This is a genomic window from Dactylosporangium thailandense (assembly GCF_059739745.1).
Genome location: NZ_AP029195.1, coordinates 8351608 through 8407089, shown reverse-complemented (window position 1 = coordinate 8407089; position 55482 = coordinate 8351608). Strand labels below are relative to the sequence as shown.

55 protein-coding genes (2 of these 55 cut by a window edge) are annotated in these 55482 nt (G+C 71.0%); 29 read left to right on the top strand and 26 right to left on the bottom strand.

Annotation, left to right across the window (positions count from 1 at the left end; translation table 11 throughout):
• The 6 genes in view from AC6JBM_RS37355 to AC6JBM_RS37330 are tightly spaced (at most 10 nt apart) and all read right to left on the bottom strand, a layout consistent with a single transcriptional unit that may run on beyond the window.
• On the bottom strand, positions 1 to 932 hold the 5' portion of the coding sequence (locus AC6JBM_RS37355) for a TolB family protein (protein WP_497978609.1). Its footprint begins 85 nt before the window's first position; only the first 932 of its 1017 coding nucleotides appear in the window; the start codon lies at positions 930 to 932; its stop codon lies beyond the left edge, outside the window.
• On the bottom strand, positions 929 to 2188 hold the full coding sequence (locus AC6JBM_RS37350) for an MFS transporter (RefSeq protein ID WP_497978608.1): 1260 nt from the start codon (positions 2186 to 2188) through the stop codon (positions 929 to 931). Before AC6JBM_RS37350 ends, AC6JBM_RS37355 begins: the two co-directional genes overlap by 4 nt.
• Before the next feature lie 10 nt (positions 2189 to 2198).
• Complete coding sequence (locus tag AC6JBM_RS37345) at positions 2199 to 3323, bottom strand: DegT/DnrJ/EryC1/StrS family aminotransferase (RefSeq protein ID WP_497978607.1); 1125 nt, start codon at positions 3321 to 3323, stop codon at positions 2199 to 2201.
• Positions 3320 to 4468, bottom strand: coding sequence for a DegT/DnrJ/EryC1/StrS family aminotransferase (locus tag AC6JBM_RS37340; RefSeq protein WP_497978606.1), 1149 nt, complete (start codon positions 4466 to 4468; stop codon positions 3320 to 3322). The genes AC6JBM_RS37345 and AC6JBM_RS37340 overlap by 4 nt, the downstream gene beginning before the upstream one ends.
• Complete coding sequence (locus tag AC6JBM_RS37335) at positions 4465 to 5469, bottom strand: NAD-dependent epimerase/dehydratase family protein (RefSeq protein ID WP_497978605.1); 1005 nt, start codon at positions 5467 to 5469, stop codon at positions 4465 to 4467. The genes AC6JBM_RS37340 and AC6JBM_RS37335 overlap by 4 nt, the downstream gene beginning before the upstream one ends.
• Positions 5469 to 6539 (bottom strand): Gfo/Idh/MocA family protein, encoded by a 1071-nt coding sequence (locus AC6JBM_RS37330; protein WP_497978604.1) that lies wholly within the window; start codon positions 6537 to 6539, stop codon positions 5469 to 5471. Before AC6JBM_RS37330 ends, AC6JBM_RS37335 begins: the two co-directional genes overlap by 1 nt.
• Positions 6540 to 6923: 384 nt before the next feature.
• Here AC6JBM_RS37330 and AC6JBM_RS37325 point away from each other — a divergent pair, with 384 nt between their 5' ends.
• The 6 genes from AC6JBM_RS37325 to AC6JBM_RS37300 all read left to right on the top strand — a co-directional run bounded on the left by AC6JBM_RS37325 (position 6924) and on the right by AC6JBM_RS37300 (position 16207).
• Positions 6924 to 8168: a hypothetical protein gene (locus AC6JBM_RS37325; RefSeq protein WP_497978603.1), complete on the top strand. Its 1245-nt coding sequence runs from the start codon at positions 6924 to 6926 to the stop codon at positions 8166 to 8168.
• Positions 8169 to 8355: 187 nt separating this feature from the next.
• On the top strand, positions 8356 to 9318 hold the full coding sequence (locus tag AC6JBM_RS37320) for a thiamine pyrophosphate-dependent dehydrogenase E1 component subunit alpha (RefSeq protein WP_497978602.1): 963 nt from the start codon (positions 8356 to 8358) through the stop codon (positions 9316 to 9318).
• Positions 9315 to 10322 (top strand): alpha-ketoacid dehydrogenase subunit beta, encoded by a 1008-nt coding sequence (locus AC6JBM_RS37315; protein WP_497978601.1) that lies wholly within the window; start codon positions 9315 to 9317, stop codon positions 10320 to 10322. Before AC6JBM_RS37320 ends, AC6JBM_RS37315 begins: the two co-directional genes overlap by 4 nt.
• A gap of 30 nt (positions 10323 to 10352) precedes the next feature.
• Positions 10353 to 11486 carry a biotin/lipoyl-containing protein gene (locus AC6JBM_RS37310; protein ID WP_497978600.1) on the top strand — a complete coding sequence of 378 codons (1134 nt, stop codon included), beginning with the start codon at positions 10353 to 10355 and terminating at the stop codon, positions 11484 to 11486.
• A gap of 570 nt (positions 11487 to 12056) precedes the next feature.
• Entirely contained in the window at positions 12057 to 15026 is a 2970-nt protein-coding gene (locus tag AC6JBM_RS37305; RefSeq protein ID WP_497978599.1) for a DUF4082 domain-containing protein, read from the top strand.
• 137 nt (positions 15027 to 15163) lie between these two features.
• Positions 15164 to 16207, top strand: coding sequence for a glycosyltransferase family 2 protein (locus AC6JBM_RS37300; RefSeq protein WP_497978598.1), 1044 nt, complete (start codon positions 15164 to 15166; stop codon positions 16205 to 16207).
• A 48-nt stretch (positions 16208 to 16255) separates the two neighbouring features.
• Here the strand turns inward: AC6JBM_RS37300 and AC6JBM_RS37295 are convergent, their stop codons facing one another.
• The 4 genes from AC6JBM_RS37295 to AC6JBM_RS37280 are packed head-to-tail and all read right to left on the bottom strand — an operon-like array spanning position 16256 to position 20916.
• Entirely contained in the window at positions 16256 to 17065 is an 810-nt protein-coding gene (locus tag AC6JBM_RS37295) for a glycosyltransferase family 2 protein (protein WP_497978597.1), read from the bottom strand.
• An 8-nt stretch (positions 17066 to 17073) separates the two neighbouring features.
• Positions 17074 to 18555 (bottom strand): lipopolysaccharide biosynthesis protein, encoded by a 1482-nt coding sequence (locus AC6JBM_RS37290; RefSeq protein ID WP_497978596.1) that lies wholly within the window; start codon positions 18553 to 18555, stop codon positions 17074 to 17076.
• Positions 18552 to 19913 carry an O-antigen ligase family protein gene (locus tag AC6JBM_RS37285; protein WP_497978595.1) on the bottom strand — a complete coding sequence of 454 codons (1362 nt, stop codon included), beginning with the start codon at positions 19911 to 19913 and terminating at the stop codon, positions 18552 to 18554. Before AC6JBM_RS37285 ends, AC6JBM_RS37290 begins: the two co-directional genes overlap by 4 nt.
• Before the next feature lie 58 nt (positions 19914 to 19971).
• On the bottom strand, positions 19972 to 20916 hold the full coding sequence (locus AC6JBM_RS37280) for a Wzz/FepE/Etk N-terminal domain-containing protein (RefSeq protein ID WP_497978594.1): 945 nt from the start codon (positions 20914 to 20916) through the stop codon (positions 19972 to 19974).
• Positions 20917 to 21146: 230 nt separating this feature from the next.
• On the opposite strand from AC6JBM_RS37280, the gene AC6JBM_RS37275 reads away from it, so the two are divergent.
• Positions 21147 to 21821, top strand: a complete 675-nt coding sequence (locus tag AC6JBM_RS37275; protein WP_497978593.1) for a hypothetical protein — start codon at positions 21147 to 21149, stop codon at positions 21819 to 21821.
• Here the strand turns inward: AC6JBM_RS37275 and AC6JBM_RS37270 are convergent.
• The gene (locus AC6JBM_RS37270; protein ID WP_497978592.1) at positions 21818 to 22432 is read right to left on the bottom strand and encodes an acyltransferase; all 615 of its coding nucleotides are present in this window, start codon (positions 22430 to 22432) and stop codon (positions 21818 to 21820) included. The genes AC6JBM_RS37275 and AC6JBM_RS37270 overlap by 4 nt on opposite strands.
• A 151-nt stretch (positions 22433 to 22583) precedes the next feature.
• Between AC6JBM_RS37270 and AC6JBM_RS37265 the strand changes: the two genes are divergently transcribed.
• A complete protein-coding gene (locus AC6JBM_RS37265; protein ID WP_497978591.1) occupies positions 22584 to 23801 on the top strand; it encodes a glycosyltransferase family 4 protein in 1218 nt (405 codons plus the stop codon).
• The gene (locus AC6JBM_RS37260; RefSeq protein ID WP_350616184.1) at positions 23798 to 24490 is read left to right on the top strand and encodes a polysaccharide deacetylase family protein; all 693 of its coding nucleotides are present in this window, start codon (positions 23798 to 23800) and stop codon (positions 24488 to 24490) included. The genes AC6JBM_RS37265 and AC6JBM_RS37260 overlap by 4 nt, the downstream gene beginning before the upstream one ends.
• Here the strand turns inward: AC6JBM_RS37260 and AC6JBM_RS37255 are convergent.
• Positions 24487 to 25455: a glycosyltransferase family 2 protein gene (locus tag AC6JBM_RS37255; RefSeq protein ID WP_497978590.1), complete on the bottom strand. Its 969-nt coding sequence runs from the start codon at positions 25453 to 25455 to the stop codon at positions 24487 to 24489. The genes AC6JBM_RS37260 and AC6JBM_RS37255 overlap by 4 nt on opposite strands.
• On the bottom strand, positions 25452 to 26528 hold the full coding sequence (locus AC6JBM_RS37250; RefSeq protein ID WP_497978589.1) for a GNAT family N-acetyltransferase: 1077 nt from the start codon (positions 26526 to 26528) through the stop codon (positions 25452 to 25454). Before AC6JBM_RS37250 ends, AC6JBM_RS37255 begins: the two co-directional genes overlap by 4 nt.
• A 159-nt stretch (positions 26529 to 26687) precedes the next feature.
• Here AC6JBM_RS37250 and AC6JBM_RS37245 point away from each other — a divergent pair, with 159 nt between their 5' ends.
• Positions 26688 to 27326, top strand: a complete 639-nt coding sequence (locus tag AC6JBM_RS37245; RefSeq protein WP_497978588.1) for an L-threonylcarbamoyladenylate synthase — start codon at positions 26688 to 26690, stop codon at positions 27324 to 27326.
• A gap of 10 nt (positions 27327 to 27336) precedes the next feature.
• A complete protein-coding gene (locus AC6JBM_RS37240; RefSeq protein WP_497978587.1) occupies positions 27337 to 27906 on the top strand; it encodes an arsenate reductase/protein-tyrosine-phosphatase family protein in 570 nt (189 codons plus the stop codon).
• Here the strand turns inward: AC6JBM_RS37240 and AC6JBM_RS37235 are convergent.
• A complete protein-coding gene (locus AC6JBM_RS37235) occupies positions 27866 to 29359 on the bottom strand; it encodes an SDR family oxidoreductase (RefSeq protein ID WP_497978586.1) in 1494 nt (497 codons plus the stop codon). The genes AC6JBM_RS37240 and AC6JBM_RS37235 overlap by 41 nt on opposite strands.
• Positions 29360 to 29402: 43 nt before the next feature.
• Between AC6JBM_RS37235 and glyA the strand changes: the two genes are divergently transcribed.
• Positions 29403 to 30653: a serine hydroxymethyltransferase gene (gene glyA / locus AC6JBM_RS37230; protein ID WP_497978585.1), complete on the top strand. Its 1251-nt coding sequence runs from the start codon at positions 29403 to 29405 to the stop codon at positions 30651 to 30653.
• Positions 30650 to 31039, top strand: a complete 390-nt coding sequence (locus AC6JBM_RS37225) for a hypothetical protein (protein ID WP_497978584.1) — start codon at positions 30650 to 30652, stop codon at positions 31037 to 31039. Before glyA ends, AC6JBM_RS37225 begins: the two co-directional genes overlap by 4 nt.
• Here the strand turns inward: AC6JBM_RS37225 and AC6JBM_RS37220 are convergent.
• Positions 31036 to 31470 carry a hypothetical protein gene (locus tag AC6JBM_RS37220; RefSeq protein ID WP_497978583.1) on the bottom strand — a complete coding sequence of 145 codons (435 nt, stop codon included), beginning with the start codon at positions 31468 to 31470 and terminating at the stop codon, positions 31036 to 31038. The genes AC6JBM_RS37225 and AC6JBM_RS37220 overlap by 4 nt on opposite strands.
• A gap of 234 nt (positions 31471 to 31704) precedes the next feature.
• Here AC6JBM_RS37220 and AC6JBM_RS37215 point away from each other — a divergent pair, with 234 nt between their 5' ends.
• From AC6JBM_RS37215 to AC6JBM_RS37170, 10 genes are all read left to right on the top strand, one after another.
• On the top strand, positions 31705 to 31920 hold the full coding sequence (locus AC6JBM_RS37215) for an AtpZ/AtpI family protein (protein ID WP_350616168.1): 216 nt from the start codon (positions 31705 to 31707) through the stop codon (positions 31918 to 31920).
• Between the two features lie 36 nt (positions 31921 to 31956).
• Positions 31957 to 32733 (top strand): F0F1 ATP synthase subunit A, encoded by a 777-nt coding sequence (atpB, locus tag AC6JBM_RS37210; protein ID WP_350616166.1) that lies wholly within the window; start codon positions 31957 to 31959, stop codon positions 32731 to 32733.
• 121 nt (positions 32734 to 32854) lie between these two features.
• Positions 32855 to 33079, top strand: a complete 225-nt coding sequence (atpE, locus tag AC6JBM_RS37205; protein ID WP_223101581.1) for an ATP synthase F0 subunit C — start codon at positions 32855 to 32857, stop codon at positions 33077 to 33079.
• A 36-nt stretch (positions 33080 to 33115) separates the two neighbouring features.
• Entirely contained in the window at positions 33116 to 33661 is a 546-nt protein-coding gene (locus AC6JBM_RS37200) for a F0F1 ATP synthase subunit B (protein ID WP_433089865.1), read from the top strand.
• Positions 33661 to 34494 (top strand): F0F1 ATP synthase subunit delta, encoded by an 834-nt coding sequence (locus AC6JBM_RS37195; RefSeq protein WP_497978582.1) that lies wholly within the window; start codon positions 33661 to 33663, stop codon positions 34492 to 34494. Before AC6JBM_RS37200 ends, AC6JBM_RS37195 begins: the two co-directional genes overlap by 1 nt.
• Before the next feature lie 38 nt (positions 34495 to 34532).
• Positions 34533 to 36170: a F0F1 ATP synthase subunit alpha gene (atpA, locus tag AC6JBM_RS37190; protein WP_497978581.1), complete on the top strand. Its 1638-nt coding sequence runs from the start codon at positions 34533 to 34535 to the stop codon at positions 36168 to 36170.
• Between the two features lie 3 nt (positions 36171 to 36173).
• The gene (locus AC6JBM_RS37185; RefSeq protein ID WP_497978580.1) at positions 36174 to 37100 is read left to right on the top strand and encodes a F0F1 ATP synthase subunit gamma; all 927 of its coding nucleotides are present in this window, start codon (positions 36174 to 36176) and stop codon (positions 37098 to 37100) included.
• Positions 37100 to 38533 carry a F0F1 ATP synthase subunit beta gene (atpD, locus tag AC6JBM_RS37180; protein ID WP_497978579.1) on the top strand — a complete coding sequence of 478 codons (1434 nt, stop codon included), beginning with the start codon at positions 37100 to 37102 and terminating at the stop codon, positions 38531 to 38533. The genes AC6JBM_RS37185 and atpD overlap by 1 nt, the downstream gene beginning before the upstream one ends.
• A gap of 264 nt (positions 38534 to 38797) precedes the next feature.
• Complete coding sequence (locus tag AC6JBM_RS37175) at positions 38798 to 39079, top strand: F0F1 ATP synthase subunit epsilon (protein WP_350616156.1); 282 nt, start codon at positions 38798 to 38800, stop codon at positions 39077 to 39079.
• 16 nt (positions 39080 to 39095) lie between these two features.
• Positions 39096 to 39551 (top strand): DUF2550 domain-containing protein, encoded by a 456-nt coding sequence (locus tag AC6JBM_RS37170; RefSeq protein WP_350616154.1) that lies wholly within the window; start codon positions 39096 to 39098, stop codon positions 39549 to 39551.
• 6 nt (positions 39552 to 39557) lie between these two features.
• On the opposite strand, the gene AC6JBM_RS37165 is transcribed toward AC6JBM_RS37170, so the two are convergent.
• Positions 39558 to 40130 (bottom strand): cob(I)yrinic acid a,c-diamide adenosyltransferase, encoded by a 573-nt coding sequence (locus AC6JBM_RS37165; protein ID WP_497978578.1) that lies wholly within the window; start codon positions 40128 to 40130, stop codon positions 39558 to 39560.
• Between the two features lie 28 nt (positions 40131 to 40158).
• Here AC6JBM_RS37165 and murA point away from each other — a divergent pair, with 28 nt between their 5' ends.
• A complete protein-coding gene (gene murA / locus AC6JBM_RS37160) occupies positions 40159 to 41442 on the top strand; it encodes a UDP-N-acetylglucosamine 1-carboxyvinyltransferase (RefSeq protein ID WP_497978577.1) in 1284 nt (427 codons plus the stop codon).
• A gap of 4 nt (positions 41443 to 41446) precedes the next feature.
• Here murA and AC6JBM_RS37155 read toward each other — a convergent pair whose 3' ends face one another.
• From AC6JBM_RS37155 to AC6JBM_RS37135, 5 genes are all read right to left on the bottom strand, one after another.
• Entirely contained in the window at positions 41447 to 41917 is a 471-nt protein-coding gene (locus tag AC6JBM_RS37155) for a hypothetical protein (protein ID WP_497978576.1), read from the bottom strand.
• Positions 41918 to 41945: 28 nt separating this feature from the next.
• On the bottom strand, positions 41946 to 42245 hold the full coding sequence (locus AC6JBM_RS37150; RefSeq protein ID WP_497978575.1) for a hypothetical protein: 300 nt from the start codon (positions 42243 to 42245) through the stop codon (positions 41946 to 41948).
• Positions 42246 to 42285: 40 nt separating this feature from the next.
• Positions 42286 to 44439, bottom strand: coding sequence for an ATP-binding protein (locus AC6JBM_RS37145; RefSeq protein WP_497978574.1), 2154 nt, complete (start codon positions 44437 to 44439; stop codon positions 42286 to 42288).
• 276 nt (positions 44440 to 44715) lie between these two features.
• A complete protein-coding gene (locus AC6JBM_RS37140; protein WP_497978573.1) occupies positions 44716 to 45501 on the bottom strand; it encodes an ABC transporter permease in 786 nt (261 codons plus the stop codon).
• On the bottom strand, positions 45498 to 46355 hold the full coding sequence (locus AC6JBM_RS37135; protein WP_497978572.1) for an ABC transporter ATP-binding protein: 858 nt from the start codon (positions 46353 to 46355) through the stop codon (positions 45498 to 45500). The genes AC6JBM_RS37140 and AC6JBM_RS37135 overlap by 4 nt, the downstream gene beginning before the upstream one ends.
• 69 nt (positions 46356 to 46424) lie before the next feature.
• Here AC6JBM_RS37135 and AC6JBM_RS37130 point away from each other — a divergent pair, with 69 nt between their 5' ends.
• Positions 46425 to 48407 carry a protein meaA gene (locus AC6JBM_RS37130; RefSeq protein ID WP_497978571.1) on the top strand — a complete coding sequence of 661 codons (1983 nt, stop codon included), beginning with the start codon at positions 46425 to 46427 and terminating at the stop codon, positions 48405 to 48407.
• Positions 48408 to 49014: 607 nt separating this feature from the next.
• On the opposite strand, the gene nucS is transcribed toward AC6JBM_RS37130, so the two are convergent.
• The gene (gene nucS, locus AC6JBM_RS37125; RefSeq protein ID WP_497978570.1) at positions 49015 to 49674 is read right to left on the bottom strand and encodes an endonuclease NucS; all 660 of its coding nucleotides are present in this window, start codon (positions 49672 to 49674) and stop codon (positions 49015 to 49017) included.
• A gap of 59 nt (positions 49675 to 49733) precedes the next feature.
• On the opposite strand from nucS, the gene AC6JBM_RS37120 reads away from it, so the two are divergent.
• A complete protein-coding gene (locus AC6JBM_RS37120) occupies positions 49734 to 50366 on the top strand; it encodes a DUF4126 domain-containing protein (RefSeq protein WP_497978569.1) in 633 nt (210 codons plus the stop codon).
• Positions 50367 to 50388: 22 nt separating this feature from the next.
• Here AC6JBM_RS37120 and AC6JBM_RS37115 read toward each other — a convergent pair whose 3' ends face one another.
• Positions 50389 to 51894: an aldehyde dehydrogenase family protein gene (locus AC6JBM_RS37115; RefSeq protein WP_497978568.1), complete on the bottom strand. Its 1506-nt coding sequence runs from the start codon at positions 51892 to 51894 to the stop codon at positions 50389 to 50391.
• Positions 51895 to 51998: 104 nt separating this feature from the next.
• On the opposite strand from AC6JBM_RS37115, the gene AC6JBM_RS37110 reads away from it, so the two are divergent.
• Entirely contained in the window at positions 51999 to 52814 is an 816-nt protein-coding gene (locus tag AC6JBM_RS37110; protein ID WP_497978567.1) for an alpha/beta fold hydrolase, read from the top strand.
• 290 nt (positions 52815 to 53104) lie between these two features.
• On the opposite strand, the gene AC6JBM_RS37105 is transcribed toward AC6JBM_RS37110, so the two are convergent.
• Genes AC6JBM_RS37105 through AC6JBM_RS37095 form a run of 3 tightly spaced genes read right to left on the bottom strand, consistent with a single transcriptional unit; the run spans position 53105 to position 54753 of the window.
• Positions 53105 to 53806, bottom strand: coding sequence for an SDR family NAD(P)-dependent oxidoreductase (locus AC6JBM_RS37105; protein WP_497978566.1), 702 nt, complete (start codon positions 53804 to 53806; stop codon positions 53105 to 53107).
• A gap of 30 nt (positions 53807 to 53836) precedes the next feature.
• Positions 53837 to 54340: a MarR family winged helix-turn-helix transcriptional regulator gene (locus AC6JBM_RS37100; protein ID WP_497978565.1), complete on the bottom strand. Its 504-nt coding sequence runs from the start codon at positions 54338 to 54340 to the stop codon at positions 53837 to 53839.
• A gap of 56 nt (positions 54341 to 54396) precedes the next feature.
• The gene (locus AC6JBM_RS37095) at positions 54397 to 54753 is read right to left on the bottom strand and encodes a DoxX family protein (RefSeq protein ID WP_497978564.1); all 357 of its coding nucleotides are present in this window, start codon (positions 54751 to 54753) and stop codon (positions 54397 to 54399) included.
• A gap of 100 nt (positions 54754 to 54853) precedes the next feature.
• Between AC6JBM_RS37095 and AC6JBM_RS37090 the strand changes: the two genes are divergently transcribed.
• Together AC6JBM_RS37090 and AC6JBM_RS37085 are read left to right on the top strand one after the other, a co-directional pair.
• Positions 54854 to 55258, top strand: a complete 405-nt coding sequence (locus tag AC6JBM_RS37090) for a DUF7144 family membrane protein (RefSeq protein ID WP_350616125.1) — start codon at positions 54854 to 54856, stop codon at positions 55256 to 55258.
• Between the two features lie 56 nt (positions 55259 to 55314).
• Positions 55315 to 55482, top strand: partial view of an alpha/beta fold hydrolase gene (locus tag AC6JBM_RS37085; RefSeq protein WP_497978563.1) — the 5' end (the start) only. Its footprint extends 819 nt past the window's final position; only the first 168 of its 987 coding nucleotides appear in the window; it begins with the start codon at positions 55315 to 55317; its stop codon lies off the right edge, out of view.

Genomic DNA, 55482 nt, shown 5'->3' with positions numbered 1-55482 from the left:
CTGGCGGCCGGGCCCTCGCCGGCGCGCGGCAGGCCGTAGACCACCTGCGAGTCGTCCAGCCACTCGATCTGGTCGTCCACGCTGCGCGGCTCGGCCAGCCGGGTCGCCTTGCCGGTGGCGATGTCGTACACGGTCACGCCCCACTCGCCGGCGGGCCGTCCGGCCCGCTCCTTGAACGCGATCCGCTTGCCGTCCGGCGACAGCGAGGGGCACTCGGCGTCCTCCCGCAGCGCCTCCAGCCGGCCCGTCGACATGGTGCCGCGCACCAGCCACGTCTTCTTGCCGGAGGCCGCGGTGGCGTAGAAGTGGTCGTCGTCGGCGAACGTGACGCCCCACATGTTGCGGTCCTTGGCGTCGATCGCCTTGCCGTCGACGGTGAGCGTGAACTGCTCGATGTTCGTGGTCTTGCGGCCGGCGATGTTCGTGACCAGCGTCTCGGTGGAGAACTGGCCCGGCGAGGAGTAGTCGTGGCCCGAGACGAACGTCGTGGTCGCGACCATCGCGCCGTCGCGGGACAGCCGGGTCCGGCTCGGCACGCCCGACAGCGGCAGGTCCAGGACGGGGGACCAGTCCGCGCCGAGCACCCGGGCGGTGTAGGTGGTGACGACGCCCGGCTTCGCGGCCAGGCACACCGCCTGCCCCTCGCGGGCGTAGACCCGGTCGCAGCTCACCGGCGTGAACGCGCGGGGGCCGGCGGGCGCGGTGAGCGGCACCTCGGCGACCTTGCCGTACCGATCGCCCAGCGCCGTGCTGCGGAAGACGATGCGCGGCCCGCTCTGCACCGCGGTGAGGTCCTCGATGGTCGGCACCGGCGGCGCGTCCTGCGCCGCCTTGGTCTGGGCCCGCCGTGCGAACACGACGTAGCCCACCGAGCTGAGCAGGGCGACGGCGATGACGACGCCGAGGGCGATCAGTTTGGCGCGATTGCTCACGCGGCGGCCTCCGTGGTGGGTGCTGCCGCAACGGCCCGCAGCAGCCAGACGGCCACGGCCAGGGTGACGGCGAGCAGCCCCGCCACGAGGTAGAGCGCGTGGGTGCTGCCGAGCAGCAGCCACAGGCTGCCGAACGCCAGCGAGGACGCGAACCGGGCGAGCACGACCACGGTCTGGGCGGCCGCGATGCCGCTGCCGCGCGCCTGCGGGTCGACCAGCGGGGTGACCAGCGCCGGCAGGACGCCGTCGGTGGCGGCGTAGTACGTGCCGATGAGGGCCAGCACGACGATCGTCGCCGGGAGGCCGGTGAAGGGGCCGGCCGCGAACAGGTAGACCAGCAGCAGGGCGACGTGGCCGCCGAGGAAGACGCGGGTCCGCCCGATGCGGTCGGCGAGGCGCCCGAACGGGATGGCCAGCAGCAGGTACGCGATGTTGGTGCCGACGTAGAGCAGCGGGAAGTACTTCGCGGCGAAGTGGTCGCGCTCCTGCAGCGAGAGGTAGAGGAAGCCGTCGCCGACCGTGAACAGCGCCAGCAGCCCGGCCGCGACCAGCGGGCGGCGCAGCCGCGGCCCGGTGACCTCGCGCAGCAGGTGCCGCACGTTCTGGGCCGTGCGCGCGGTCTTCGCCCGGTGGTTGGGCACGAAGAGCACGATGACGGCCACGCCCACCGCGGCGAACCCGGCCGAGACGATCCAGACCGAGTTGTAGTCGCCGGGCACGAGCAGCAGCATCGAGAAGGCGACCAGCGGGCCGATGGCCGCGCCGATGGTGTCGAGCGTGCGGTGCACCCCGAAGGCGCGGCCGAGCGCCTTCGGGTCCGACGAGTCGGCGATGATGGCGTCCCGCGGCGCGGTGCGCAGGCCCTTGCCGAGCCGGTCGGCGGTCACCACGGCGCTGATCGGGCCGAGGCTGTGCGCGACCAGCATGCCGACCCGGCTCAGGGCGGACAGGGCGTAGCCGGTCGTCGCGACCCACTTGGGCCGGTTGGACCGGTCGCTGACGTAGCCGCCGCCGATGCGCAGCACGGCGCTGACGCCCTGGTAGAGGCCGTCGACGAAGCCGTACGCGAGCACGCCCAGGCCGAGCTCGGCGGTGAGGTACAGGGGCAGCACCGCCGACACCATCTCGGAGGAGACGTCGGTCAGCAGGCTCACGATGCCGAGCAGCACCACCGTCGTGGCGATCCGCGGGGCCGCCCGGGACGGCGACTTGGAGCCGGACTTGCCACCCGGACGGTCCCGCAGCGTCAGGTACATCTGGTGCTTCTCACCTTCGTGCGGCCCGCAGCGCCTCTACCACGATCTCCTGCTGGTCGGGCGTGATCTGGGGGAACAACGGCAGGGTCAGGATCTCCACGGCCGCCTGCTCCGCGTGCGGGAAACTGCCCTTGGCATAGCCCAGGCCGGCGAAGGCCGGCGTGAGGTGGATCGGGTAGGGGTAGTGGATGCCCGCGCCGACCCCGGCGGCGTTGAGCCGGGCCAGGACCTCGTCGCGGCGGGTGGCGGAGCCGTCCGGGCTCGCCTCCCGGATCACGTAAAGGTGCCACACGTGCTCGTTGCCGTCCAGCGTGACCGGGCGGGTCACGTCGAGGCCCTCGAGCAGCTCGTCGTACCGCGCGGCGGCGGCCCGGCGAGCGGCGTTCCAGCCGGCGAGGCGGGTCAGCTTGGCCCGCAGGACCACCGCCTGCAGCGCGTCCAGGCGGCTGTTGAAGCCGACCACGTCGTGGACGTACTTGGTCAGGCCGCCGTGGCTGCTGATCGTGCGCACCGAGACGGCCAGGGCCTCGTCGGCGGCGACGACCGCGCCGGCGTCGCCGTAGGCGCCGAGGTTCTTGCCCGGGTAGAAGCTCGTCGCGGCGATGCCCTCGGCGCCGGCGCCGGCCCCGAAGCGGGTCGCGCCCTGGCACTGGGCCGCGTCCTCGACGATGACGACGTCGGTCCGGGCCGCACTGGACAGGCCGGCCCGCAGCCGCTCGACCGGGGCGAGCTGGCCGTAGAGGTGCACCGGGATGATGGCCCGGGTCTTGGGCCCGACCGCGGCCAGCGCCGCGTCGACGTCGATGAGGTACGTCCGCGGGTCGCAGTCGACGAGCACCACGCGCGCGTTGATCCGGGCGACCGCCTCGGCCGTGGCGATGAACGTGTTCGCCGGCAGGATGACCTCGTCGCCGGGCCCGACCCCGGCCGCCCGCAACGCGAGCTCGAGGGCGTCCGTGCCGTTGGCGACCCCGACGCAGTGCGCGACGCCGCTGAACTCGGCGTATTCGCGCTCGAAGGCCGTGACCTCGGCGCCCCCGATGAACGCGGTGTTCTCCAGGATGCGCTTGAAGCCGAGGGCGACGTCTTCGGCGACCTCGGCGTGGGCCGCCTTCAGGTCGACAAGGGGGATCATGAAGCGGAACTCCCAACGAGCTTGGAGAGGATGCCGACGATGTGATCCTGGTCGGCCTCGGTGAGCTTGTGGTGCAGCGGCAGGATGAGCGAGTCGCGGGTGAGCCGCTCGGTGTTCGGCAGGCCGTCCGTCGGCGGGGCGTCCTGGTAGGCCGGCTCCAGGTGGGAGGCCATGATGCCGCGCCGCGCGGAGACCCCCGCCGCCGCGAGCTCGGACAGCACCCGGTCGCGGCCGACGCCGAACTCCGGCGAGAGCAGGACCCAGAACGACTGGAAGTTGGACTCGCCGTAGGCCGGATCGCGCACCGCCCACAGCCCCTCGACGTCCGCGAGCAGCTCCTGGTAGCGCGCCGCGAGCCGGCGGCGCTGGGCCACCAGCCCGGCGAGCCGGCCCAGCTGCACCAGACCCACCGCGGCCTGGATGTCGGTCATCCGGAAGTTCCAGCCGGTCTCGAGGTAGGCCTCGAGGATCGGCTGGGCGCTTGCGTGCCGGTCGGCGGCGGAGACGTTCATGCCGTGCTCGCGCAGCCGCCGCAGCCGGACCGCGCGGTCGGCGTCGTCGAGGGTGAGCATGCCGCCCTCGCCGGTCGTGATGACCTTGCGCGGATGGAACGACCACGCCGAGATCAGCGAGCCGGCCCCGACCGGGGCCCCGTAGGCGGTGGAGCCGGCGGCGCAGGCCGCGTCCTCGACCAGCGGGACGCCCCACTCGGCCGCGGCCTGGCGCACCGCTCGCACGTCGAACGGGACGCCGCCCTGGTGCACCGCGATGACGGCGGCCGTACGCCCGGTGCGCACCCGATCCAGCGTCTCCACGGTCACGTTGCCGGTCCGCAGGTCCACGTCGGCGAAGACCGGCGTGGCCCCCACGTAGCGGACCGCGTTCGCGGTGGCGATGAAGGAGAACGACGGCACGATCACCTCGTCGCCCGGCCCGACGCCGAGCGCGATGAGCGACAGGTGCAGCGCCGTGGTGCAGGAGCTGACCGCGACCCCCTGGCCGGCCCCGACCAGCGCGCTGAACGAGCGCTCGAACTCGGCCACGCGCGGGCCCTGGGCGACCCATCCGCTGCGCACGGCGTCGGCGGCGGCCTGGGCCTCCTCCTCGCCCAGCATCGGGATCATCACCGGGATGGTGGCGCTCATGCGCTCGCCCCGCCCGCGGGCTGGTCGGCGAAGCGCTCGGCCCGCCACCACTCGACGAGGGCCTGCAGGCCCTCGTTCATGGTCAGCTCGGTGCGGAACCCGAGCTTCTGCTCCGCGTGCGAGGTGTCGGCCAGGCGCCGCGTGACGCTGTTGACGGTGCGGGCCGGCCCGTGCTCGGGGCTCAGGTCCGACTTCATCACGGCCCCCAGCGCGGCGGCCAGCTCCTTGAGGCTGGTCTCCTCGCCGCTGGCGATGTTGAACACGTCGTCGGTCACGTCGGCCTCGGCGGCGAGAATGTTCGCGCGCGCGATGTCGGCGACGTGGACGAAGTCCATCGTCTGCAGCCCGTCGCCGAGGATCAGCGGCGGCGTGCCCGACTCGATGCGCTCCATCCACCGGATGAGCACCTCGGTGTACAAGCCGTGCACGTCCATGCGCGGGCCGTACACGTTGAAGTAGCGCAGCGCGACGTAGTCCAGCCCGTACATCGCGTGGAAGCTGCGCAGCATGCCCTCGTTGAAGGCCTTGGCCGCGCCGTAGAACGTGTCGTTGTTGTACGGGTGGTGGCGCTCGGTGGTCGGGAACTGCTCGGCCAGGCCGTACACCGACGCCGACGACGACGCGACGACCTTGCGCACGCCGGCCGCCTGGGCCGCCTCGAGCACGTTGAAGGTGCCGTCCACGAGCACCTCGTTGGCCAGGCGCGGCTCGCTGGCGCACTGGGTGATCCGGATGGCCGCGAGGTGGAAGACGAGGTCGATGCCCTGGCTGAGCTCGTGCACCAGCGCGGCGTCGCGGATGTCGCCCTCGACCACGCGGACCGGCCCGTTGGCGCTCGCCCAGGCCAGGTTGGCCATCCGGCCCCGCACCAGGTTGTCCAGGACCACGATGTCGGCGGCCCCGCCCTGCGCGAGCAGGTCGACCACGTGGGAGCCGATGGTGCCGGCGCCCCCGGTCACCAGGACGCGCGCTCCGCGAATCGGCACAGACGCATTGCCCATCAGTCTTCACCCTCCAGGGGGACAGCCACTCCGCCGTCGGCGAGGCTACGCGACGCGGCCTCCAGGATCTCCAGGACCCGCAGCCCCGCCCGCCCGTCGGTGAGCGACGGCACACCGGTGCGGATGGCGGCCGCGAACGCGGTGACCATCTGCCCGAGCGCCTCCTTCTCGGTCAGCGCGGGCGCGAGCATGTCGCCGGAGCGGTACGAGATCTGCATCTCGCGGCGCTGGTCCGGGGCCAGCTCGTCCGGCGCGGCGACCTCGACGCCCCGGTCGTAGATGGCGATGCGCTGGGTCGGGCTGAGGTCGTCCCACACCAGGGTCCGCTTCGAGCCGCCGACGATGGTCGTGCGCACCTTGATCGGCGAGAGCCAGTTGACGTGCACGTGCGCGATGGCGCCGGTGTTGAGCTGCAGCGTGAGGTAGGCGACACAGGCGCGGCCGGCGCCGATCGGGTCCGCGCCGTGCGCGCTGACCGAGACCGGGCGCACGCCGTCGGGCAGCACGAAGTCCAGGATGGACAGATCGTGCGGGGCGAGGTCCCACAGCACGTCGATGTCGCGCTGCACCAGGCCGAGGTTGATCCGTACGGAATCCAGATAGTGCAGCTCGCCCAGCTCACCGCTCTGGACAGCCTCGCGGATCCGGGTCACCGCCGGGGTGTAGCAGTAGGTGTGGTCGCACATGAGGGCGAGGCCGCGGTCTTCGGCCTCGGCCACCAGCCGGCGCCCCTCCGCGACCGTGGCCGCCAGCGGCTTCTCGACGAGCACGTGCTTGCCCGCCCGCAGCGCGGCGAGCGCCACGTCCACGTGCGTGCCCGCGGGGGTGGCGATGGCGACGGCCTGCACGCCCGGGTCGGCGAGCACGGTGGACAGGTCGTTCGTGGCCTCGACCGTGGAGTAGGCGCCCAGCACCCGCCGGGCACGCGTGACGTCCAGGTCGCACAGCGCTCGCAACCGGAAGGACGGCGATGCCATGAAGTTGCGCACGAGATTCGGCCCCCAGTAGCCGGCCCCCACGACGGCTACGCCGATCGGCTCAGAGTCGGCCTGGACGTTTGTTGAATTCACACATACTCGATTCGGTCAACCCGACATAGGCCGAGAGGTGGACGATTTCCGGCACAACGTGTTGAGCACGACACGCACGCGGCACGGGCAAGCTACCGCTACAGTCAAGCAATGGCGCGGCACTGACGGAAATCTGGCACAGTGATCCTTTTCCTGCAACACGCTGAGCAGCCATCTTTCGTCGTGAATAAAGATGATCGTGGCCGTGACGGTCGTGGATTCCGGCCGGTCGGACGAGTTGCGCGGACGCCGCTAAGCGCCCGGCGGGCGCCCCTGCGGGATGGCGGCCCGTGAATGGACACGGATTGAAAGTCGCATACACTGCGACGAACTTGGAACTGGGGTAGCCGCGGCTTGATTGCCATCCTTAGGGGGACATGGCCAATGGTGCACTCGAATCAGGGCAGGCGACTGGGCCGCAGAGGATTGATTCTGATCGCTGCATCCGGGGCGCTGCTCCTCGCGGGGGCCGGGCTGTGGGTGGTGACCAGCCGGGCCAGCTCCGTGCCGAAGTGCGCGCCGGGCCAGAGCGCGGCCGAGTGCCGGGCGCTCACCGGCGGCTCGGGGTCGGCCGGCGGTGACTCGTCGGAGCAGCTGGGCGACGGGGCCGACCCGGGCAAGGCGGGGCTCGGCAGCGCCAAGCCGTCCGGTAGCGCCGCCGGTGCGTCCGCGGCCGGCGGGAGCGGGGCCGGCGGCGGAACCGCCAGCGGGAAGTATCCGGCCCGCTACTCGGTGGGTGCGCCGGGCGTTGGCAAATACAAGCAGTCCGACGCGAAGCTTCCGGTGCCGCCCGGTTATCAGGAAGTGGCGGCGAGTGACAGCCAGAGCAAGGCGTACAACCTGTACACCTGCGGGAACGTCACCCTCGATCACAAGTACATCCACGGCTTCATTTACATCGGCACGGACTGTCACGGCACGGTCAACATCACGAACTCGATTATCGCGCCGCCGCCGGGTTCGAATCAGCGCGCGATTCTCGTGAACGCCAACGGTTCGGGCAAACTGACGCTGAACATATCCAACACCACCATCCGCCCGGAGCCGGTCGGTTTGGGACAGAAGAGCGGATCGCTCAACGACCACGCGATCAATGACTGCGGGACGTGCACGATCCACCTGAACCGGGTCGACGTGGCCAATACCGGCGGTATGTGCCTGTGTGGCCAGAATGTCACGATCGAGAACAGCTGGTTGCACGACAATTACATCGCCAACCTGACCGACCCGTCGGCGGCGCACACCGGGGGTGTGTTCCCGTACGGCGGCACCGGCCCGCTGACGATCAAGAACAGCCGGCTGGAGCCGGGCGTCAACGCCTACACCGGCCAGGAGATCCCGAACTACTGGCAGGCCATCACCGCGGTGCTGTTCACCCAGAGCTCCGGCGGCTCGACGCTGACCAACTACAGCGTCACGGACAGCTTCATCTCGCTCGGCGCCTACGGGTTCTACGCCCAGGACGGCCAGAACCTGCGGGTCCGCGGCAACGTCTTCGGCCCGACGCACTGGGGCCGCACCGGCCCCTGCTCCGGTGGCTGCAAGGTGACCTACTCCGAGTGGGCCGACAATGTGGCCGGGTCCATCGACGGAACGCCGACGGGCGAGCAGGTGCAGAAGCCGTCCTGATCCATGTGATCACCACAACACCTGGTCGCGAGTCGGATTTGAGACTGCCTCGCGTGATTTTCTGCTCTTGAGACCGACTCTTTCCAGGCCGGTGGCCCGGTATTGTTGCGCACCGGTCGCCGGTCATCGGCCGGTGTAGCCGCGCGATTTCCACGCATTTGCATATAACGCTGGGGAGGAAAGTCCTATGGTGTCGACGGCATCCCCGCCGGCCCGGATCGCCTTCAGCCCGACCGCCCCGGCCGCCGGAGACGAACGGCTGACCGGCCGGCCCGGCGAACCCGATGACCACCGGCTCTACCGCCGGATGCGCTTCATCCGCCGGTTCGAGGAGACCCTGCTGGCTCTCTTCGAGGAGGGGGTGCTCAACGGCACCACGCACGCCTGCATCGGCCAGGAGGCCGACGCGGTCGCCGTGATGGAGCACCTGAATGACGTGGACCACGTCTTCAGCAACCACCGCTGCCACGGCCACTACCTCGCCCGCACCGGCGACGCGCTCGGCCTGCTCGCCGAGATCATGGGCAAGGAGGCGGGCGTGTGCCACGGCAAGGGCGGCAGCCAGCACATCTGCGCGCCCGGGTTCAAGTCCAACGGCGTGCAGGGCGGCATCGTCCCCGCGGCCGCGGGCATCGCGATGGCCGGCCAGCTCGACGGCTCCGACATGGTCAGCGTGGTGTTCATCGGCGACGGCACCCTCGGTGAGGGTGCCGTGTACGAGACCATGAACATGGCCTCGCTGTGGCGCCTGCCCCTGCTGGTGGTGTGCGAGGACAACCGGTGGGCCCAGAGCACCCCGGTCGAGGCGAACCTCGCCGGCGGCATGGCCGCCCGGTTCGAGGCGTTCGACGTGCCGGTCCGCGAGATCGACAGCACGGACGTGCTCGAGCTGCGCGAGGCCGCCCGCGCCGAGCTCGACGCGGTCCGCGCCGGCGGCGGCCCCCGGGTGCTGCTCATCCACACCTACCGGCTGTGCCACCACTCGAAGAGCGACGACGAGCGCCCCGCCGAGGAGATCGCCGCGCACTGGCTGGTGGAGCCGCTGGTCGTGCACGGGCGCCGGCTCGCCGACGCCGACCGGCGCGCGATCGACGACGAGGTGGAGCTGGCCCTGGCCGAGGTGGTCGCGACGGCGAGGAACCTGCCATGATCTTCGCGAAGGAACTGGGCGACGCGCTGCGCGGGTGCCTGACCGACGACCCACGCGTGGTCGTGCTCGGCGAGGACATCGCCGACCCGTACGGCGGGGCGTTCAAGGTGACCCGCGGCCTGTCGACGGACTTCCCGGCCCGGGTCCGGACCACCCCGATCAGCGAGGGGGCCGTCGCCGGGATCTCGGCCGGGCTCGCGCTGGCGGGCTACCGGCCGATCGCCGAGATCATGTTCGGCGACTTCCTGACGCTGGTCTTCGACCAGGTCGTCAACCACATCGTGAAGTACCAGGCCATGTACGCCGAGCAGGCGACGTGCCCGGTCGTCATCCGGGCGCCCTCGGGCGGGCACCGCGGCTACGGGCCCACGCACAGCCAGAGCCTCGAGAAGCACTTCCTCGGCGTGCCCCATCTGCGCGTCGTCGCGGCCTCGCTGTACCACGACCCGAAGGCCGTCTTCGCCGACTTCCTGGGCCAGGACAGCCCGGTGCTCTACATCGAGCACAAGCTGCTCTACCCGCAGCACCTCACGCTGCCCAGCGGCGGCGCGGTGGGCGACCTGATCGCCTCCCACGACGCGGGCCCCGGCGCGCTGCCGACCGTCCGGCTCTCCGCGGTGCCGCGCGAGGACTGCACGATGACCGTGCTCGCCTACGGCTACCAGGCGCTGCTCGCCGCCCGCGTGGTCGAGCGGCTGGCCGTCGAGGAGGAGATCTTCGCCGAGCTGCTGGTGCCGGCCCAGATCGCCCCGATGGACTGGGCGCCGGTGGAGCGGTCGGTGCGCGCCACCGGGCAGCTCATCACCGTCGAGGAGGGGGTGAGCGGCTGGTCCTGGGGGACCGAGGCCGCCGCCGTCGTCTCCGAGCGGCTCTTCGGCGAGCTGCGCCGCCCGGTCCGGGTCGTCGCCAGCGACCCGACGATCATTCCGTCGTCGAAGTCGCAGGAAAGCCTGATGCTCGTCGGCGAACACCAGATCGAAGCGGCCATCCGCGCCGCTGCCTGACGCCTTTTGTGTGCTTTGAGGAGACAGAGCGTGAAGCCGGTCCTGGTTCCGACCAACGACGTCAACAGCGAGCACGGCATCGTCGTGAACTGGTTCGTCGACGACCGCGACAAGGTGGAGGCCGGCGCCCTGCTCGTGGAGGTCGAGACCAGCAAGGCGGTGCTGGAGGTGTACGCCCCCGAGCCGGGCGTCGTGCTGCACCTCGTCCGCCAGGGCACCGAGGTGCCGCTGACGGAGCCGGTGGCGATGCTCTTCGACAGCCTGGCCGACCTCACGGCCTACGCCGACCGGCTCGCCGCCGAGGCCGAGGCCCGCGCGGCGGCGCCCGGGGCGGCCCGGGCCACCGTCAAGGCGGTCCAGCGGGCGGCGGAGCTCGGTGTGGACCTGTCCACATTCGACGGTTCGCGCCTGATCACGGCGAAGGACGTCGAGGCGGCCTCGAGCGCGTCACAGGCCGAGCCGGTCACCGTCGACTACTCGGCGATGCCGGCGGCGCTGGCGACGGAGCCGGGCGTCGCCCGCATCCTGCTCATCGGCGGCGCGCTGGGCGCGACGCAGGTCATCGACATCTTCAGCCAGGTGCCGAACCAGCGGGCGGTGGCGATCGTGGACGACGACCCCGGCCGCTGGGGCACCGACGTCCACGGGGTGCCGATCGTCGGGGGCAGCGACCGGCTGGCCGCGCTGTTCGCCGAGGGCGTCTTCGAGGCGGCCGTGATCGCGATCGGCTCGTCGGTGGACACCCGCGCCCGGTTCCGCAAGATCTGCGCGGAGGCGGGCATTCCGCTGGCCAACGCGATCGATCCGACCGCGAAGATCGCCACCGACGTCGTCATCGGCCAGGGCAACATCATCTGCGCGTTCTGCCACCTCGGCACCGGCGTGCGGATGGGGGACAACAACTTCCTGTCCGCGTACAACTCCTTCGACCACCACAGCGTCATCGGCTCCGACAACGCGACCGGTCCGAGTTGCGTGTCGTCGGGCAAGGTGACCGTGCGCGACCGGGTCCGGCTCGGCACGGGCATTTTTCTGGAGCCCGGGGTGGTGCTCGGTGACGGCGTGCAGGTAGCGTCCGGTGCGGTGATCGTGACCTCGGTACCGGCGAATCACGCGGTCAAGACCAAGGTCGTCACCACCACCGTCGTCCCGCGCCGTTCCTGACCGGAAACGGCGTCGGCTCGGCATCGTGAACGGCCGGGCCCGGCTCGGCCGCCGCCCGCGGTGCCCGGGCCGACCACGCCGAACGCGCCCGAGCGGCCGTTCGGAGCAACATCCGCGCGGAAAGGCCCGATTCGGCCCGAACGTCGGAGGACACCAGGCCGTCCGGCTGCTTCCGTGTGACCTTGTTGTCAGAAAACTTGACAGCAAGTTACATGCTCTAATGCGATAAATTCTTGCCTGTCAGCTAGGGGAACGTACGCTGCCGAACGAGTCTTGGGCGCTGCGGATGCTGACGTCGTTTCGGGGTTTCAGGAATAGGGCGAAGACATGAAGTCTCGGTTCATAACCGGCTTAGCCGCGGTTGCCGTCGTAGCTGTAGTGGCATGCGTACCGTCCGCATCCAGCGCGGCCGTTTCGGACCCGTGTGGAGCGGGGTCCAATCCGATCGTCTGTGAGAACTCCAAGACGGGCACGCCGGTCAACGACTGGTATTCCGAGAACTCCTGGGGTGACATTCAGGGCTTCACGACCAAATCGAGCTACCAGCCGGGCGAGACGATCTCGGTGAAGGTGGACTCGCCGAGCTCCGCGTTCCGGATCTCGTTCTACCGCCTCGGCTACTACGGCGGCCTCGGCGCCCGCAAGATGCCGACCTCGCCGACCGCGACGTACCCGATCAAGGCCCAGGACGAGTGCAACCACGACGCCACCGGTCTGGTCGACTGCGGCAACTGGACCACGAACGTCACGTGGCAGATCCCCTCCGACGCCGTCTCCGGCGTCTACCTCGTGATGATGGACCAGCTCGACAACAACGGGTTCATGCCCTACCCGTTCGTCGTGGGCAGCGCGTCCAGCCACTCCGACATCCTGGTCCAGACCTCGGACCAGACCTGGCAGGCCTACAACGACTGGGGCGGCCAGAACCTCTACCAGGGCGGCGGCCCCGCCTACGACGGCCGCGCCTACAAGGTCAGCTACAACCGGCCGATGCGCCTCGCCGGCGACAACGGGGTCTTCTCCTCCGAGTTCCCGATGATCCAGTTCCTGGAGCGCAACGGGTACGACGTGAGCTACGCCTCCTCGGTGGACGTGTCCAACAACGCCTCGCTGCTGCTCAACCACAAGGTCTTCATGTCCTCCGGGCACGACGAGTACTGGAACCAGAAGCAGTGGGACAACGTGACCGCGGCCCGCGCGGCCGGCGTCAACCTCGCGTTCTTCAGCGGTAACGAGGTGTTCTGGCGCACCCGCTTCGAGCCGTCCATCTCCACCGGCACGGCCCCGGACCGGACGCTGGTCTGCTACAAGTCGACCAAGCTGAGCCAGAACCCGCCGAACGGCACCGCCGACCCGAGCGGCCAGTGGACCGGCACCTGGGTCGACACCGACGGCGCGGGCAAGGGCGGCAACACGAACCCGAACCAGCTCACCGGCACGCAGTTCATGGTCAACGGCTACCGGCACGACGCGATCACGGTCCCGGCCGCCTACAAGGACCTGCGGCTGTGGCGCGGCATCAGCTCGATCAACAACCTGCAGCCCGGCCAGTCGGCCACGCTCACGGCCGGTTCGCTCGGCTACGAGTGGGACGTCGACGTCGAGAACGCCACCCGCCCGGCGGGCGCCGTCGCGTTCTCCTCGACGACCGTGAACATCACCGACAGCACGCTGCTGCTCGACCCGGACCACGGCAACAACTACGGCAACGGCGTCGCGACGCACAGCCTGATGGCCTACCGTGACCAGACCTCCAAGGCCCTGGTGTTCGGGGCCGGCACCGTGCAGTGGTCGTGGGGCCTGAGCTCCTTCCACTCGGGGCAGGCCAGCACCGAGGACCCGCGGATGCAGCAGGCGACGATCAACATCCTCGCCGACATGAGCGCGCAGCCGCTGACCCTGATGCCGGGGCTCACCCAGGCCGCCAAGTCCACCGACACGACCGGCCCGACGGTGACCATCACGTCGCCCACCGCCGGTAGCTCGGTGCCGCTGCTGAGCCCGGTCACCGTCACCGGCACGGCCGTCGACGTCGGCGGCGGCAAGGTCGGCCGCGTCGAGATCTCCGTCGACGGCGGCACCACCTGGAAGCCGGCCAACGGGCTGGGCACCTGGAGCTACACCTGGACCCCGGCCACGCAGGGCGCGGCCAGCATCAAGGTGCGGGCCTCCGACGACAGCCTGAACATCGGGGCCGTCGCGACCCAGTCGGTGACCGTCGGCGCCCAGCAGTGCCCGTGCACCGCGTTCACGTCCTCGACCGTGCCGACGAACGCCGACTCCCAGGACGCCTCGCCGAACGAGCTCGGCGTCAAGTTCCGGGTGCCGACCGCGAGCTCGGTGAAGGGCGTCAAGTTCTACAAGGCCGCCAACAACACCGGCACGCACGTGGGCAAGCTCTGGAACTCCAGCGGGCAGCTGCTGGCATCGGGCACCTTCACCGGCGAGACCGCCACGGGCTGGCAGACGCTGCAGTTCGCCAACCCGGTGCCGATCGCCGCCAACACCACGTACGTCGTGTCGTACTACACGCCGACGGGGCACTACTCGTACGACAGCGCCTACTTCGCGACCAAGGGCGCGGGCCCGACCGCGGTCCAGCTGCTGAAGTCCGGCGTGGACGGCTCCAACGGCGTCTACAAGTACGGCACCGGTGGCGGCTTCCCGAACCTCAGCTGGAACGACACCAACTACTGGGTCGACGTCATCGTCGACTCCGCCGGGGCGAGCCAGAACCCCCCGACGGTGACGGCGCAGACGCCGGCCACCTCCGCGACGGGCATCGGCCTGAACACGGCGGTGACGGCGACGTTCAGCCAGGACATCGACCCGACCTCGCTGCAGTTCACCCTCAGCGCCCCGGGCGGCGCGACGGTCCCGGCCGCGGTCAGCTACAACAACACCACGCGAGTGGCGACGTTGCAGCCGAACAGCGTCCTGAGCCCGTCCACCGCGTACCAGGCCTCGGTGAAGGCCTCGGACGCCTGGGGCACCGCGATGGCCAGCCCCACCGTGTGGTCGTTCACCACGGGCTCCAGCTCCGCGATCGCCTGCCCGTGCTCGATCTGGTCCAACTCGGCGGTGCCGGCCAACCCGAGCGCCAGCGAGGCCAACTCGCTGGAGCTGGGCATGCGCTTCACCTCGGCGGTGGACGGCAAGGTCACCGGCGTCCGGTTCTACAAGAGCGTCGACAACACCGGCACGCACACCGGGACGCTCTGGTCGAACACCGGACAGCAGCTGGCGACGGGCACCTTCACCGGTGAGACGGCGTCCGGCTGGCAGACCCTGACGTTCGCCACCCCGGTGTCGATCACCGCCAACACGCCGTACGTCGTCTCGTACCACACGACGGTCGGGCACTACGCCTACAACGCCGGGTTCTTCACCGACCCGCTGGTGTCGTACCCGCTGACCGCGGTCGCCGACACGGCGACGGGCCACAACGGCCTGTTCCTGCTCAGCAACAGCGTCGCCTTCCCGACATCGACCTGGAACGCCAACAACTACTGGGTCGATGTGATCTTCACGACGCCGTGAGACGATGAAATGGCCCGCACCCGGGTTCGGGTGCGGGCCATTTCTCTTGCAACCAGTCAATTTCTTGCAACTAGTCAAACGCCGTGCGGCATTCTTTTCCGTGCGACATTGGGCCGGCCGGGCCCGGAGGGTGGCAGATGAGTTCGGTCAGTGTGGTCATTCCGTGTTACAAATACGGCCATTACCTCGCCGATTGCGTCAGCAGCATCGTCGACACCAACCCCGGACTGGACATCCGGGTCCTGATCATCGATGACGCCTCGCCGGACGACTCGGCCGAGAAGGCGCACGCGATCGCGGCGGCCGACCCGCGGGTCGAGGTCCGGGTCCACGAGCAGAACAAGCGGCACACGGCCACCTACAACGAGGGCCTGATGGAGTGGGCCGACGGCGACTACTGCGTGCTGCTGTCCGCCGACGACCTGCTGACCCCGGGCGCCCTCACCCGCGCCGTGGCCCTGCTCGACGCCAACCCGAACGTCGGCTTCGTCTACGGGCACCCGGTGCACTTCCAGCACCCGGGCCCGCCCCCGCCGGCCCGGACCGAGGACCGCGGCACCAGCGTGTGGCCGGGGCACTGGTGGCTGGAGCGGCGGTTCCGCGAGGCCACCGGCTGCATCACCTCGCCCGAGGTCGTGGTCCGCACCTCGCTGCAGCACAAGGTCGGCGGCTACGACGTCGACCTGCCCCACGCCGGCGACATCGAGATGTGGATGCGGCTGGCGGCCCACGCCGACGTCGGCTACGTGCGGGCCGACCAGGCGTACTACCGCCTCCACGGCGACAACATGTCCCTGACCGACTACGCCGGGGCGGTCAACGACCTGCGGCAGCGCAAGGCCGCCTACGAGGCGGTGCTGGCCCGCTGCGGGGACCTGCTGCCCAACGCGGCGGAGCTCGACGCCATGGTGCACCGCCGGCTGGCCCGGTTCGCGCTGCGGCGGGTCGTGCGCGCCTACGACCGCGGCCGCACCACCGAGGTGCCACTGGACGAGCTCATGGCGTTCGCGGAGGAGTGCTGGCCCGACTACCGCAGCCTGCCGGAGTACCGGGGCCTGCGGGTCCGCCGCCAGATCGGCCCTACGGCGATGCCGTACCTGCAGCCGCTGGTGCTGTCCGCCGTCGCGCACAAGGGCCGCGAGTGGCTGTGGTGGCAGTCCTGGAAGCGGCGCGGCATCTGAGCACACGAAAGAGCCCCCGTGCCGTGGCACGGGGGCTCTTCGCATGGGCTACGGCTGGGCCGGGGCTTCCCAGTTGGTCCAGTAGCTGTTCGGGTTCACGACGTAGTCGACGGTCGCGCTGGGGATGTGCTCGACCCGGTGCTTCTTGCTGAAGCGGTAGATCAGCTCCCAGTCCTCCTTCGGCGCCACCGTGGACTTGCGCCGCAGCCGGCTGAAGCGCAGGTCCCGGCTGCGCCGGGCGACGAACGGGTTGGAGTCGAGGAAGCACCGCTCCCAGGCGAGCTTCCGGTCGAACGGCACCGACAGCACGTCGCGCTCCTCGCCGTCCGGCGTCACCCGGCGCATGGCCGTGTAGACCGCGTCGGGCCGCGACTCGGCCGGCTCCTCCAGCTTCGCGAGCGCGACCTCGAGGTGGTTCGGGTGCCAGGCGTTGTCGTCGTCGAGGAACGCGACGAACGGCGAGTCCGTCAGCCGCATGCCGATGTTGCGGCTCACGCCGAGCACGTTGATGTTGTGCCGGAGGCTCACGACGTGCAGGCGCGGGTCGGCCGGCAGCTCGGGCAGCCCGCCGCCGCCGTCGTCGACCACGATGACGACCTGGTCGCGCACGGTCTGGGCGAGCACCGACTCCACGGCCCGCTGGAGCCCGTCGGGGCGCTTGTAGGTCAGCACCACGGTCGCCACCCGCGCCGCGGGCCGCCGTCCGCCCGGCAGCGTGGCCAGCAGGCGGCGCACCTCGCTGTCCTCGAACCGGCGCAGGCCGATGGCGGTGTGGCCGAGCATCACCTTGTTGCGCATCTCTTCCAGCGGCAGCCACCCGTACCGGGCGCGCAGCTGTCGTTTGACCAAACGGATCACTGTGGCTCCTAGGAGACTTCGGGTGCGGCGGCCGCGAGGATCAGCGGGTCGTCGGCGGGGGTCGGTTCCGTGGGCTGCTCCCGCTTGGCGCGCAGGCTGCGCACCAGGGGCCAGACGAACGGCAGGTAGGCGACGACGCCCGCCAGCCCGCCCAGCGCCAGTCCCAGGAACCCGTTGCCGACCACGTGGTGCACACCCCACGCGGCCAGGCCCATGGCGATGCCGCCGAGGGCCGGCATGAGACACGCGCGCGCCACGTCGGCGACGCGGATGCCCATTCGGGCCAGTACGAACAGGAACACCGGAGCGACGAGAAGGCCCGCGACGACCGCCTGGCCGGCGGCCACGCCGTTGATGCCCCACACGTGCGCGAACCAGATCAGGACCGGAATCAGCGAGAAGAGCCACCAGCCCTGCATGACCATCAGCGTCTTGCGCTTCCGCGCGGCGATGCCGTCGTAGGCGAGCTCCACGGTCACCCGGACCAGGCCGAGCACGACCAGCCACTGCAGCGCCACCGCGGCGCCGTCCCACTGGTCGCCGTAGACGAACTTGATGATCGGGTCGGCCAGCACGCCGAGCACCACGCACATCGGCACCGCGGCCGCGACGACCAGGCCCAGGGCCCGGGTGAAGCCGGCGGCGAACTCGGCCGGCGACTCGGCGAGCCGGGAGAAGCCGGCGAAGGACACCCGCCGCGCCGTCTCCGAGACCATGCGCACCGGCCAGCTCGACATGTTGAAGGCCATGGCGTAGAGGCCCAGCGCGGCCGGGCCGAGGATCGAGCCCACGACCACCGAGTCGAGGTTGACGATGCCGAGCGTGAGCAGGCTGGCGGCGGCGAGCGGGAGGCCGAACTTGTACAGCTCGCCGGCCAGCTTGCGGTTCCAGCCGAAGCGCAGCATGCCCGGGGCGGCCAGCGCGAAGCCGACCAGCGCGACCAGGTTGCCGGCCAGTGAGCCCCACGCGAAGGCGAGCGCGCCGACGTGCATGGCCGCGAGCACGATCGTCACGGCGGTGTTCACCACGAAGTTGAGGATGTCGACCACGGTCCGCCAGAACTGCTGGAAGTCGCGGTTGAGCTTCGCGAGGGGCACGCAGGCGATGCCGTCGATGATCACGCTCAGGCACAGCAGGCGGAGCATCAGCGTGGCGTCGGGGGAGCCCAGCAGCCGGGCCACCGTGGGCGCGGTGAAGTAGAGCAGCACGTAGAAGGCCGTGCTCGAGGCCGTCGACAGGGTGAGCACGGTCGGCGCGAACCGCTTGATGTCGCCTTCCCAGCGCACGAGGGCGAGGCTCACGCCCATCTCGTTGAGGGAGAGCAGCATCGCCAGCACCAGCAGGCCGACGGCGTAGAGGCCCCATTCGGTCGGGCCGAAGAAGAGCCGGGCCAACACCACACCGCTGGCGAACGTGCCGACGCGGCGTACGACGGTGTTGATGAGGCTCCAGCGGGTCGCGGACGCGACCTTCCGGTTCAGCTCCGTCACAGTGACGGTTCTCCCCTCAGCAGCTGATCCTGACGGGCCATGCCGAGGTAGGCCCCGGCGAGTCCCATCATCAAGAAAGACGACCCGGCGACCATGGGGAAGCTGAGCGTGTCGAAGGTCGCGGTGACGACCAACATGACGAACCCGACCGCGGCGAAGCCCTGCCCCGTCTCCTTGCGAGCCAGGTCGGCGAACCGCCGGCGTCCCGCGCCGCCGCAATGCAAGCACACGATGTAGATGACCACGACGGCGGCCACGCCCACGATGCCCATCTCGACCAGCGCCAGCAGGTACTCGTTGTCCGTGTACCGGTACATCAGGGGCAGGAAGGTGCCGTACCCCCGGCCGGTCCAGGGCCGCTCGTTGAAGTAGGTCGAGATCACGGCGGACGTCGCCGTCCGCGAGTTCGTGCTGTTGTCCCCGCCGTTGAACATGGCCGAGAAGAGCCCGATCACGGTGCCGGCGAGGCCCGGCAGCACGACCGGGGAGACGCCGATGCCGACCGTGAGGGCGCCCATCGTCGGCAGCAGCCGCTTCGCGGGCCAGGTGGGCAGCAGGGTCAGGAACACGATGGCGAGCCCGATGATCGACGTGCGGGACACCGTCATCACGGCCGACAGCGCGATGATGACGACCGGCAGCCACTGCCGCAGCACGCCCCGCTTCACCGGGTTGAACCCCTGCTGCAGCGCGAACGGCAGGGCGATGGCCATGATCGTGGCGAGCTCGAGGGTGTTGGCCGCGGTCGACGTCGGCCGGACGAACGAGCCCCGGCTGATCAGCTCGGGACCGCTGTTCGAGAAGCCGGGGATGCTCATCCAGGCGGTCAGGCTGGTCTTGAACAGGAACTCGAGGATCGCGACGAAGCCGACGACGGCCGCGCACCGCACGAAGAGCCGCAGCAGCCGGTCCAGGTCCGCGTAGTCACGCAGGGACGTGGAGATGAGGACCACCGGGAACCACGCCAGCAACTGGATCAGCGCCCGGTCGGCCGCGCTGGACTCCAGCGCCGAACTGTCGCGGCGAGCGGCCGCGATGTAGCTGAGCAGCACGGCCACGGCGAAGAAGAACATCGCGAGCCGGGGCGCCCGGGTGAACAGCGCCGGGGTGATCCGGCGCATCAGCCAGCTCACCCCGTACCAGACGAGCGCGGCGAGGATGAAGACGTTGGCGAGCGTGCCGGTCGCGCCCAGCCCGGGCAGCACGATCCGGGACGGGATCAGCAGCAGCAGGACGATGTAGATGGCCAGGATGGTGACCGGGCCCTGGCCGGCCGATCGGCGCGACGTGTAGATCGCGCCGAGCCGCCGTAGCACCGAGGGTGAGGCGGACCCGCGCGCGGTGGCGGTCGATGACACGGACGTGGCCTCGCTCGGCTGACTCGGCTGCTTCGACGGAGGGACGACAGCGACCACTTCAGCGGGCCGAACCCCAGCGGCCGTTGGCCTTGTCTCCGTCGCCCCGGCGCCGGCGGCCGCCGTCGGACGCGCCCGGCTTCACGGGCATCTGGAGCACGACCGTCTGGTCGGCCGACGCCGGCCGGTCGGCGTCGGGGCCGGACTGGTTGGCGTTGGTCGCCTGCTTGGCGTCCACGTCGAGAATGACCGTCTGGTCGAGGGGCACGTCCGACCACACGACCGGTATCGGGGTGGCGCGGGACTGCGACTTCACCACGACCGCGGCCCCTGCCGCGGGCGCCGGAACCGGCTGGGTGTCCGAGGTGGACTTCTGATCCCCGGCCAGGCGGCGCGCCTTGTTCCGGCTCACGCTCTCCAGGACGAACGTCAGCAGCAGCGTCAGCGCGACCATGCCGCCGACCGCGCCGAGGACGACCTCGATCTTCTTCTTCAGCTTCGTGGTCGGCGTCTGCGGCGGGACGATCTCCGTCATGCGGATCTGGTCCTGCGCCTTGACCCCGTTGGCCTGCTGGATCTGGGTCAGCCGCTCCTGCGCGAACACGGCCACGGCCTTGGTCGACTGCAGCGTGTGGGCCTTGTTGTCACCGGTCACCGTGAAGGTGAGGAAGGGCCCCTGCGCGCCGTCGGCAAGGGAGACCGCGTACTTCTCGGTCACGCCCCGGCTCTTGAGCTCCTCCACCGCGTCCGTCGACTGCAGGCTGCGGCCGAGGAAGTCGGCCGTGGCGATCAGTGACGCGTCGAAGGTCATGAACGGGTTGTCGTTGCCCTTGGTGGCGACCGTCGTCGCCATGGGCGAACTGAGCAGGCTCACCGTGGTGAACGATTCGTAGGTGTTGGGCACCACGACCGTCGCGGTGACGCCCAGACCGATCGCGACGATGAACATCGGTACGACGATGCGCCATCGCTTTCGCAGGACACGAAGGATTTCGCCGAGGTCCATGGCCCCCTCCAAGTCCCGCCGGGACGCGTGATGAGACGCGTGATGATCAGCGCGGCAGCGTCCCGATTCCGGACATGCGGCGGCGTCCAGCGCGCTCGGCCACCACGCTATACGGCACGTGGGTGCGTCGGCTAGCGGAAGTTGAGTCGGGTTCTATGCTGCGTGGCGCACCGGGACGCCATCATGTCACCATTGCCCGGACTTGGGTAAGCCGGAGGGGGTGTCAGCGGATGTATCTCAACGACGTCGTCCGCGCGCTGAGCCGGCAGTGGATCGTCGTCATCCTCGGGGTGATCCTGACCGCAGGGCTGGGCTACCAGGCCGCGCGGGTCACGCCGGTGTACCTGGCCTCCGAGGTGCTCGTGGTGAAGTACCCGGTTTCGCCGGATTCGCCCAACCCCTTGACCGGGCTGTACCCGCCCGTCGCCATCACGGCGGCCGCCGTCGCGACGAGTCTGCGGACGCCGGCCTTCGAGGAGGAGTTCCGCCGGGCGGGGATGACCGGCACCTACGAGTTCGCTCCCCGCAACACGGGCACCAACCAGGAACCCCGCTACATCATCTCGTCGCTGACGGTCTCCAACACCACCGACAGCGAGGAGCAGGGGCTCCTGGGGCTGCGCATCCTGACCGCGGCCTACACCGACAAGCTCAAGGAACTGCAGGACCGCTGGAACGTGCGGCAGGACCTGCGCTTCACGGTCTCGACCCTGGTGGCGCCGAGCGTGACGATGCTGTCGCACTCGGCCGTGCGGGCGCTGCTCGGCTCGGCGCTCCTGGGCGGCCTGGCCACCCTGGCCGTGCCGCTCTGGGTCGACAAGTACGTCCGCCGCCGCCGCCGGATTCGCGCGGCCCGGAAGGCGGCCGAGGCGGCCGGCGGAAGCCTGGCCGCCGGCGCTGCCTAAGCCTCGGTCAGCTCCCCGTCCGACTCGACGTACTCCGCGCCGGTCGACGGGCACACGAACCGCCCGTCCCCCTTCGCCACCAGCCGCACGCCCGCCCGGCCGACCCACCCGATCCGCCGGGCCGGCACCCCGACCACCAGGGCGAAGTCCGGCACATCGGACACGACCACCGCGCCGGCGGCGACGAGCGCCCAGCGCCCGACGGTCACCGGGGCGACGCAGACCGCCCGGGCCCCGATGGCGGCGCCGTCGCGGATCACCACGCCGACGGCCTCCCAGTCGTCGCCGGTCTTGAGCCGGCCCTCCGGCGTGACCGCCCGCGGATAGGTGTCGTTGGTCAGCACCGCCGCCGGGCCGAGGAAGACGCCGTCGCCCAGCGTCGCCGGCTCGTACGCCAGCGCGTAGTTCTGCATCTTGACGTTGTCACCGAGCCGCACGCCGGGGCCGACGTAGGCACCGCGGCCGATCACGCAGTTGCGTCCGAGCCGGGCCTCCTCGCGTACCTGGGCCAGATGCCATACCGTGGTACCCGCGCCGATCTCCGCCCGATCGTCGACATCCGCGCTGGCCATCACCCGGGCCGGGCGCGGCTCTTCATTCAGCTCGTCCATCGCGGCATCCTAACGTCCGCCGTCGTCGCCGCCGCCCATGTAAGAAAGGCGACAGGTTGGCACCTGACCGGCCCATTGCCTTCGCCGGAGGAGTCGCGCAGCGTACATCCGTACTTTCATGTCTCAACGGCGGAACGGGGCGATCCGGACCATGGCCAAAACGCGGCCGCACGTCGCCATCCTCGTGGCCAACCTGCCCGCGGAGCGAGACCGTCGCGTCATCCGCGAGTGCCTGAGTCTCGAGGCGAACGGGTACGACGTCACCGTGATCGCCCCGCGGGGCGATCCGTCGCTCAAGATCCTGCCGAACAGCCGGAACACGCGGCTCAAGCCGTACCCGGTCAAGGTCTACGGCAGCGGTGTCATCACCTTCGCGGTCGAGTTCGCCTGGTCGTTCATCTGCATCGCGTTCCGGCTGCTGGGCGAGATCCTCGCCGGGCGCGCCCACGCGGTCCAGGTGTGCAACCCGCCGGACGCGTACTGGCCCCTGGCGATCCTGTTCCGCGCGCTGGGCCGCCCGTGGGTGTTCGACCACCACGACCTGTGCCCCGAGGTCTACGCCACCCGCTCCGGCACGCCGAACAGCCTCGTGTTCGGCACGCTGGTCGCGTTCGAGTGGCTCACCCTGCGCACGGCGACGGCGGTCTTCGCCACCAACGAGTCGTACCGCACCAACGCGCTCGGCCGCGGCGTGAAGCCCGAGAAGATCACCGTCGTGCGCAACGGCCCGAGCGCGAGCGAGATCAAGCCCGCCGCGCCCCAGGCCGGCCCGCAGGACGAGCACACGATCGTCTACCTCGGCGTGCTCGGCCCCCAAGACAACGTCGAGGGCGCGGTGCTGGCGGCCGAGGAGCTGATCCGGCTGCGGCCCCGGCCCGACTGGCGGATGGTCATCGCGGGCGACGGCGAGACCCTGCCCGCGCTGACCAAGCTCGTCGCGGAGCGCGGGCTCGGCAACGTCGTGGAGTTCACCGGCTGGCTCGAGGGCCCGGCGATCGACGAGCTGCTGCGCAAGGCGACCGTGGCCATCCAGCCCGACCTGCCGACGCGCATGAACAACCTCTCGACGATGGCCAAGACGGTGGAGTACCTCGGCCGCGGGGTGCCCGTCGTCGCGGCGGACCTGATCGAGACCCGCCGCAGCGCCGGCGAGGCCGCGGTCTACGTCGAGCACGGCACGCCGCACGAGTACGCGACCGCCCTGGCCGCGCTCCTCGACGACCCGGCCGAGCGGCAGCGGATGCGCGAGGTCGGGCTGGCCCGCTTCGCCCACGAGCTGTCCTGGGAGCACCAGAGCCGCGGCTACATCGAGGTGTGGAACCGTCTGCTGGCCAAGCGGCTGCGCCGGGCCAAGGCCTCAGCCTCATGACGTCGCCGGACGGCGAGGTCCTCAACGTCCTGTTCCACGGGATCGGCACGCCCGAGCGCGAGCTCGAGCCCGGCGAGGACACGTACTGGATCGACGCGGACACGTTCCACCGCATCCTCGACGACGTGGTGGCCGCCTCGGCCGCGGGCGACCTGCCCGCGCTGCGGCTCAGCTTCGACGACAGCAACACCTCCGACGTCACCGTCGGCCTGCCGGCGCTGCTGGAGCGGGGGCTGACCGCCGACTTCTTCGTGCTGGCGGGCCGGCTGCGCTCGCCCGGCAGCCTCGACGCCGACGCGGTGCGGGAGCTGCGGCGGCAGGGCATGAACATCGGCACCCACGGGATGCATCACCACCCGTGGCGCGGCCTGGACGCGGACAAGCGCCGGGACGAGTTCGTGACCGCCCGCGAGACCATCGCCGAGGTCATCGGGGCGCCCGTCACCCAGGCCGCCTGCCCGCTGGGCCGCTACGACCGCCAGACGCTGAGCGAGCTGCGCCGGTTGGGCTACGCCGAGGTGTTCACGAGCGATCGCCGTTATGCGCGCCGGGGACGGTGGCTGCAGCCGCGGTACAGCGTCCGCCAAGGCGACACCGCGGAGAGCTTCCGGGCCCAGATCGCCGCGAGCCGGACCCCGGCCATGCGCACCCGCAACGCGCTGGCCGGGACCGTCAAGCGGCTTCGCTAACCGCGCGCGGGCGTCGGGCGGGGCACCGAGGGGTGGACCGTCCACGGGCCCGGCGTCTCGCGCATGCGGGTCGGGCTCAGCAGCGACTTCACCGCCATGCGGCTCTGCGGCTTGCCGGTCACGGCCCGGCTGGACTCGCGCAGCAGAACCGCGGACCAGTAGACCGACGTGGCCGCGAGGGAGTGCCGGCGGCGGTAGAGCCGGACCCGGTTGGTGGTGAGCAGCGCCCACAGCCGGGGCGAGACGCGCGAGTCGCCCTCCAGGTGCACGGCGCGGGCGGCGGGGTTGTACCGGGTGCCGAGGCCGGCGTCGCGGGCGCGCAGGGCGAAGTCGGTCTCCTCGGAGTACAGGAAGAAGGACTCGTCCCAGGGGGCGCAGCGCTCCCAGCACTCCTTGCTCACCAACATGGTCGACCCCTCGGCCCAGTCGGCCATGCGCTCCTGCTCGTAGTACGCGTCATCGGTGATGACCTCGCCGAGGACCCGGAACTTGCCGGCCCGGCGGGCGCCCAGCAGCGCGTCGCCGAGGATGCGCGGGATCGAGGGCTCGCGGCGCAGGGTGGGGATGAGCCGCCCGGTGCCGTCCTCGATGCGCGGCACGGCGAGCCCGACCCCGGGCGTGCGCAGGGTGTCCAGCAGCGTTCGGATGCAGCCGGGGCCGAGCCGGACGTCCGGGTTGAGCACGAGCACGGCCGTGTGCGGACCGGCCACGGCCACGGCGGCGTTGATGCCCGCGGCGTAGCCGGCGTTGCGGCCCATCTCGACGATGGTGGCCTCGGGCGCGAGCCGGCGCAGCGCCTCGACGGTGCCGTCGGCCGAGGCGTTGTCCGCGACCGTCAGGTGCCAGCGCACGCCGTCCAGGCCGGTGCCGAGCGATTCCATCAGCGCCGGCAGCAGCTGCTCGCTGTTGTAGGTGACCACGACGACCGCCACGGCCTCGTCCTGCACGTTCGCCTCCGCGCTCATTTGCCCGCCAGCCGGGACTTGACCATGCGCAGCAGCTTGCCGGTGCGCCCGCTTCTGAGGGCGTCGCCCACCTTGCCCGTCTTCACCGACCGCATCATCGCGTCCTGTGCCCGCCGCGCGGAGGTGACCGACCACGACCGGCCGACCCGGCCCGCGGCCACCGGCAGCTCGGCGTTGCGCAGCCGGTCCTTGTAGAGCGCCTTGGACTTGCCCAGGTCGATGTGGCCGATGCCGTCCGCCGCCCCGGCCTCGGCCATGCGCAGGCAGAGCAGGATGCCGGCCGAGTACTTGTGCAGCTCGGTGTCGTAGGACGGGAACCAGTAGGCCAGCACCGACTCGCTGCGCAGCCCGAGGTGCGCCGCGACGGGCCGGTCGCCCGCGTAGATGGTGGAGACGACGGCGCGGCACCCGGGCGCGTCCGAGGTCATCAGGTCGTCGATGACCTGGCGGATCCAGGGCGTGTCGAACCGGTCGTACTGCTGCGTGCGCTGGTACTGCGCCGACTTCCAGGCCCGCAGCGCGTCGAACGCGGCGTCGCTGCGGTCCTCCCAGACGAAGCGCTCCTCGCCGAGGTCGCGCACCATGCCCCGCTGCTTGCGGTTGGCCTGGCGGACCACGTCGCCCTCGCGCATCCGGTCGGCGATGTACCCCTCATAGCCTTTGGAAACGTCCATGATGGGCGAACCCGCGCGCTCCTGGTGATAGGGCGCGAACGGGGCCTGATCGCCCATCAGGTGATCGAACTCCCAGACGGGGAGATCGCACGCGCGCAGCAGCGCGATCGGGTCCCACTCGAGCCCCTTCGCGTGCACGAGCCCCTGGCAGTCGGAGATGCCGAAGCCGATCGGCACGCCGATGACCCGCCGGCGGATCTCGTAGGCGAAGAAACCGGCCACCTGTCCGCCGTCCTCGAGCACGGCGACCCGTGCGGCGGGCCTCACCCGGGCGACCGCGAGGGTGAATTCCGGCGACAGGAACGGGCTGGCCAGGGCCGGGTCCGCCTGCTGCAGGGCGCGCCATCGGTCCAGTTCCGCCGGGCCGAGATCAGTCGCACGGACAACCGAGATCTTCACCTAGTGTCTTCTCCCCAAATCGCTGCGTGCGAGCGTCGTCCGGGCGCGTCCATCCTGCCGGTCCGGCGTGTGATGCCGAAACATCTTCGAGTGTCGGCTATGCGCACCGGACGGCCACCGTTCGGCTCGGTTCGACGGGTGGCAGACTAGCCTCTCGTGATGCTCTACGACTGCAGCGTGCTCGCCGAGCGCGAGCGCGGGATCGCCGCCGCCATCGAGGCCGTTGGCCGCGGGGACCTGATCGTCATGCCGACCGACACGGTGTACGGCATCGGCGCCGACGCGTTCAAGTCCTGGTCCGTCACCGCGCTCAACAACGCCAAGGGTCGCACCACGCCGGTGCCGGTGCTGGTGGGTTCGCGGCATACGCTCGACGGGCTCGTGTTCGGCCTGCCCCAGGCCGCCCGCGACCTGGTCGACGCGTTCTGGCCGGGCGCGCTGACCATCGTGGTGGAGCACGCGCCGAGCCTGCAGTGGGACCTGGGCAGCACCGACGGCACGGTCGCGGTGCGCATGCCCCTGCACCCCATCGCGCTCGAGGTGCTGCGCGAGACCGGCCCGATGGCGGTGTCCTCGGCCAACAAGCACGGGCAGGCGCCGGCCGAGACCGCCGCCGAGGCGCGGGACCAGCTGGGCTACTCCGTGAGCGTGTACCTCGAGGGCGGCCCCTGCCCCGAGCCCGTCGCGTCCACGATCATCTCGGTCGTCGGCGGCGAGCACCGGGTGCTGCGGGCCGGCGCGATCCCGCTGGAGAAGCTGCGGGAGGTCGTGCCCGACCTCATCGCGCTCGAGTCCTGAGGGCCGCCTGATGGCGCCGTTCAGCGTGCTGTGCGTCTGCATGGGCAACATCTGCCGCTCGCCGATGGCCGAGCGGCTCCTCGTGGCCGACGCGCTCGCGCTGGGCGGCTCGGCGGACGAGCTCTACGTGCACGGCGCCGGCACCGGCGGCTGGCACGCGGGGGAGCCGATGGACCCGCAGGCGGCCCGGCAGGTGCTCGCCCGCGGCGGCAGCGTCGACGGGTTCAGGGCGCGCAAGCTGCTCGCCGAGCACGTCGACGCCTCCGACCTCGTGCTCACCGCGACGATCGAGCAGGTCGAGTTCGTGGCCGAGCTGCGCCCCGACGCGGCCCCGCGCACGTTCGTCTTCGGCGAGTTCGGCCGGCTGGTCCGCGGCCTGGAGCCACCCGCCGGGCCGACCGTGTACGAGCGCGGGGTGGCGCTGGTCGAGGCGGCCGATCGCGCGCGGGCGGGGCGGCCGGCCCTGGAGTCGGACGAGCTGGACGACCCGTGGGGCCGCGCCGACTCGTACTTCAGCCGGGTCGCCGACGAGATCCGCGCTACGACCGCGCCGTTGGTTGAGGCGCTGTTCGCACGCTGAGCGCGGCCCTGGCGATGTTGCGCGCCATGCGCCCGAAGACCAGCCCGTGCAGCGGGGCGACCGAGCGCCAGTACGCGTGCCCGGCCAGCCCCCGCGGGACGAACACGAGCACCTGCTCGTAGACGGTGCGGTCCTGCTCGTCGACGGCGGCGCGCAGCTCCAGCCACGCCCGCCCGGGCATCTTCATCTCGGCCCGCAGCCGCAGCAGCTCGCCGGGGACGATCTCCTCCACCCGCCAGAAGTCCAGCGCCTCCCCGGCGTAGAGCCGCTGCGGGTCCCGGCGGCCCCGGCGCAGGCCCACGCCGCCGAAGAGCCGGTCGACGCCGCCGCGCAGGGACCAGGCGAGGCGGGAGGAGTACCAGCCGTGCTCGCCGCCGATCGACTCGATCACGTGCCAGAGCTGCTCGGGCGTCGCCCGCGTGTAGTGGGCGCGCTCGTCGCGGTAGGCGCTGCCGCCCGACCAGGCCGGGTCGCTCGGCAGCGGGTCGCTCGGCGCGCTGCGCAGCATGGCGCCGGACCAGCGGGTCTCCACGTCGGCGTCGCGGATGCGGCGCAGCGCGAGCGCGACCGCGGTCTCGAAGCCGGTCAGGCCGTCGTGCGGGTCGGGCACGTAGGCCGCGATGTCGTGCTCGGTGCAGACCGCCTCGTGGATGAGGCTGCCCACGAGCGGGCGGGCGATCCGGTTGGGCACCGGGGTGACGAGGCCCACCCAGTACGAGGACAGCCGCGGGGTCAGGACGCGCACGGGCAGGAGCACGCGGCGCGGGAGGCCGGCGATGCGGGCGTACCGCTGCATCAGCCCGGCGTAGGTGAGCACGTCCGGGCCGCCGATGTCGAACGCGCGGTTCACCGGCGGCGGGAAGACCGTGGCGGCGGCGACGAGGTAGCGCAGCACGTCCCGGATCGCGATGGGCTGGATGCGGTTGCGCACCCAGGCGGGGGTGACCATGACCGGCAGGCGCTCGGTCAGGTACCGCAGCATCTCGAACGACGCCGAGCCCGAGCCGATGATGACCGCGGCGCGGAACACCGTGGCCGGCACGGCACAGCGCAGGAAGATGTCGCCGACCTCGCCGCGGGAGCGCAGGTGCGCGGAGGCCTTGAAGGCACTGCCGGGCGGGACGGGGCCGCCGAGGTACACGATCCGCTCCACCCCGGCCCGCTCGCACGCGATGGCGAAGTTGAGCGCGCTGAGGCGGTCGACGTCCTCGAAGGACTCCCGGCCCAGGGCGTGCACCAGGTAGTACGCCACCTCGACGCCCCGCATCGCCTCGGCCAGGCCCTCGTCCTCGGCCACGTCGCCGGGGACGATCTCGACGCGATCCGACCAGGGCACGTCGCGCAGGCGGCGCGGGTCGCGGGTCAGGCAGCGCACCTCGTGCCCGGCCGCCAGCAGGCGGGGGACCAGGCGGCCGCCGACGTATCCGGTCGCGCCGGTCACCAGACATCGCATGACTTCATGCTTACCCTGCGCAATCGGACCCTAGACTCATTTCATGGGCGACACGTACTGGGGGCCCGACTTCGACGCGCTGCGGGAGACCGATCCCGAGATCGCCGACGTCGTCCTCGACGAGCTCGCGCGCCTGCGCGGCGGGCTCCAGCTCATCGCGAGCGAGAACCTCACCTCGCCGGCCGTGCTCGCGGTGCTCGGCTCCACGCTCACCAACAAGTACGCCGAGGGCTACCCGGGCCGCCGCTACTACGGCGGCTGCGGCGAGGTGGACCGGGCCGAGGCGCTGGGCATCGAGCGGGCGAAGGCCCTCTTCGGCGCCGAGCACGCCAACCTCCAGCCGCACAGCGGGTCGAGCGCCAACCTGGCCGCGTACGCCGCCCTGCTCATGCCCGGCGACACCGTGCTCGCGATGGAGCTGCCGCACGGCGGCCACCTGACCCACGGCAGCAAGGTCAACTTCTCCGGGAAGTGGTTCACCACGGTCGGCTACCCGGTGCGCAAGGACGACGAGCTGATCGACTACGACGAGGTGCGCGAGCTGGCCCTGACACACCGGCCGAAGCTCATCATCTGCGGGGCGACGGCCTACCCGCGGCTGATCGACTTCGCGCGGTTCCGGGCGATCGCGGACGAGGTGAGCGCCTACCTCATGGTCGACGCCGCCCACTTCATCGGCCTGGTCGCGGGCGGGGCGATCCCGTCGCCGGTGCCGCACGCCGACGTCGTGTGCGCGACCACGCACAAGGTGCTGCGCGGCCCCCGCGGCGGCATGATCCTCTGCCGGGAGTCCCTCGCCCAGCGCATCGACAAGGCCGTGTTCCCCTTCACCCAGGGCGGCCCGCTCATGCACGCGGTCGCGGCGAAGGCGGTGGCGCTGCGGGAGGCGTCCCAGCCCGCCTACGCCGACTACGCCCGCCAGGTCGTCGCGAACGCGAAGGCGCTGGCCGCGGGGCTGGAGGGCGAAGGCATGCGGCCCGTGTCCGGCGGCACCGACACGCACCTGGCGCTCATCGACCTGCGCGCGCTGTGCATCACCGGCCGCGAGGCGGAGGAGCGCTGCGACGCCAGCGGGATCACGCTCAACAAGAACGCCATCCCGTACGACCCCGAGAAGCCGATGACCGCCTCCGGCATCCGCGTGGGGACGCCCTCGGTCACGACCCAGGGCATGAGGGAGCCCGAGATGCTGCGGATCGCGGCGCTCATCGCCGCGGCCGTCCGCGGTGAGCCGGTGGGGGAGCGGGTGCGGGAGCTCACATCCGCGTTCCCCGCGTATCCTTCGACGCGATGAAGAAGCGGCTGAACCACCTTCCCGCCCAGTTGCTCGCGATGGCGATCGTGCTGGTCGTCACCGTGCCCATCGCGCTGTGGCGCGACGGCTGGACCGGCGTCGGCGGGGACGCGGCCGGGGTCGGGCTGGTCACCCTGAGCTACGTGGTCTCCAGCCTCGTCATCGCCTGGACCGACCTGAAGGCGCACCACATGCTGCTGCCGGTGGCGCTGGCGACCTACATCATCAAGTTCACGATCATCGGTTTCGCCATGTGGGGCGCCCTGAACACGAGCTGGGCCGGGCTGCCGTGGATGGGCGTCTCGGTGATCGTGTCGGTGATCGCCTGGATGACCGCGCACGCCGTGTGGGTGTGGCGCGCCAAGATCCCTTACGTCGAGGTCTAGCGGCAAGGGATGCGGCGCTCGGAGCCGAGCGCCGCGCCGGTTCGGCCGCCGTTCACCGACCATTCCGCCGCTGTTCGATACGTGCCGGCCGAGCAGGCCGCCGCGACCTCGCGGGTGCGCTGAGCGGCCGGTACGGAGCGCAATGTCTCGCCCTTGGCCGCCGTGGATGTCTCCTGCGCCACTGTCGTCCAGCCCGCATCGGTACTGCGCTGCAGCCGGACGGTCAGCGCGAGCCGGTCGGGGCCGGGGGAGTCGCAGTGGAAGCGGGCCCCGGCGACGAGCTTTCCATCACGGAGTGTGACTCGCTGTGGTGAAATGGAACACAGTGTCCCCGTGATCCCGCCCACGGGGCGAGGTGTCTGGTCGCGGCCGGTCTTCGTCACGACGACGGCCGCGAGGATCAACAAGAAAGCGATGACGGCGTTGCGCATGGTCACCACCCCGGTACCCATTGTTAAGATGCACGCTTAGCTAAGCCCCTGGGGGTGACCGTGCGCAACATTCACTCACGCGTCAGTCGTGTAGTTGACCCTCCGCGTGGATTCGGAGGAGTAGCGTTGACGACCGCCGGTTGATGGCCCCGGCCCGATGAGAAACCCCCGCGCGATGAGCACGCGGGGGTCGATGCACGGGTGCTCCCGGCAGGCTGATATGGTCACCGCGTCATGGCGGATAACCAGACACCAAAGCAATCCGGTGCGAGTGGCGCCAATACAGGTTGGGCCGCCGTCGGATACCTCATCTCGGGCATTGCCGTGTGGGGTTTCGTCGGCTGGCTCATCGACCGTTGGCTCGGGTCGGACGGGATCGTCACCGGGATCGGATGCGTGCTCGGCGCGGCCGGCGGCATCTACCTCGTGGTCAAGAAGCTCGGCGCCTGAGCCGGTGGCACTTCAATACATGTCGAGAGGAACGTGGTGAGCGGTCAGGTTCTGGCGGAGGTGCCCTTCCCGCCCAGCGTGAATGACATCTACCCGCCCGCCCTGTTCGGCGGTGCGGAGTGGCTTACCAAGTTCAGCCTGTTCCTGTGGCTGGCCGCCGCGATCGTGATCGTGTTCTTCCTGGTGGCCTACCGCAACCCGAAGGTCGTGCCCACCAAGGGCCAGTGGCTCGCCGAGAGCCTCTACGGGTTCGTGCGCGAGGGCGTGGCCAAGGACGTCATCGGCCACGAGGGGCTGCGCTTCGCGCCCTACCTGGCCAGCCTGTTCATCTTCATCCTGGTCGGCAACGTCTTCTCGATCGTGCCGTTCATCCAGGTGTCGCCGATGGCCCACATCGCCTTCCCGCTGATGCTGGCGCTGTGCACCTACGGGCTCTACCTCTACCAGGGCTTCAAGAAGCACGGCTTCGTCGGCTACCTCAAGCACGCGACGGTGCTGCCGGCCCCGTGGTTCATGCAGCCGCTGCTGCTGCCGATCGAGGCCCTGCAGGCGTTCATCCTGCAGCCGCTCACCCTGGCGCTGCGGCTCTTCGCCAACATGTTCGCCGGCCACATGCTGCTGCTGGTGTTCACGCTCGGCGGGTTCGCGCTGCTCAACGCGGAGAGCTTCTTCCTCAAGCCGATCTCCCTGGTCTCCTGGGCGATGACGATCATGCTCACGTTCTTCGAGCTGCTGATCGCCGCCCTGCAGGCCTACGTCTTCACGCTGCTGACGGCCAACTACCTCGCCGGCACCCTGGCCGAAGAGCACTGAGCCGCACCCGGCGTCCTCGCACCACCCACCCCCGCTTCTCGAACTTCGAAAGCGTTGCCGCTCCACCTTTTTCAGTTGTCCCGCGTGAACCGTTCACGCGAGATCCCAGGAGGATTCACAGATGGCTCTGGCAGAGATCACCGGAAGCATGGCCGCGGTCGGTTACGGCCTCGCCGCGATCGGCCCTGGCATCGGCGTCGGTATCGTCTTCGCCTCGTACATCCAGTCGACCGCGCGTCAGCCCGAGTCGGCCGGCCTCACCCGTACGTACATGTTCCTCGGCTTCGCCGTGGTCGAGGCGCTCGCCCTGCTGGGTATCGCCTTCGGCTTCGTGTTCGGCAAGTAACCTCCCCCCTTCGAATGAGCCGGGAGGTTTCCCATGCTGATCTTCGCTGAAGAAGCTGAGCACAACCCGATCATCCCGATCTGGCAGGAGATCGTCGTCGGCGGCATCGCCTTCGCGATCCTGTGCTTCGTGCTCATGAAGTTCGTCTTCCCGCGCATGGAGGAGACCTTCCGGGCGCGCGTCGACGCGATCGAGGGCGGGATCAAGCGCGCCGAGGAGGCGCAGGCCGAGGCGAACCGGCTGCTCCAGCAGTACAAGGAGCAGCTCGCCGAGGCTCGCACCGAGGCGGCTCGCATCCGTGACGAGGCGCGCGCCGACGCGACGGGCATCCGCGAGGACATCCTCGCCAAGGCCCGCGAGGAGAGCGACCGCATCATCGCCGCGGGACGTGACGCCCTGCAGACCGAGCGGCAGACCATCGTCCGCCAGCTGCGCGCCGAGATCGGCTCGCTCGCGGTCGACCTGGCCGGTCGGATCGTCGGCGAATCGCTCGAGGAGGAGGCCCGCCGCCGTGGCACGGTCGAGCGGTTCCTCGAGGAGATCGGCGAAGGCGACGCGGCCGGTGCCGCCGGGCGGCGCTGATGGACGCAGTGTTCACGAACAACGCCAACCGCGACGCCTACGGGGCCGCTGCCGACAAGCTCGCCGGGTTCTCGGCGAGCGCTGACGTCGCTGCGATCTCCAAGGCCGCCGAGGAGATCCTCGCGGTCGCGGACCTGCTGCGGCGCGAGCCGCGGCTGCGCCGGGCGCTGGCCGACCCGGGCCGCCCGGGTGCCGACCGCGCGGAGCTGATCGGCTCGATCCTGTCGGGCAAGGTCGGCACCGAGACCGTCGACCTGCTCAGCGTGCTGGTGTCCGGACGCTGGTCCGGGCCGGGCGCGCTGCTCGACGGCGTCGAGCGGCTCGGAGCCGACGCGCTGCTGTCGGCCGCCGACCGGGCCGGGGACCTGGCCGACGTGGAGGACGAGCTCTTCCGCTTCAGCCAGATCGTCGCGGGTGACCCGCGGCTCGCCGGTGCCCTGAGCGACACCACCGCGCCCGTCGCGGTGCGCTCGGAGCTCGTGTCGGGCCTGCTGAAGGGCAAGGCCAAGCCGGCCACGCTCGGTCTCACGCAGCTCGCGGTCGCCGGTTTCGGCGGCCGGGGCTTCGACAGCTCGATCAGCCGCCTGGTCGAGCTGGCCGCCGCGAAGCGGGACCGGTCGGTGGCCTACGTGACCACCGCCGTCGCGCTGAGCGACGCCGAGGAGCAGCGCCTGGCCGGTCGCCTGGCCGAGTTGTACGGTCGGAACGTCTCCCTGAAGGTCGACGTCGATCCGCGCATCATCGGAGGCGTGCGGGTCAAGGTCGGCGCGGACCTCTACGACGGCACGGTCGCCCGGCGCCTCGCCGAGGCCAAGACGGCGCTCTCGAAGTAATTACCCCGAAGCTTGATACTCCAGATAGAAGGTTGAGGATGGCCGAGCTGACCATCTCATCGGACGACATTCGGGGCGCACTCGAGCGCTACGTCTCGTCCGTTGACTCAAAGATCTCCCGCGAGGAGGTCGGCGTCGTCTCGTACGCCGGCGACGGTATCGCCCAGGTCGAAGGCCTCCCCTCGACCATGGCCAACGAACTGCTCGAGTTCGAGGACGGCACGCTCGGCGTCTCGCTCAACCTCGACGTCCGCGAGATCGGCGTCGTCGTCCTCGGCAAGTTCGAGGGCATCGAGGAGGGCCAGCAGGTCAAGCGGACCGGCCGCGTGCTCTCGGTGCCGGTCGGCGACGCCTTCCTCGGCCGCGTGGTCAACCCGCTGGGTGAGCCCATCGACGACCGCGGCGACATCACCAACGAGGGCTACCGCGAGCTCGAGCTCCAGGCGCCGAACGTCATGGCCCGCCAGCCGGTCAAGGAGCCGCTGCAGACGGGCATCAAGGCGATCGACGCCATGACCGCCATCGGCCGCGGCCAGCGCCAGCTGATCATCGGTGACCGCAAGACCGGCAAGACCACGGTCGCGCTGGACACGATCATCAACCAGCGGGACAACTGGAAGTCCGGCGACCCGAAGAAGCAGGTCCGCTGCATCTACGTCGCCATCGGCCAGAAGGCGACCACGATCGCCGCGATCAAGGGCACCCTCGAAGAGCAGGGCGCGATGGAGTACACCACCATCGTGGCCTCCCCGGCGGACGACCCGGCCGGCTTCAAGTACCTCGCCCCCTACACCGGCTCGGCCATCGGCCAGCACTGGATGTACGGCGGCAAGCACGTCCTGATCGTGTTCGACGACCTGACCAAGCAGGCCGAGGCCTACCGCGCCGTGTCGCTGCTGCTGCGCCGCCCGCCGGGCCGCGAGGCCTACCCGGGCGACGTCTTCTACCTGCACTCGCGGCTGCTCGAGCGCTGCGCGAAGCTGTCGGAGGAGCTCGGCGGCGGCTCGATGACCGGCCTGCCGATCATCGAGACCAAGGCCAACGACATCTCGGCCTACATCCCGACGAACGTCATCTCCATCACCGACGGCCAGGTCTTCCTGGAGTCCGACCTGTTCAACCAGGGCGTCCGCCCGGCCATCAACGTCGGCACCTCGGTGTCGCGGGTCGGCGGCTCGGCCCAGGTCAAGGGCATGAAGGACGTCGCCGGCCGGCTTCGGCTCGACCTGGCGCAGTACCGCGAGCTCGAGGCGTTCTCCGCGTTCGCCTCCGACCTGGACAAGGCCTCCCGCGCCCAGCTGGACAAGGGTGCCCGCCTGGTCGAGCTGCTCAAGCAGCCGCAGTACTCGCCCTTCTCGGTCGAGGAGGAGGTCGTCTCGATCTGGGCCGGCACCACGGGCCAGCTGGACTCGATCGCGGTCAGCGACATCCGCCGATTCGAGACCGAGTTCCTGCAGCACCTGCGCTCCAGCCGCAAGGAGCTGCTCGACGCGATCGCCTCGACCAAGAAGCTCGAGCAGAGCACGATCGACGGCCTGACCGAGGCGATCAACTCGTTCAAGCAGGTGTTCTCGGCCAAGGACGGCGAGGTCACGGTCAACGAGGCGCCGGCCAAGGCGCTGGAGGGCGAGCAGTCCCGCGAGACCGTCACCCGCCAGGTCCGGAAGTCGGGCTGACGCATGGCCGGTCAGGTACAGGCGCTGCGCCGGAGGATCCGGACGGTCAAGTCGACCAAGAAGATCACCAAGGCGCAGGAGCTCGTCGCCACGAGCCGCATCGGTAAGGCGCAGGAGCGGGTTGCCGCTTCCCGCCCCTACGCCGACGCGATCACGGACGTGCTGACGGCGCTGGCCAGCAACGCGAACCTCGACCACCCGCTGCTGGCGCCGCGCACCCCGGTCCGCCGGGCCGGCGTGCTCGTCGTCACCAGCGACCGGGGGCTGTGCGGCGGCTACAACGCCAACGCGCTGCGCACCGCGGAGCAGCTGATCGCCAAGCTGCGCGGGGAGGGCAAGCAGGTCGCGCTGTACGTCGCCGGTCGCAAGGGCGTGGCGTACTACCGCTTCCGCGGTCGTGAGATCGCCGGGAGCTGGACGGGCTTCTCCGAGCAGCCGCGCTACGAGAACGCGTCGGAGATCGGCGAGACGCTCATCCAGGCCTTCGTCAACGGTGCCGACGACTCGGTCGACGGCCCGGGCCCGGACGGCGTCCTCGGCATCGACGAGCTGTACATGGTGCACACGCAGTTCCGCTCCCTGATGACCCAGACCCCGATCGCGCGGATCGTCGCGCCGATGGAGGTCGAGGAGACCGAGGTCAGCGGGCCACTGCCGGCGTACGAGTTCGAGCCGGAGGCCGAGGCGCTGCTCGAGGCGCTGCTGCCGAAGTACATCAACACGCGCATCTTCGCGGCGTTGCTGGACTCGGCGGCCAGCGAGTCGGCCGCCCGCCGCCGCGCCATGAAGAGCGCCTCCGACAACGCCGACGACCTGCTGAAGCGGTACACCCGCGAGATGAACTCCGCGCGGCAGGCGGCGATCACCCAGGAAATCAGCGAGATCGTCGGCGGCGCCAACGCGCTGGCGGCGGCGGGAAGTGATGTGTGATGACTGCACCAGCAGACACGAAGACCGCGGTCGGCCGCGTGGTCCGGGTCATCGGCCCGGTCGTCGACGCCGAGTTCCCGCGTGACGCCATGCCCGACATCTACAACGCGCTCCACGTCGACGTGACCCTCTCCGAGGGCACGAAGAAGCTGACGCTCGAGGTTGCCCAGCACCTCGGCGACAACATGGTGCGCGCGATCTCCATGCAGCCCACCGACGGCCTGATCCGCGGGGCCGAGGTGCGCGACACCGGCGCGGGCATCTCGGTGCCGGTCGGCGACGTGACCAAGGGCCACGTGTTCAACGCGCTCGGCGAGGTGCTCAACGCCGACGAGTCGAAGCTGGAGATCAAGGACCGCTGGGAGATCCATCGCCCGGCGCCGAAGTTCGCCGAGCTCGAGCCGAAGACCGAGATGCTGGAGACCGGCATCAAGGTCCTCGACCTGCTCGCGCCCTACGTGCGCGGTGGCAAGATCGGCCTGTTCGGCGGCGCCGGCGTGGGCAAGACGGTGCTCATCCAGGAGATGATCACCCGTGTCGCCCGCAACTTCGGTGGTACGTCGGTCTTCGCCGGCGTGGGTGAGCGCACCCGTGAGGGCAACGACCTCATCCTGGAGATGGCCGAGGGTGGCGTTCTGGACAAGACCGCGCTGGTCTTCGGCCAGATGGACGAGCCCCCGGGCACCCGGCTGCGCGTCGCGCTCTCCGCGCTGACCATGGCGGAGTACTTCCGTGACGTGCAGAACCAGGAGGTGCTGCTCTTCATCGACAACATCTTCCGGTTCACGCAGGCCGGCTCCGAGGTCTCGACGCTGCTCGGCCGTATGCCGAGCGCCGTCGGTTACCAGCCGACCCTGGCCGACGAGATGGGTCTGCTGCAGGAGCGCATCACCTCCGTGCGGGGCAAGGCCATCACCTCGCTCCAGGCGATCTACGTGCCCGCCGACGACTACACCGACCCGGCGCCGGCCACCACGTTCGCCCACCTCGACGCGACGACCAACCTCGAGCGGTCGATCTCGGACAAGGGCATCTACCCGGCCGTCGACCCGCTGGCGTCCTCCTCGCGCATTCTCGCGCCGGAGTTCGTCGGCATCGAGCACTACACGGTCGCCCGCGAGGTGCAGCGGATCCTGCAGAAGTACAAGGACCTGCAGGACATCATCGCCATCCTCGGTATGGACGAGCTGTCCGAAGAGGACAAGGTGACGGTCGCCCGGGCCCGCCGCATCGAGCGGTTCCTGTCGCAGAACACCTACGCCGCGGAGCAGTTCACGAGCATCCCGGGCTCGACCGTCCCCCTCAAGGAGACGATCGAGGCGTTCAAGAAGATCAGCGAGGGCGAGTACGACCACTTCCCCGAGCAGGCGTTCTTCATGTGCGGTGGCCTCGAGGACCTCGAGAAGAAGGCGCACGAGCTGATGAAGGACTGACCTTCGTCGGTCTTCGGGAGGGCGCGTCGCCGGTCCGGTGGCGCGCCTTCTCCTTTGTTGATGAACCATCTGCAATTTTCGGCAAAGCCACTTCGCTGGGCGGTGACGTGCGTCACGCTCTGAAGTGTTCGAGCCGAGACTCCGCGCGCGGGGCGGCAAGCGCGCTTCACCAGGTGTGCCAACGTGGTGAGGCCCACTGCTCGGCGCGTCGGATCATTGACTAGACTCGTCCAAACCGAATCGCGCACACGAGGAGTAACTAGCGTGGCGAGGCAGCTGCACGTGGAGCTCGTAGCCGTCGAGGAAAAAGTGTGGTCCGGCGACGCGGACATGGTCGTGGCGCGCACGACGGAGGGTGAACTCGGCGTCCTCTACGGCCACGAACCGCTCCTGGGCCAGCTCGCCGAAGAGGGCCAGGTGCGCATCAAGCAGAACGGTCAGGAACTCGCGTACGACGTCGCCGGCGGGTTCATCTCCGTCTCCGGCACCGGCGTGACGGTCCTCGCCGAGAGCTGCACCCCCGCCACCGCCTCCGCAGCGCACTGACGGCCGGGCGGCGCAGGTGAGGATCGTCGAGGGCATCGGCATCGCGGTCCTGATCCTGCTGGCCGCCCTGGCGGTGCTCTTCCTGCGCCGGCTCGTGATCGCGCGGCAGGGCGGCACCATCGAGCTCGGCGTCCGCCTGAGCACCATCATCCCCGGTCGCGGCTGGTCGGCCGGGCTCGCTCGGTTCGCCGGCGACGAGCTGCGGTGGTATCGCATCTTCAGCTTCTGGCCCGGCCCGCGCCGAGTGCTTTCCCGGCGCGGGCTCGCCGTCGACCGCCGCCGTGCCCCGGACGCGGCCGAGCTGCTCGTGCTGCCGCCGGACTGGGTGATCGTCCGGTGTGTCAGCCGCCAGTCGCCCGTCGAGATCGCGATGGCGGAGCGGGCCCTGACCGGCTTCCTGTCCTGGGTCGAGGCGGCGCCCCCGGGGGAATCGACCCCGGAGACGCGGCCGTACCGCTACAAGGCGAGCTGAGCCTGTCTACCGCTCGCCGCCGGGCACCCACTTCACGTCCCCGCCCGGGTTGGCCGTGCGGCACAGGATGAACAGCAGGTCCGACAGGCGGTTGAGGTACTGCAGCGCGATCTCGTTGGTCCGTCGCGCATCGGCCTCCCAGAGCGCCCAGGCGCTGCGCTCGGCCCGCCGGGCCACCGTCCGGGCCACGTGCAGCAGCGCGGCGCCGGGGGTGCCGCCGGGCAGGATGAAGGAGTCCAGCTTGGGCAGCTCCTCGTTGAACTCGTCACACCACTGCTCCAGGCGCTCCACCTGCTCGGCCGTCACGCGCAGCGGCGGGTGCGGCGGGTCGGCCGCGATGGGGTTGCACAGATCCGCCCCGACGTCGAAGAGGTCGTTCTGCACGGCCCGGAGCACCGTCGCGATCCGCTCGTCGAGCGCGCCCAGCGCGATCGCGGCGCCGATCGCGGCGTTGGTCTCGTCGACGTCGGCGTACGCGACCAGGCGCGGGTCGGTCTTCGACACCCGCGAGAAGTCGCCCAGTCCCGTCGTGCCGGTGTCGCCGGTCTTCGTGTAGATCCGCGTGAGGTGAATGGCCATGGTTTTCACGGTACGGAATCCCCCTACGATGGCGGACGTGGACGTGATCCGTGTGATGGGCGGCGCCCGGCTGGCCGGTGACGTATCCGTGGTCGGGGCGAAGAACTCGGCCCTCAAGCTGATGGCGGCGGCGCTGCTCGCCACCGGTCGCAGCGTGCTGACGAACGTGCCGCGCATCACCGACATCGCCATCATGGCGGAGGTGCTGCGCCGGCTCGGTTGCGAGGTCGAGCAGGACGAGGACCGCGTGACCATCGACGTGCCGGAGGAGCTCGGCACCGAGGCCGACTACGACCTCGTGCGCCGCCTGCGCGCGTCGATCTGCGTGCTCGGCCCGCTGCTGGCCCGCCGCGGCCACGTGCGCGTCGCGCACCCCGGCGGCGACGCGATCGGCTCCCGCGGCCTGGACATGCACGTCGAGGGCCTGCGCCGGATGGGCGCCGACATCTCGGGCGAGCACGGCTTCGTCATCGCCACCGCCCCGAAGCTGCACGGCGCCACCATCTGGCTGGACTTCCCGAGCGTCGGCGCGACCGAGAACCTGCTCATGGCGGCCGTGCTCGCGGGCGGCCGCACCGAGATCGACAACGCCGCCCGCGAGCCCGAGATCGTGGACATCTGCCGCATGCTGACCGACATGGGCGCCGACATCCAGGGGGCCGGCACCTCGCGCCTGGTCGTGCAGGGCGTGCCGGAGCTGCACCCGGTCGAGCACCGCACCGTCGGCGACCGGATCGTGGCCGGCACCTGGGCCTTCGCGGCGGCCATGACCCGCGGCGACGTGACCGTGCACGGCATCGACCCGGCCTTCCTGGAGATCGCGCTGGACAAGGTCGTGACCGCCGGCGGCGAGGTGACCACCGCGGCGGACTCGTTCCGCGTGGTGATGCCGGGCCGCCCGAAGGCGGTCGACGTGGTGACCCTGCCGTTCCCGGGCTTCGCGACGGACCTGCTGCCGATGGCGGTGGGTCTGGCGTCGGTCTCGGAGGGCTCGTCGCTGGTGACCGAGAACATCTTCGACGGACGCTTCATGTTCATCAACGAGATGTCCCGCCTCGGCGCGGACATCCGCACCGACGGGCACCACGCGGTCGTGCGGGGCAAGGACCGGCTGTCGGGGGCCCCGGTCACCGCCACGGACATCCGCGCGGGGGCCGGGCTGGCGATCGCCGGGCTGTGCGCGGACGGGATCACGGAGATCCGCCACGTGCACCACATCGACCGCGGGTACCCGAGCTTCGAGTCCGACCTGCGCGCCATGGGCGTGGAGGTCGAGCGCTCCGTCGCCCCGCCGGACCAGTTCGACTTCTGACCGGCTACCCGACCCGGAAGAGCCGGTCGGCGGGGTCGACCACGGCGGGCAGCGCCGCGCCGGGCCGCAGGGCCGGGTCGTCGGGGCGGATCGTGTCGGCCTCGAAGGTGGCGAACCCGGGGCCGCTGATGCGCAGGCGGAGCTCCAGGCCCGGGTCCTCGCCGCCGAGGTGGTTCGACACCGTCAGGATCTCGGCCGTCGCGGCGACGCCGGCGGCGTCGAGGCGGCGCGCGTCGCGGCGCGAGCGGGTGACGAGCCGCCAGCCGAAGACGCCGAAGCCGACCCCGGCGACCGTCGTCAGCAGGTCGCCGGCCAGCAGGCCCCAGAACTCCCCGGGCGACAGGGGCGGGCCGAGCGTCAGGGCACCGGCGAGCAGGACCGGTCCCGGCAGGCAGATGGCCAGGAACAGGATCCGGCTCAGCAGCGCGCCGATCGGGCCGATGCGGGTTTCCGCCTCGCGGGGCGTATTCATCACCGTCGCACCGTAGCGCGGCGCCGCGCGGCTAGGAACTGATCAGGCGCCGGGCGCGGTCCAGCTCGTCGGCGAAGACGAGGATGCGCACCATGCCGTCCCGGCCCGTGGCCAGGGTCGCGCGGACGCCGTTGCTGCGCAGGCGGTCCCGCACGTCGCGCGCGAAGGCCAGGTCGCCCACCATCGAGACCGTGCGGAGCAGGCCGTAGTCGACCGAGGGGCGCGGCGGGGGCGAGGCCGGGACGCCGTACTTCAGCAGGCGGATGATGAGCAGCAGCGCGGCCAGCACGCCGGCGGAGGCGGCCCAGCCCGCGAGGTACATGAGGGGCACATGCACAGTCTGCCACCAGTTGATCACGTAACGGAGCCTTCTACACGTACTCGTGAGCGTCCACGGCCGCGGGCACCACGGGCACCGCGGCCGGGACGGTGAAACTGAAGCGGCTGCCCCCGCCGGGGTTGTCCGTCACCGTGATCGTGCCGCCGTGGCGGTCCACGATGCGGCGGCAGATCGCGAGGCCGAGGCCGGTCCCGCCGTACGACTGCCCGGCGTGCGCCCGGTGGAACGACTCGAACACGTGCGGCTTGTCCGCGTCGGGGATGCCGATCCCGCGGTCGGCGACCTCCACGCGGATCCAGCCCGGGCCGGACGGCTGGGCGCTGATGTCGATCTTGGGCACGCGGCCCGGCCGCACGTACTTGAGCGCGTTGCCGACCAGGTTGTCCAGCACGTGCCGCAGCATCGCGGGGTCGGCCTCGGCGCGGGGGAGCGTCCCGACGTACACGTCGGGCCGCACCCGCAGGTGCCCGACCCGCTCCGCGACGACGTCGGCCACGAGCTCGCCGAGGTCCACCTCGCACGGCTTGAGGGCGGCGTCGCGCGCGGTGACGTACGCGAGCAGATCGTCGATCAGGCGCCGCATCCGCACCACGCCCGCCCCGACGCGCTCGAGGCTGTCGTAGGCCTGCTCGGGCCGGTCCGGCAGCGCGTCGCGGCCCATCTCCGCGTGCGCGCCGATGACGGTCAGCGGGTTCTTGAGGTCGTGCGCGACGATCCCGGCGAACGCGGCGAGGTCGGCCTCCCGCTCGCGGGCCTCGGTGATGTCGTGGAACACCACGATCGCCCCACGCTGCCCGTCGTGGTCAAGCGGCCGCCCGCTGACCGACAGGAACACCCCGTCGGGCCGGTCCGGGCCGCGCAGGATCATCTCGACGCGGTCGGTGGACTCGCCGGCGAGGGCGCGCACGAGGGGCAGCTGGTCCGCCGGGAACTCGGTGACGCCGTCGGGCCGCAGGAAGCGCGATGCTCCCGACTCGTCGCCGTCGAGGGTCCGCCCGAGCATGGCCTGGGCGGCCGGGTTGTGCACGATGAACACCCCGTCGGCGTCGACCACCCCGACGCCGTCGCTGATGCGGTCCAGAATGCCGTTGAGCAGCGCGAGCTGGTTGTCGGCGGTGCGCTGGGCCGCGCGCAGCCCCGCGGTCGCGGTCACGACCCGCTCCTCGGCCCGCCCCCGCGCGCCCGCGAGCGCCCACAGCATCGCGCACACGAGCAGCGTGAGCAGGGTGCCGCCGAGCCCGACGACGAGCGGCAGGATCGGCGCCGAGCCGCCCATCTTCGCCGCGTCGACCGAGACGACCAGCCGCCACTCCCGGTTGGCGATCTGCACGTGCAGGTCGCGGTGGATGTCGGGGTGCTGGCCGGCCTGGTGCAGCCGGGCGACGCGGCTCTCCTGGCCGCCCCCGTTCTGCGCCCACAGCTCGGCGTCGGCCTGCCCCTGGGTCGCGCGCGTGAGCACCCCGCCGACGAAGTCCTGGCCGCGCAGGCCGAGCACGACCCAGCCCTTGAACTCGCGCCGCCCGTCCGGGGCCGGATCGCCGTACGCGGGCGCGGCGAGCACGAACGACAGCTGCTGCCGGTCGGCGGGCAGGCCGCGGTCGCGCAGCAGCACGTACGTGTCGGAGACGGCAGCCTCGCCGGAGCGCCGCGACTCCCACAGCGCGGTGGTCGGCTCGGCCGCCTGCGACAGGTCGGTGCCGGCGGGCAGGACGGCCGAGGTGTCCAGCGGGCGGGTGAAGATGGTGAAGAGGTGCTCGTGGCCGTTGCCCTGGGGGTGCAGCTGCAGGTCGGAGACGCCGCGGTCGCGCCAGTACCGCTGGACCGAGGCGACCTGGGTGTCGTCCGCGGCGACGAGGAAGACCAGCGAGGTCGCGCCGACGAGCCCGGCCTGGCGCAGCGGGGCGGTGGTCGCGGCGAAGTCGTCGGCGGTGAGCTCGTCGTGCGAGCCGACGGCGGCGGCGACCGTGCGCAGCGTGTCGAGGTAGCGGTGGATCTCCGAGCGCACGGACGCGTCGGAGAGCATGGCCGAGCGGTCCAGGACGCCCTGCGCGCGCTCGTGCTGCCCGTCGCGGATGGCGTGCGCGGCCTGCCACGACGCGCCGAGGCCGAGCGCGAGCACGAGCGCGATCGCCAGGGCACCGGTGCGGCCGACCCGGCGGACCGCCTTGCCGAGCCGACCCGTCACCCAACGCTGATCGGCAGTGAACGGGTGCAATTCAGGATTTTTTGCTCGGGTCCGCGTCACCTGCGGACCGTCGCTCCCGCCAGGAATCCCGGCGTCCGCGGTGGCAAGAACCGTTCGTTCGCGTTTCGTCCGCCCGCGTTCGCTCGGTCGCCGGCGTTTGTCCGTCGGGTCCCGTTCGTTGCGCAGCTCGCGTTCGGGCCGGTCCGGTGCGTTTGTTCGTTCGCGTTCGCTCAGTCGTGTTCGGCCGGTCGTGTTCGTTCGGTCGCGTTCGTTTGGTCAGTCGCGTTCGGTCCAGCGGAAGGTCAGCAGGCACAGCGCGAGCCCGAGCACGACCCAGCCGCCGAGTACGAGCGCGATCGTGCCGTGCTGCCAGCTGCCCGCGGGCTCCTGGGCCGCGAACGAGTCGGGCAGGAACACCGAGCGCATCCCCTGGGTCATCCACTTGAGCGGGAAGACCGAGGCGATCCCGCGCATCCAGCTCGGCAGCTCCGTGTACTGGAAGAACACCCCGGAGATGAACTGCAGCACGATCGCCACGGGCGTCACGACGGCCGGGCCGCTGCGGCCCGAGCGCGCGAGCGAGGAGAACGCGATCCCGCACAGCGTGCAGGCGGTGATGCCCAGCAGCGCCACCCAGACGAAGGTCAGCCACTTCTCGCCGGTGGCGGGCAGCTTGACGCCGAAGAAGAGGGTCGCGGCCGTGACGAGCAGGACCGTCTCGACGAGGCCGATGGCCAGCACCATGACGATCTTGCCGATGAAGTAGGCGGCCCGGGGCATCGGCGTGCCGCGCAGCCGCTTGAGGATGCCCTTCTCCCGCTCGATCGGGATCTGGATGGCCAGGCTCTGGAACCCGGTGGCGAGCAGGCCCGCGGCGATCATGCCGGCCGCGAAGTACTGGGTGAAGGTGACCCCGAGCGCGATCTCACCGCCGAAGACCGCGCCGAACACGCACAGCAGGATCAGCGGGAAGGCGAGGGTGAAGACCACCGACTCGCGGCTGCGCAGGAACTGCTTGATCTCCAGGCCGCCCCGCAGGAGGCCGAGCCGCAGGGTGGTCATTCCTTGCTCACTTCTTGGGGGCTGCCGATCATCCGCAGGTACACATCCTCGAGGCTCGGTCTGGTGACGGTCAGGCCCGGCACCTCGCCGCCGAACTGCTCGGCCAGGCGCGCGACGACGGCGGTCGGGCTGTCGGTGCGCTCGCTGCGCGGGCCGTCGGGGGAGTGCCAGCCGACCGTGGCGCCGCCGTCGCCGCGGCCGCCGAGCCGTCCGGGCGTGTCGACGGCGATGAGCTGCCCGCCGGCCAGCACGCCCACGCGGTCGGCCAGGGCCTCGGCCTCGTCGAGGTAGTGGGTGGTGAGCAGGATCGTGGTCCCGGCCTTGGCGAGGTCGCGGATCAGCCCCCAGAACTCCCGGCGGGCCTCGGGGTCGAAGCCGGTCGTCGGCTCGTCAAGGAACAGCAGCTCGGGCCGGCCCACGATGCCCAGGGCGACGTCGAGCCGCCGCTTCTGGCCGCCGGAGAGCGTCCGCGTGCGGGCGTTCTGCTTCTCGGCGAGCCCGACGCGCGTGATGATCTCGTCCGGGTCGGCGGCGGAGGGGTAGTAGTTCGCGAAGTGGTGGACGACCTCGCGCGCGGTCAGGTCGTCGAACTCGCCGGTGCTCTGCAGCACGACGCCGACCCGCGCCCGCCAGGCCGCGTCCCCGCGTTGCGGGTCGATGCCCAGCACCGCGACCTCGCCGGACGTGCGGTGCCGGAACCCCTCGAGGATCTCGACCGTCGTCGTCTTGCCGGCCCCGTTCGGGCCGAGCAGCGCGAACACCTCGCCGTCGCGCACGTCGAGGTCGACCCCGTCGACGGCCACCGCCTTGCCGTAGGCCTTGCGCAGGCCGCGCACCGTGATCGCATCCGCCACGGCACTCACTCTAGTGGGGTGACAACTTTCACCGACGACCCCTGGTTACTCTTCAGTAGGGTGCTCCGTATGGTCGATGAGAGGCTTCCCGAACGCGACCGTCCCTGGGTCATGCGAACCTATGCCGGCCACTCCTCGGCGGCCGCCTCCAATGCCCTGTTCCGCCGCAACCTGGCCAAGGGGCAGACCGGCCTGTCGGTGGCGTTCGACCTGCCCACGCAGACCGGCTACGACCCCGACGCCGAGCTCGCGCGGGGCGAGGTGGGCCGCGTCGGGGTGCCGATCGCGCACCTCGGCGACATGCGCGAGCTCTTCGGCGGCATCGACCTCGAGCGCGCCAACACCTCGATGACGATCAACGCCACGGCGATGTGGCTGCTCGCGCTCTACGTGACCTGCGCCCGGGAGCAGGGCGTCGAGCTCGCCCGGCTGGCGGGGACGACGCAGAACGACATCGTGAAGGAGTACCTCTCCCGCGGCACGCACATCTTCCCGCCCGGGCCGTCGCTGCGCCTGACCACGGACACGATCGCGTGGACCGTCGCGAACTGCCCGCGCTGGAACCCGGTCAACATCTGCTCGTACCACCTCCAGGAGGCCGGGGCCACCCCGGTGCAGGAGGTGGCCTTCGCGCTGGCGACCGCGATCGCCGTGCTCGACGCCGTGCGCGACTCCGGCCAGGTGGCGCCCGAGCGCTTCGGCGACGTGGTGGCCCGGATCTCGTTCTTCGTCAACGCCTCCGTGCGCTTCGTCGAGGAGACGGCGAAGATGCGCGCCTTCACGGCGATGTGGGACCGGCTCACGGCTTCCCGCTACGGGGTGGCTGATGCTTCGGCGCGCCGCTTCCGGTACGGCGTCCAGGTCAACTCGCTCGGCCTGACCGAGGCCCAGCCCGAGAACAACGTGCAGCGGATCGTGCTGGAGATGCTCGGCGTGACCCTCTCCCGCGGCGCCCGGGCCCGGGCCGTGCAGCTGCCGGCCTGGAACGAGGCACTGGGCCTGCCGCGGCCGTGGGACCAGCAGTGGTCGCTGCGCATGCAGCAGGTGCTCGCGTTCGAGTCGGATCTGCTGGAGTACCCGGACCTGTTCGAGGGCTCGAAGGTCATGGACGCGCTGGTCGGCGAGATCGTCGAGGGCGCGACCGAGGAGCTGCGGCGAGTCCTGGACATGGGCGGGGTGGTCGCGGCCGTCGAGTCCGGCTACCTCAAGAGCGCCCTGGTCGCCTCCCTGGCCGAGCGCCGGGCCCGCCTGGAGCGCGGCGACGACGTGGTCGTGGGCGTGAACCGCTTCACCGAGACCGAGCCGTCCCCGCTCCTGGCCGCGGGCGCGGCCGCGATCGAGCAGATCGACCCGGCCGTGGAGCAGGCCGCGGTGGCCGCGATCGCCGCGTGGCGCTCCACCCGCGGCGACGTGACGTCGTGCCTGGAGGCCCTGCGCGCGGCCGCGGCCGGCGACGGCAACCTGATGGAGGCCACGCTCGCGTGCGTCGAGGCGGGCGTGACCACCGGCGAGTGGGCGGGCACGCTGCGCGAGGTGTTCGGCGAGTACCGTGCCCCGACCGGCCTGACCGCCGAGCTCTCGACGCCGACGGCGAACATGGACGCGGTCCGTGCCCGCGTGCGCCGCACCGCCGAGGACCTCGGCACCGGCCGCCTGCGCATGCTGGTGGGCAAGCCCGGGCTGGACGGCCACTCCAACGGCGCGGAACAGATCGCCGTGCGGGCGCGCGATGCCGGCTTCGAGGTGGTGTACCAGGGGATCCGGCTCACACCGGCGCAGATCGTGGCGGCGGCGGTGGAGGAGGACGTGGACCTGGTGGGGCTCTCGGTGCTGTCGGGCTCTCATCTGGCCGCGGTGGCGTCGGTGCTGTCGGGCCTGCGCGAGTCGGGGCTGGGCGACCTGCCTGTGGTGGTGGGCGGGATCATTCCGCCCGGGGACGCGGAGACCCTGCGCTCGTCGGGCGTGGCGCGCGTCTTCACCCCGAAGGACTTCGCCATCACGGACGTGGTGGACGAGCTCGTGACCGTGGTGCGGGAGGCGCACAACCTCTGACTGCTTTTTCCCGAAAAGTCCGACACTTCGTGATCGGACTTTTCGCATTTATACCCTGACAGGGGATAAATGCGATTCGTGCCGATTTCTGAGACGGTCCTCGGCCGGTCTCACGCTTTCGCAGCCGGTCGTGCTGGTGCTGGCGTTTGTCGCCGGGTGTTTCGGGCTCGTGCTCGGGCGACCCGCCGCGCGGCAACGGCGTGTCGTGGCGCGCTGCTCGTTGTGACGCATTGCTTGGCGTGGTGCTGGATTCGTCGCAGCCGCAGCCGCAGCCGCAGCCGGCGTGCGGCGTGCATTGGGGTGGCGTGGTGCGCGGCGGCGGGGTGTGGGCCGGGCGCGGCGGGCGGCTGCGGCGTCCGGGCAAGCGGTATGCGGGCGGCGGTGCGGTGCGCGGGTGGCGAGCGTGCGGAACGTGGCGCGGTGTGCGGCGGCGGGCGTGCGGTGTGCGGCGGCGGGCGTGCGGCTGCGCAGCGTGCGGCTGCGGCGTGCAACGGTGTGCGGCGACGCGGCATGCAGGGCGGGGTGGCGTGCGGCTGCGGGACGCGCGATGGGAGTACGGCGTGCGGCGATGGCTCGGCGGCCCGGGAGAGCCCGTGGCGAGCCGGTGTCAGAAGAGCGTCAGCTCGTCCTTCTTTACGCCGCGCAGCGCGTTGTAGTCCAGCACGACGCACCGGATGCCGCGGTCCTCGGCCAGGACCCGGGCCTGCGGCTTGATCTCCTGCGCCGCGAAGATCCCGGACACGGGCGCGAGCAGGGGATCGCGGCCGAGCAGCTCGAGGTACCGGGTCAGCTGCTCCACCCCGTCGATCTCGCCGCGGCGCTTGATCTCGACCGCCACGGTCGCGCCCTCGCCGTTGCGGCAGAGCAGGTCGACGGGGCCGATCGCCGTCATGTACTCGCGGCGGACCAGCGTGAAGCCCGCCCCCAGCGTCTCCGGCGCCGCCGCCAGCAGCTCCTGCAGGTGCGCCTCCACCCCGTCCTTGACCAGGCCCGGGTCGACGCCCAGCTCGTGCGAGGTGTCGTGCAGGATCTCCTCGATCGTGATCCGCAGCTCCTCGCCGCCCTTGTTGACCACGCGCCAGAGGCCGTCGGACTCCTCGAGCCGGCAGGGCGGGCTCATCCAGTTCAGCGGCTTGTACGCCCGGTCGTCGGCGTGGATCGAGATCGACCCGTCGGCCTTGATGAGCAGCAGGCGGGTCGCGGGCGGGAGGTGGGCCGTGAGCCGGCCGATGTAATCGACCGAGCACTTGGCGATGACGAGACGCACGGCCGACAGCCTAACCCGCCCACCCGGTGGGACTGGCAACCCGATGTCATGCTTGAGGAGTGTTGGAGTCATTGACGGGTCTCGGCCTCGCCACATCGGCCGGGCTCAACGCCTATATCCCGTTGCTGGCGATCGGCGTGCTCGCGAGGTACACAGACCTGATCACGCTGCCGTCGAACTGGCAGTGGATGGAGAACGGCTGGACCCTGACGATCGTCGCGATCCTGCTGGCGATCGAGTTCGTCGCCGACAAGGTGCCGATGCTCGACCACGTCAACGACGTCATCCAGACGTTCATCCGCCCGACCGCCGGCGGCCTGGCCTTCGGCGCCGCGTCGAGCTCCGAGACGGTCACGGTCGCCGACCCGGGTTCGTTCTTCACGAGCCATCAATGGGTGCCGATAGTCGTCGGCGGCGCGATATCCCTGGGCGTGCACGGCATGAAGGCCGTGTCCCGGCCGGTCATCAACGCCACGACGGTCGGCTTCGGCGCCCCGATCGTGAGCACCATCGAGGACTTCTTCAGCGTCTTCCTGTCGGTGATCGCGATCGTCCTGCCGATCGTGGTCCTGCTCTTCATGCTGCTGCTGTTCCTGGGCTTCGGCTGGCTGATGCGACGCCGGAAGAAGCGCAAGGAGGAGAAGGCCGCCGCGAAATGGGCCGCGGCCCAGGGATACCGCCCGGCCCCTTAGCGCCTCGGCCCCAAAGCGCGCCCTATTTGCTGCGGCCGTGCACGAGCTTCACCACGCGGACGATCTGCTGCATGCTCTTCTCGGTGCGGTCGAACGTCATCGCCGCCAGCACCGTCGGGCCCCGCCGCTTCACGATCGCCTTCGGGCGGGTGAACTCGCGCAGGCCGTCCGCGCCGTGGATGCGGCCGAAGCCGGAGTTCCCCACGCCGCCGAAGGGCAGGGTGGGCATGCCGGCGAAGGTGAGCGTCGAGTTGATCGAGGTCATGCCCGAGCGGACCTGGCGGGCGAGGGCGAGGCCCTGGGACTTGGAGAAGATCGCGCCGCCCAGGCCGTAGCCGGTGCTGTTGGCCCGGCGGACGCCCTCGGCCGCGTCGCGGACCCGCGTGACGGTGAGCGTCGGGCCGAAGGTCTCCTCCTGCACCGCCGCGGCGTCCTCGGGCACGTCCACCAGGATCGTCGGGCTGACGAAGGGCGGCTGGACGGCCTCCGCGCCGCCGAGGACCGCGCGGCCGCCGCGGGTGAGGGCGTCCTCGATGTGCCGGCGGATGATGTCGATCTGCGACGGCATGGTGATCGGGCCGATGTCCGAGTCCGGCTCCGCCCCGACGCTGAGCTTCGCCGCGCGCGCCACCACGCGGTTGAGGAAGTCGTCGAAGACCGGCTCGGCGACGTACACCCGCTCGATCCCGACGCACGTCTGACCGGCGTTGGTCAGTCCGCCCCACACGCAGGAGGCGGCGGCCGCGTCCAGGTCGGCGTCGGCCGCCACGACCATCGCGTCCTTGCCGCCGCACTCCAGCAGGACCGGGGTGAGGGACTCGGCGGCCGCGGCCATGACCTTCTTGCCGGTGGCGGTCGAGCCGGTGAACGCGATCTTGTCGACCCCGCTGCGGCAGAGGGCGGCGCCCACGTCGCCGAGGCCGTGCACGATCTGCAGCACCGGGTGCTCGGGGACGACCTCGTGGAAGCGGTCCACGAACCACTGCCCGACGGCCGGAGTGTACTCACTGGGCTTGAACACCACCGCGTTGCCGGCCGCGAGCGCGTAGGCGATCGACCCCATCGGCGTCAGGATCGGGTAGTTCCACGGCCCGATGACCCCGATCACGCCGAAGGGGAGGTACTCGAGGTACGACGCGTGCTCCTTGAGGAGGATGGAGCTGCCCACCCGCCGCCGGCCCAGCACCTTGCGGGCGTGCTGCGCGGCCCACGCGATGTGGTCGATCGCCGCGATGGCCTCCACGAGCGCGTCGGCCCGCGGCTTGCCGCCCTCCCGGTGCATGAGCGCCGCCAGTTCGTCCAGGCGGTTGGTGAGCACACTGCGGAACGCCAGCAGGCGCCGCTTGCGCCCGCCGAACCCGAGTCCACCCCACCACGCGGCCGCGTCACGCGCGCGGGCCACCGCGTCGGTGAGAGAATCGGTGGAGGCGACCGGGAAGCGGCCGACCTCCTCGCCCGTGGCGGGGTTGGTCGAGATCAGCGAGCCCTCGTCGATGGCGGGGACGCCGGGCGTTCGCGTGACGGTCATGGCGCGAGTGTAAACCCGGAAATTACTCACGAGTAGGCCCTGATCGGCCGTCGAAATGCGGTGCGCGCCTCCGACCATCGGGTACTACGACCGCAGGAGGAACCGTGAAGACCGAGAAGCTCGACGTACCCGGCGCGACCCTGTACTACGAAGTCCGCGGCAACGGCCCGGTGCTGCTGCTGATCTGCGGCGGCATCTACGACGCCGAGGGCTTCGCGGCCCTGGCCGACCGGCTCGCCGACGAGTACACCGTGGTCACCTACGACCGGCGCGGCAACTCGCGCAGCGTGCTCGACGGGGCGCCGGCCGAGATCATCCTCGAGGAGCAGGCCGACGACGCGTACCGTGTGCTGGGCGCGGTCGGCGTGACCGAGGACGAGCCGGCCGTCGTGTTCGGTAACAGCTCGGGCGCGGTGATCGCGCTGGAGCTCGCGGCGCGGTTCCCGGGCATGGTCCGCACGGTCGTCGCGCACGAGCCGCCCCTGTTCGAGCTGCTGCCCGACTTCGACTACTGGCGCAGCGTGATGACCGAGGTGTCCGACGCCTACCGCGACGGTGGCGTCGGGGCCGCGATGGGCGTCTTCGGCGCGGCCATGGACATGCACGGCGACGACGGCAGGCCCGCGACCCCGCCCTCGCCCGAGTTCGCGGCGCGGATGGCGGCGAACATGGAGTTCTTCGTGCAGTACGAGATCCCGCCCGTCGCCACGTTCGTGCCCGACCTCGACGGCCTGCGCTCGGGCGCGGTGCGGATCGTGCCCGCCGTGGGCGCGGCGAGCATGGGGGAGCCGCCCAACCGATCCGCCCGGGAGCTCGGCGCGCGCCTGGAGGTCGCGGTGGCCGAGTTCCCCGGCGGGCACGGCGGCTTCGGCGACGCGGGGCCGTTCGCGGCGAAGCTCAAAGAGGTGCTGTCGTCGTAAGACGACAAGAGCAAAGGCCATGGCTCGGGTCCGCCGGGGTGCGGACCGTCGCTCCCGCCAGACACCGCTCGGCGCTGGCGCGCCGTCGCTGCCAGGCTCGCCGCTGGTCACCCACCCCGATCGGCCGTCGGTCCTTCGGCACCCCGGCGCTCAGGAAGCGTGCTCCTTGACGATGCGCTCGGCGACGGGGGTCGGCGAGCCGGCCTCCGCGGGCGTGTCGACCCGCCGCAGCCAGGCTCGCCGCTGGTCGACCGTCGCGATCGGCCGTGGGTCCTTCGGCAGCCCGGCGCTCAGGACGCGTGCTCCTTGATGATCCGCTCGGCCACGGCGACGGGGTCGGCGAGCCGCCCCTCCGCGGGCGCGTCGACCCACCGCTGCTGGCCCGGGAAGTAGGCCCCCGAGGCGGCCGCGCGCCGGATGTTCTCCTGCATGTGCGTGTCCATCTGGCCGGGGTCGATGTTCACGACGCTGATCTTCTCGTCGTCGCGCGTCTGCGAGGCCACGACGTCGAAGAAGGTCTCGCCGGCCGCCTTCGTGGTGCAGTACAGCGCCCAGCCGTCGATGATCCGGTGCGCCGCGCCCGAGGAGACGAACAGCAGCCGCTTGCGCGCGTCGGCCGGGGCGGCCCGCAGGAACGTGTTGGTGAGCACGGCCGGGGCGGTGAGGTTGACCGCGATCGCGTTGGTGATGGCCTGGGTGGTGAGCCGGCCGACGGCGCCGATGGGCTCGACGACGGCGGCGTTGTGGATCAGTACGGCCTCGTCGGCATCGCGCAGGAACCCGCGCATGATGTCGTAGTCCGGCAGCCAGTGCGCGTCCGCGATGTCGGTCGAGAACAGCGTGACGTCCCCGGGGCGTTCGTCGCGCAAGAGTTGCTGCTGTTCGCTGAAGTGCCGCCCGATCGCGAGGACCCGATCGCCGCGCGAGATGGACACGTCGAAGAGAGCGGCCCCCAGGCCGCGGGACACCCCGGTGATCACGACGGCACGCATGCGGTCACTCTATTCCTGTCGCCGGGTCATTTATATGGCCCGTGCGCCGGGGACGGGTGGTCCCTTCGGCGCGCCCGGGCACGTGTCGCCGAGCTTCCCCGCGACGGCGCCGAGCGCATCGGCCAGCGCCCGCGTCTGGGCCTCGTCAAGGTGGTCGAAGATGAGCCGGCGCACGTCGGCCACGTGGGCCGGGGCGACACGCTCGGCGAACTCCCGCCCGGCGCCGGTGACCCGCGCGATGCTGACCCGCCCGTCGCAGGCATCGCCGGAGATCTCGACGTAGCCGAGGTCGACGAGCTTGCGCATGCGGTGGCTCAGGCGGCTCGCCGACATGTTCATCTGCCCCGCGAGATCGGACAGGCGCAGCCCCTCGCCGGCGTCGCTGAGCGCGGCCAGCAGCCCGTATTCGACGTGGACCAGGCCGTGCGGCCGGAACGTGCGCTCGAGCTCGGGGAAGCCGACGAGCACGACGGCCAGCAGCGACATCCAAGCGCGCCGCTCGGTGTCGTCCAGCCATCGTGGCTCGTCCGTCATGGGTTCCATGGTGCCCGGATCTTGCGCGAATGAGCCAACGACGCGTCCGATAGGCGTCAGAACCGGCCGATCGCGATGATCACCGCGAGGGCACCGAGCAGCACGTTGACGCCGATCATGGGGTACTCCTTGGCCCGCGCGTGGTCCACGACGGCCAGCAGCATGATGACGGCCAGACCGGTGGCGGCGAGCGGGGTGAGGATCGGCGCGATGCCGGTGGCCCACGGCAGGATCAGCCCGAGGCCGCCGAGGATCTCCGTGACGCCGATGAATCTGACGGTGCCCGGGCTGTACCGATGCACCCAGGTCATGTTCTTGCCCAGCTTCTCGACGGGCTGTGACGCCTTCATTACGCCCGCGCCCAGGAAGGCCACGCCGAGGAGCACCTGCAGCACCCAGAGGAAAACGTTCATGCCCGGGATTGTGGGCACATGTGCTTGAAGCGTCAAGCTTTTGCCCGTTCCCCGCCCGCGGGTGATGGGGGCTCATCCGATCGGCGCCCACCGTGTGCGCATGGAGACGTTGCACCGGGAGTCCCGCTGGGTCACCGGGTTCGCCGTGTTCGGCGGGAGCATGATGCTCGTCGTCGGCATCTTCCAGATCATCGTCGGGCTCACGGCGATCTTCGAGCGAACCTTCTACATCCTCGCCGACAGCTACCTCTTCGGCTTCAACATCGTCGCCTGGGGCTGGGTGCACCTCGCCCTCGGCGTGATCGTCGCGCTCGGGGGCGGGGCAGTGCTCGCCGGGCAGTTGTGGGGGCGTGTGCTCGGCATCGTGCTGGCGTCGCTGAGCGCGGTCGCCAACTTCCTGTTCCTGCCGTACTACCCGCTGTGGTCAATGCTGATCATCGCGGCGGACGTGGCGGTCATCTGGGCGCTGACGCGGTATGGGCGTGACGAGGCCGTTCTGAGCTGACAGTGTGTGGGCCGGCCACATGTGACCGGCCCACAGCCCGATGCCACGATGCGGTGATGCACGTCACGACCAGAGGGCCGCAGACCGGCCCGCCCGTCCTGCTTATTCATGGCAACTGTTCTTCGTCCGCCTTCTGGGAGCCGCTCGTACGGCACCTGCCCGAGCACTGGCGGCTGGCGCTGCCCGACCTGCGCGGCTACGGGCAGAGCCCCGCCCTCCCCATC

What these genes read in the sequence shown, in the direction of transcription:
- AC6JBM_RS37350 (WP_497978608.1), bottom strand. Translation starts at nt 2,188, where the DNA reads ATGTACCTGACGCTGCGGGACCGTCCGGGTGGCAAGTCCGGCTCCAAG.
- AC6JBM_RS37345 (WP_497978607.1), bottom strand. Translation starts at nt 3,323, where the DNA reads ATGATCCCCCTTGTCGACCTGAAGGCGGCCCACGCCGAGGTCGCCGAA.
- AC6JBM_RS37340 (WP_497978606.1), bottom strand. Translation starts at nt 4,468, where the DNA reads ATGAGCGCCACCATCCCGGTGATGATCCCGATGCTGGGCGAGGAGGAG.
- AC6JBM_RS37335 (WP_497978605.1), bottom strand. Translation starts at nt 5,469, where the DNA reads ATGGGCAATGCGTCTGTGCCGATTCGCGGAGCGCGCGTCCTGGTGACC.
- AC6JBM_RS37325 (WP_497978603.1), top strand. Translation starts at nt 6,924, where the DNA reads ATGGTGCACTCGAATCAGGGCAGGCGACTGGGCCGCAGAGGATTGATT.
- AC6JBM_RS37320 (WP_497978602.1), top strand. Translation starts at nt 8,356, where the DNA reads ATGGTGTCGACGGCATCCCCGCCGGCCCGGATCGCCTTCAGCCCGACC.
- AC6JBM_RS37315 (WP_497978601.1), top strand. Translation starts at nt 9,315, where the DNA reads ATGATCTTCGCGAAGGAACTGGGCGACGCGCTGCGCGGGTGCCTGACC.
- AC6JBM_RS37300 (WP_497978598.1), top strand. Translation starts at nt 15,164, where the DNA reads ATGAGTTCGGTCAGTGTGGTCATTCCGTGTTACAAATACGGCCATTAC.
- AC6JBM_RS37280 (WP_497978594.1), bottom strand. Translation starts at nt 20,916, where the DNA reads ATGGACCTCGGCGAAATCCTTCGTGTCCTGCGAAAGCGATGGCGCATC.
- AC6JBM_RS37275 (WP_497978593.1), top strand. Translation starts at nt 21,147, where the DNA reads ATGTATCTCAACGACGTCGTCCGCGCGCTGAGCCGGCAGTGGATCGTC.
- AC6JBM_RS37270 (WP_497978592.1), bottom strand. Translation starts at nt 22,432, where the DNA reads ATGGACGAGCTGAATGAAGAGCCGCGCCCGGCCCGGGTGATGGCCAGC.
- AC6JBM_RS37265 (WP_497978591.1), top strand. Translation starts at nt 22,584, where the DNA reads ATGGCCAAAACGCGGCCGCACGTCGCCATCCTCGTGGCCAACCTGCCC.
- AC6JBM_RS37260 (WP_350616184.1), top strand. Translation starts at nt 23,798, where the DNA reads ATGACGTCGCCGGACGGCGAGGTCCTCAACGTCCTGTTCCACGGGATC.
- AC6JBM_RS37255 (WP_497978590.1), bottom strand. Translation starts at nt 25,455, where the DNA reads ATGAGCGCGGAGGCGAACGTGCAGGACGAGGCCGTGGCGGTCGTCGTG.
- AC6JBM_RS37245 (WP_497978588.1), top strand. Translation starts at nt 26,688, where the DNA reads ATGCTCTACGACTGCAGCGTGCTCGCCGAGCGCGAGCGCGGGATCGCC.
- AC6JBM_RS37240 (WP_497978587.1), top strand. Translation starts at nt 27,337, where the DNA reads ATGGCGCCGTTCAGCGTGCTGTGCGTCTGCATGGGCAACATCTGCCGC.
- AC6JBM_RS37235 (WP_497978586.1), bottom strand. Translation starts at nt 29,359, where the DNA reads ATGCGATGTCTGGTGACCGGCGCGACCGGATACGTCGGCGGCCGCCTG.
- glyA (WP_497978585.1), top strand. Translation starts at nt 29,403, where the DNA reads ATGGGCGACACGTACTGGGGGCCCGACTTCGACGCGCTGCGGGAGACC.
- AC6JBM_RS37225 (WP_497978584.1), top strand. Translation starts at nt 30,650, where the DNA reads ATGAAGAAGCGGCTGAACCACCTTCCCGCCCAGTTGCTCGCGATGGCG.
- AC6JBM_RS37220 (WP_497978583.1), bottom strand. Translation starts at nt 31,470, where the DNA reads ATGCGCAACGCCGTCATCGCTTTCTTGTTGATCCTCGCGGCCGTCGTC.
- AC6JBM_RS37215 (WP_350616168.1), top strand. Translation starts at nt 31,705, where the DNA reads ATGGCGGATAACCAGACACCAAAGCAATCCGGTGCGAGTGGCGCCAAT.
- atpE (WP_223101581.1), top strand. Translation starts at nt 32,855, where the DNA reads ATGGCTCTGGCAGAGATCACCGGAAGCATGGCCGCGGTCGGTTACGGC.
- AC6JBM_RS37195 (WP_497978582.1), top strand. Translation starts at nt 33,661, where the DNA reads ATGGACGCAGTGTTCACGAACAACGCCAACCGCGACGCCTACGGGGCC.
- atpA (WP_497978581.1), top strand. Translation starts at nt 34,533, where the DNA reads ATGGCCGAGCTGACCATCTCATCGGACGACATTCGGGGCGCACTCGAG.
- AC6JBM_RS37185 (WP_497978580.1), top strand. Translation starts at nt 36,174, where the DNA reads ATGGCCGGTCAGGTACAGGCGCTGCGCCGGAGGATCCGGACGGTCAAG.
- atpD (WP_497978579.1), top strand. Translation starts at nt 37,100, where the DNA reads ATGACTGCACCAGCAGACACGAAGACCGCGGTCGGCCGCGTGGTCCGG.
- AC6JBM_RS37165 (WP_497978578.1), bottom strand. Translation starts at nt 40,130, where the DNA reads ATGGCCATTCACCTCACGCGGATCTACACGAAGACCGGCGACACCGGC.
- murA (WP_497978577.1), top strand. Translation starts at nt 40,159, where the DNA reads ATGGCGGACGTGGACGTGATCCGTGTGATGGGCGGCGCCCGGCTGGCC.
- AC6JBM_RS37140 (WP_497978573.1), bottom strand. Translation starts at nt 45,501, where the DNA reads ATGACCACCCTGCGGCTCGGCCTCCTGCGGGGCGGCCTGGAGATCAAG.
- AC6JBM_RS37130 (WP_497978571.1), top strand. Translation starts at nt 46,425, where the DNA reads ATGGTCGATGAGAGGCTTCCCGAACGCGACCGTCCCTGGGTCATGCGA.
- AC6JBM_RS37115 (WP_497978568.1), bottom strand. Translation starts at nt 51,894, where the DNA reads ATGACCGTCACGCGAACGCCCGGCGTCCCCGCCATCGACGAGGGCTCG.
- AC6JBM_RS37105 (WP_497978566.1), bottom strand. Translation starts at nt 53,806, where the DNA reads ATGCGTGCCGTCGTGATCACCGGGGTGTCCCGCGGCCTGGGGGCCGCT.
- AC6JBM_RS37100 (WP_497978565.1), bottom strand. Translation starts at nt 54,340, where the DNA reads ATGACGGACGAGCCACGATGGCTGGACGACACCGAGCGGCGCGCTTGG.
- AC6JBM_RS37095 (WP_497978564.1), bottom strand. Translation starts at nt 54,753, where the DNA reads ATGAACGTTTTCCTCTGGGTGCTGCAGGTGCTCCTCGGCGTGGCCTTC.
- AC6JBM_RS37090 (WP_350616125.1), top strand. Translation starts at nt 54,854, where the DNA reads ATGGAGACGTTGCACCGGGAGTCCCGCTGGGTCACCGGGTTCGCCGTG.